The organism is Arthrobacter sp. Soil763 (genome assembly GCF_001428365.1).
Lineage (GTDB): Bacteria > Actinomycetota > Actinomycetes > Actinomycetales > Micrococcaceae > Arthrobacter.
Genome location: NZ_LMSH01000001.1, coordinates 286,303 through 342,244 on the forward strand (window position 1 = coordinate 286,303; position 55,942 = coordinate 342,244).

Annotated in this window: 51 protein-coding genes (2 of these 51 running past the window's edge); 20 read left to right on the forward strand and 31 right to left on the reverse strand. The window is 70.9% G+C overall.

Annotated features, from left to right (window positions below; translation table 11 throughout):
* Positions 1-40: the final stretch of a hypothetical protein gene (locus ASG71_RS01320; RefSeq protein WP_235563899.1), read on the forward strand. It extends 380 nt beyond the left edge of the window; the window shows 40 of its 420 coding nt (coding positions 381-420); the start codon falls outside the window, past its left edge; it ends in the stop codon at positions 38-40.
* Between the two features lie 31 nt (positions 41-71).
* On the opposite strand, the gene ASG71_RS16515 is transcribed toward ASG71_RS01320, so the two are convergent.
* Positions 72-470, reverse strand: a complete 399-nt coding sequence (locus ASG71_RS16515) for a HesB/IscA family protein (RefSeq protein WP_162254036.1) — start codon at positions 468-470, stop codon at positions 72-74.
* Between the two features lie 264 nt (positions 471-734).
* Between ASG71_RS16515 and ASG71_RS16855 the strand changes: the two genes are divergently transcribed.
* Positions 735-998: a hypothetical protein gene (locus tag ASG71_RS16855; protein ID WP_157366154.1), complete on the forward strand. Its 264-nt coding sequence runs from the start codon at positions 735-737 to the stop codon at positions 996-998.
* 122 nt (positions 999-1,120) lie between these two features.
* Here ASG71_RS16855 and ASG71_RS01325 read toward each other — a convergent pair whose 3' ends face one another.
* Positions 1,121-1,870 carry a 3-hydroxybutyrate dehydrogenase gene (locus tag ASG71_RS01325; protein ID WP_056736322.1) on the reverse strand — a complete coding sequence of 250 codons (750 nt, stop codon included), beginning with the start codon at positions 1,868-1,870 and terminating at the stop codon, positions 1,121-1,123.
* A gap of 76 nt (positions 1,871-1,946) precedes the next feature.
* On the reverse strand, positions 1,947-3,323 hold the full coding sequence (locus tag ASG71_RS01330) for an MFS transporter (protein ID WP_056736323.1): 1,377 nt from the start codon (positions 3,321-3,323) through the stop codon (positions 1,947-1,949).
* A gap of 133 nt (positions 3,324-3,456) precedes the next feature.
* Here ASG71_RS01330 and ASG71_RS01335 point away from each other — a divergent pair, with 133 nt between their 5' ends.
* Positions 3,457-4,374 (forward strand): LysR family transcriptional regulator, encoded by a 918-nt coding sequence (locus ASG71_RS01335; protein WP_056736328.1) that lies wholly within the window; start codon positions 3,457-3,459, stop codon positions 4,372-4,374.
* A 28-nt stretch (positions 4,375-4,402) separates the two neighbouring features.
* Here the strand turns inward: ASG71_RS01335 and ASG71_RS01340 are convergent, their stop codons facing one another.
* A complete protein-coding gene (locus tag ASG71_RS01340) occupies positions 4,403-5,362 on the reverse strand; it encodes a spermidine synthase (RefSeq protein ID WP_056736330.1) in 960 nt (319 codons plus the stop codon).
* A 181-nt stretch (positions 5,363-5,543) separates the two neighbouring features.
* Here ASG71_RS01340 and ASG71_RS01345 point away from each other — a divergent pair, with 181 nt between their 5' ends.
* From ASG71_RS01345 to ASG71_RS01370, 6 genes are all read left to right on the forward strand, one after another.
* Positions 5,544-6,422, forward strand: coding sequence for a hypothetical protein (locus tag ASG71_RS01345; protein WP_056736332.1), 879 nt, complete (start codon positions 5,544-5,546; stop codon positions 6,420-6,422).
* Positions 6,423-6,448: 26 nt separating this feature from the next.
* Complete coding sequence (locus ASG71_RS01350; protein ID WP_082574804.1) at positions 6,449-6,850, forward strand: phage holin family protein; 402 nt, start codon at positions 6,449-6,451, stop codon at positions 6,848-6,850.
* 15 nt (positions 6,851-6,865) lie between these two features.
* Positions 6,866-7,462, forward strand: a complete 597-nt coding sequence (locus ASG71_RS01355; RefSeq protein WP_056736334.1) for a DUF3618 domain-containing protein — start codon at positions 6,866-6,868, stop codon at positions 7,460-7,462.
* An 81-nt stretch (positions 7,463-7,543) separates the two neighbouring features.
* Positions 7,544-8,707, forward strand: a complete 1,164-nt coding sequence (locus ASG71_RS01360; protein ID WP_414826637.1) for a YihY/virulence factor BrkB family protein — start codon at positions 7,544-7,546, stop codon at positions 8,705-8,707.
* 180 nt (positions 8,708-8,887) lie between these two features.
* Positions 8,888-9,736 carry a universal stress protein gene (locus tag ASG71_RS01365; RefSeq protein ID WP_056736335.1) on the forward strand — a complete coding sequence of 283 codons (849 nt, stop codon included), beginning with the start codon at positions 8,888-8,890 and terminating at the stop codon, positions 9,734-9,736.
* A 93-nt stretch (positions 9,737-9,829) separates the two neighbouring features.
* Positions 9,830-10,834 carry a zinc-dependent alcohol dehydrogenase family protein gene (locus ASG71_RS01370; protein WP_056736336.1) on the forward strand — a complete coding sequence of 335 codons (1,005 nt, stop codon included), beginning with the start codon at positions 9,830-9,832 and terminating at the stop codon, positions 10,832-10,834.
* Here the strand turns inward: ASG71_RS01370 and ASG71_RS01375 are convergent.
* Both ASG71_RS01375 and ASG71_RS01380 read right to left on the reverse strand, forming a co-directional pair.
* A complete protein-coding gene (locus ASG71_RS01375; protein WP_056736337.1) occupies positions 10,831-13,785 on the reverse strand; it encodes a glycosyl hydrolase family 65 protein in 2,955 nt (984 codons plus the stop codon). The genes ASG71_RS01370 and ASG71_RS01375 overlap by 4 nt on opposite strands.
* A 59-nt stretch (positions 13,786-13,844) precedes the next feature.
* Positions 13,845-14,807: a polysaccharide deacetylase family protein gene (locus ASG71_RS01380; protein ID WP_056736339.1), complete on the reverse strand. Its 963-nt coding sequence runs from the start codon at positions 14,805-14,807 to the stop codon at positions 13,845-13,847.
* Positions 14,808-15,107: 300 nt separating this feature from the next.
* On the opposite strand from ASG71_RS01380, the gene ASG71_RS01385 reads away from it, so the two are divergent.
* The gene (locus tag ASG71_RS01385; RefSeq protein ID WP_082574806.1) at positions 15,108-17,057 is read left to right on the forward strand and encodes a heavy metal translocating P-type ATPase; all 1,950 of its coding nucleotides are present in this window, start codon (positions 15,108-15,110) and stop codon (positions 17,055-17,057) included.
* On the opposite strand, the gene ppsA is transcribed toward ASG71_RS01385, so the two are convergent.
* From ppsA to ASG71_RS01420, 7 genes are all read right to left on the reverse strand, one after another.
* Positions 17,005-19,401: a phosphoenolpyruvate synthase gene (gene ppsA, locus ASG71_RS01390; RefSeq protein WP_056736342.1), complete on the reverse strand. Its 2,397-nt coding sequence runs from the start codon at positions 19,399-19,401 to the stop codon at positions 17,005-17,007. The genes ASG71_RS01385 and ppsA overlap by 53 nt on opposite strands.
* Before the next feature lie 72 nt (positions 19,402-19,473).
* Positions 19,474-22,179 (reverse strand): cation-translocating P-type ATPase, encoded by a 2,706-nt coding sequence (locus tag ASG71_RS01395; protein WP_056736345.1) that lies wholly within the window; start codon positions 22,177-22,179, stop codon positions 19,474-19,476.
* Positions 22,180-22,329: 150 nt separating this feature from the next.
* On the reverse strand, positions 22,330-23,136 hold the full coding sequence (locus ASG71_RS01400; protein ID WP_056736347.1) for a glycosyltransferase: 807 nt from the start codon (positions 23,134-23,136) through the stop codon (positions 22,330-22,332).
* Positions 23,133-24,506 (reverse strand): bifunctional PIG-L family deacetylase/class I SAM-dependent methyltransferase, encoded by a 1,374-nt coding sequence (locus tag ASG71_RS01405; RefSeq protein ID WP_056736348.1) that lies wholly within the window; start codon positions 24,504-24,506, stop codon positions 23,133-23,135. The genes ASG71_RS01400 and ASG71_RS01405 overlap by 4 nt, the downstream gene beginning before the upstream one ends.
* On the reverse strand, positions 24,500-25,588 hold the full coding sequence (locus ASG71_RS01410; protein WP_056736349.1) for a hypothetical protein: 1,089 nt from the start codon (positions 25,586-25,588) through the stop codon (positions 24,500-24,502). The genes ASG71_RS01405 and ASG71_RS01410 overlap by 7 nt, the downstream gene beginning before the upstream one ends.
* Positions 25,589-25,714: 126 nt before the next feature.
* Positions 25,715-26,371 (reverse strand): O-methyltransferase, encoded by a 657-nt coding sequence (locus ASG71_RS01415; protein ID WP_056736350.1) that lies wholly within the window; start codon positions 26,369-26,371, stop codon positions 25,715-25,717.
* Between the two features lie 24 nt (positions 26,372-26,395).
* Entirely contained in the window at positions 26,396-26,731 is a 336-nt protein-coding gene (locus tag ASG71_RS01420; protein WP_056736357.1) for an MTH1187 family thiamine-binding protein, read from the reverse strand.
* Positions 26,732-26,853: 122 nt separating this feature from the next.
* Between ASG71_RS01420 and ASG71_RS01425 the strand changes: the two genes are divergently transcribed.
* From ASG71_RS01425 to ASG71_RS01440, 4 genes are all read left to right on the forward strand, one after another.
* Entirely contained in the window at positions 26,854-27,522 is a 669-nt protein-coding gene (locus tag ASG71_RS01425) for a TetR/AcrR family transcriptional regulator (protein ID WP_056736358.1), read from the forward strand.
* A 4-nt stretch (positions 27,523-27,526) separates the two neighbouring features.
* Positions 27,527-27,943: a YkvA family protein gene (locus tag ASG71_RS01430; protein WP_056736359.1), complete on the forward strand. Its 417-nt coding sequence runs from the start codon at positions 27,527-27,529 to the stop codon at positions 27,941-27,943.
* A gap of 43 nt (positions 27,944-27,986) precedes the next feature.
* Entirely contained in the window at positions 27,987-28,913 is a 927-nt protein-coding gene (locus tag ASG71_RS01435; protein ID WP_056737178.1) for an NADP-dependent oxidoreductase, read from the forward strand.
* Between the two features lie 126 nt (positions 28,914-29,039).
* Positions 29,040-29,609, forward strand: coding sequence for a dienelactone hydrolase family protein (locus ASG71_RS01440; RefSeq protein WP_056736361.1), 570 nt, complete (start codon positions 29,040-29,042; stop codon positions 29,607-29,609).
* Positions 29,610-29,660: 51 nt separating this feature from the next.
* On the opposite strand, the gene ASG71_RS01445 is transcribed toward ASG71_RS01440, so the two are convergent.
* From ASG71_RS01445 to ASG71_RS01460, 4 genes are read right to left on the reverse strand one after another with little or no spacing between them, the layout of a single operon-like run.
* Positions 29,661-29,939, reverse strand: a complete 279-nt coding sequence (locus ASG71_RS01445; RefSeq protein ID WP_056736362.1) for a hypothetical protein — start codon at positions 29,937-29,939, stop codon at positions 29,661-29,663.
* A gap of 54 nt (positions 29,940-29,993) precedes the next feature.
* Entirely contained in the window at positions 29,994-30,305 is a 312-nt protein-coding gene (locus ASG71_RS01450) for an AzlD domain-containing protein (RefSeq protein WP_056736363.1), read from the reverse strand.
* Positions 30,302-31,057, reverse strand: a complete 756-nt coding sequence (locus ASG71_RS01455) for an AzlC family ABC transporter permease (protein WP_157366156.1) — start codon at positions 31,055-31,057, stop codon at positions 30,302-30,304. Before ASG71_RS01455 ends, ASG71_RS01450 begins: the two co-directional genes overlap by 4 nt.
* Complete coding sequence (locus ASG71_RS01460; protein ID WP_056736364.1) at positions 31,054-31,503, reverse strand: hypothetical protein; 450 nt, start codon at positions 31,501-31,503, stop codon at positions 31,054-31,056. The genes ASG71_RS01455 and ASG71_RS01460 overlap by 4 nt, the downstream gene beginning before the upstream one ends.
* A 122-nt stretch (positions 31,504-31,625) precedes the next feature.
* Between ASG71_RS01460 and ASG71_RS01465 the strand changes: the two genes are divergently transcribed.
* Genes ASG71_RS01465 through ASG71_RS01475 form a run of 3 tightly spaced genes read left to right on the forward strand, consistent with a single transcriptional unit; the run spans position 31,626 to position 34,785 of the window.
* Positions 31,626-32,642, forward strand: a complete 1,017-nt coding sequence (locus ASG71_RS01465) for an ATP-binding cassette domain-containing protein (protein ID WP_082574737.1) — start codon at positions 31,626-31,628, stop codon at positions 32,640-32,642.
* A complete protein-coding gene (locus tag ASG71_RS01470; protein WP_056736365.1) occupies positions 32,635-34,227 on the forward strand; it encodes an ABC transporter permease in 1,593 nt (530 codons plus the stop codon). Before ASG71_RS01465 ends, ASG71_RS01470 begins: the two co-directional genes overlap by 8 nt.
* 45 nt (positions 34,228-34,272) lie before the next feature.
* The gene (locus ASG71_RS01475; protein ID WP_056736367.1) at positions 34,273-34,785 is read left to right on the forward strand and encodes an ASCH domain-containing protein; all 513 of its coding nucleotides are present in this window, start codon (positions 34,273-34,275) and stop codon (positions 34,783-34,785) included.
* Here the strand turns inward: ASG71_RS01475 and ASG71_RS01480 are convergent.
* Complete coding sequence (locus ASG71_RS01480) at positions 34,782-35,678, reverse strand: glycerophosphodiester phosphodiesterase (RefSeq protein ID WP_056736369.1); 897 nt, start codon at positions 35,676-35,678, stop codon at positions 34,782-34,784. The genes ASG71_RS01475 and ASG71_RS01480 overlap by 4 nt on opposite strands.
* A gap of 50 nt (positions 35,679-35,728) precedes the next feature.
* Between ASG71_RS01480 and ASG71_RS01485 the strand changes: the two genes are divergently transcribed.
* Entirely contained in the window at positions 35,729-37,039 is a 1,311-nt protein-coding gene (locus ASG71_RS01485; protein WP_056736372.1) for a DUF445 domain-containing protein, read from the forward strand.
* An 88-nt stretch (positions 37,040-37,127) separates the two neighbouring features.
* Positions 37,128-37,787 carry a cyclodeaminase/cyclohydrolase family protein gene (locus tag ASG71_RS01490; RefSeq protein WP_056736374.1) on the forward strand — a complete coding sequence of 220 codons (660 nt, stop codon included), beginning with the start codon at positions 37,128-37,130 and terminating at the stop codon, positions 37,785-37,787.
* A gap of 48 nt (positions 37,788-37,835) precedes the next feature.
* Here the strand turns inward: ASG71_RS01490 and ASG71_RS01495 are convergent, their stop codons facing one another.
* From ASG71_RS01495 to ASG71_RS01555, 13 genes are all read right to left on the reverse strand, one after another.
* The gene (locus ASG71_RS01495; protein WP_056736376.1) at positions 37,836-38,420 is read right to left on the reverse strand and encodes a 5-formyltetrahydrofolate cyclo-ligase; all 585 of its coding nucleotides are present in this window, start codon (positions 38,418-38,420) and stop codon (positions 37,836-37,838) included.
* 223 nt (positions 38,421-38,643) lie between these two features.
* Positions 38,644-39,882, reverse strand: coding sequence for an MFS transporter (locus ASG71_RS01500; RefSeq protein ID WP_056736379.1), 1,239 nt, complete (start codon positions 39,880-39,882; stop codon positions 38,644-38,646).
* Between the two features lie 48 nt (positions 39,883-39,930).
* Positions 39,931-40,740: a respiratory nitrate reductase subunit gamma gene (gene narI / locus ASG71_RS01505; protein ID WP_056736380.1), complete on the reverse strand. Its 810-nt coding sequence runs from the start codon at positions 40,738-40,740 to the stop codon at positions 39,931-39,933.
* Between the two features lie 2 nt (positions 40,741-40,742).
* Positions 40,743-41,363, reverse strand: a complete 621-nt coding sequence (gene narJ, locus ASG71_RS01510) for a nitrate reductase molybdenum cofactor assembly chaperone (RefSeq protein WP_056736382.1) — start codon at positions 41,361-41,363, stop codon at positions 40,743-40,745.
* A complete protein-coding gene (narH, locus tag ASG71_RS01515) occupies positions 41,360-43,054 on the reverse strand; it encodes a nitrate reductase subunit beta (protein WP_056736384.1) in 1,695 nt (564 codons plus the stop codon). Before narH ends, narJ begins: the two co-directional genes overlap by 4 nt.
* Positions 43,054-46,764 (reverse strand): nitrate reductase subunit alpha, encoded by a 3,711-nt coding sequence (locus ASG71_RS01520; protein WP_056736387.1) that lies wholly within the window; start codon positions 46,762-46,764, stop codon positions 43,054-43,056. The genes narH and ASG71_RS01520 overlap by 1 nt, the downstream gene beginning before the upstream one ends.
* A gap of 243 nt (positions 46,765-47,007) precedes the next feature.
* On the reverse strand, positions 47,008-47,757 hold the full coding sequence (locus tag ASG71_RS01525; protein ID WP_056736389.1) for a LamB/YcsF family protein: 750 nt from the start codon (positions 47,755-47,757) through the stop codon (positions 47,008-47,010).
* 10 nt (positions 47,758-47,767) lie between these two features.
* The gene (locus ASG71_RS01530) at positions 47,768-48,574 is read right to left on the reverse strand and encodes a hypothetical protein (protein ID WP_056737182.1); all 807 of its coding nucleotides are present in this window, start codon (positions 48,572-48,574) and stop codon (positions 47,768-47,770) included.
* Between the two features lie 126 nt (positions 48,575-48,700).
* Positions 48,701-50,074 carry an NAD-dependent succinate-semialdehyde dehydrogenase gene (locus ASG71_RS01535; RefSeq protein WP_056736392.1) on the reverse strand — a complete coding sequence of 458 codons (1,374 nt, stop codon included), beginning with the start codon at positions 50,072-50,074 and terminating at the stop codon, positions 48,701-48,703.
* A 222-nt stretch (positions 50,075-50,296) separates the two neighbouring features.
* On the reverse strand, positions 50,297-51,931 hold the full coding sequence (locus ASG71_RS01540) for a hypothetical protein (RefSeq protein ID WP_056736394.1): 1,635 nt from the start codon (positions 51,929-51,931) through the stop codon (positions 50,297-50,299).
* On the reverse strand, positions 51,928-53,460 hold the full coding sequence (locus ASG71_RS01545) for an FGGY-family carbohydrate kinase (RefSeq protein WP_200947915.1): 1,533 nt from the start codon (positions 53,458-53,460) through the stop codon (positions 51,928-51,930). Before ASG71_RS01545 ends, ASG71_RS01540 begins: the two co-directional genes overlap by 4 nt.
* Positions 53,457-54,212 carry an SDR family NAD(P)-dependent oxidoreductase gene (locus tag ASG71_RS01550; RefSeq protein ID WP_082574739.1) on the reverse strand — a complete coding sequence of 252 codons (756 nt, stop codon included), beginning with the start codon at positions 54,210-54,212 and terminating at the stop codon, positions 53,457-53,459. Before ASG71_RS01550 ends, ASG71_RS01545 begins: the two co-directional genes overlap by 4 nt.
* 34 nt (positions 54,213-54,246) lie before the next feature.
* The gene (locus ASG71_RS01555; protein ID WP_056736396.1) at positions 54,247-55,107 is read right to left on the reverse strand and encodes a fumarylacetoacetate hydrolase family protein; all 861 of its coding nucleotides are present in this window, start codon (positions 55,105-55,107) and stop codon (positions 54,247-54,249) included.
* A 188-nt stretch (positions 55,108-55,295) separates the two neighbouring features.
* Between ASG71_RS01555 and ASG71_RS01560 the strand changes: the two genes are divergently transcribed.
* On the forward strand, positions 55,296-55,942 hold the beginning of the coding sequence (locus ASG71_RS01560) for an enolase C-terminal domain-like protein (protein WP_056736398.1). 673 nt of this gene lie beyond the right edge of the window; only the first 647 of its 1,320 coding nucleotides appear in the window; its start codon is at positions 55,296-55,298; its stop codon lies off the right edge, out of view.

Here is a 55,942-nt window from a genome sequence, read left to right on the forward strand (position 1 = left end):
CCGCACCCGCGCCCGAGCGTTCCTCAGCCGGGAGGGATGAAGTCCGCCGGGGCGGCGGGCCGCCTCAGGGCTCATCGCTCGGGCGGATCGGCGTCCCACGGCATGGAGCACCGGGAGCGGCACTCCGGCTGTCCTTTTCCCGGCCAAGGGCGACCGAAGGAGCGGTTGCAGGGGCACCGTTCCGGGGTGTTGGGGTTCCGAATTACGCGGAACCGGGGCGGTTTGATCCGATCGCTGTAGTCCAGTGTCGCGCCCGCGAGGACCGCCCCTGCCGTGGCGCTGACATAGAGTTCCGCGCCGGGGCAGCCGTAGCGGGAATCCCCGTCCTCAAGAGGGTCCTGGGTGAAGACATACGTGCGCCCACAGCATCCACCCGCCTGCACGTCGACGCGGGCGCTGCCGCCGAGATCTGCCAACTGCCGGACGGCAGCCGCCGTCACGGCAAACGGCGGATAGATTGTCTCGCTCATGGCGGCCACTCTAACGATGCGCAACCGTCTGGGCACCAATGAACCCCCGTGGGTTTCGCAACCGCAACCCCACCCGAGTATCCCGCGCCGCCGTCCACGTAATGCCGGGTGGAGAAGGAGTAAATGTTACTCGTGTTACTGGCGAGACGAATTCGTAGAGTGGGCGGACGGGGGCACCGGAACACAGGCGGCAAGGCTGGGGAGCCCGCCCACCCGTTCCGGTCCCCCGCGAATGAACGTCGTTCGCAGGCAAGGAGCCGTCCGATGGGCATTTCCTCAGCACATCCCGCACCTCCCCGGCAGGCGGCGCGCGTCGCACGCCTCCTGGGGCGGGCAGCCGGCCGCCTCCGTGGGACGCATCCGCCCTTCCGGATCGGGGACGTGGTTACCGGGGACGACCCGTTCAACGGCCGCCGCACCGGAACCGTCACGGTCATCCGGGCGCCGTTTGTCGGGCTGCGCATCCCGGGGACTCCGGCCGGCACCCTGGTGTATTTCGACCACCGCGACGTCGAAGCCCTCCGCTGATTCCTGCTGCGGCCAGGGTCTCGAGGCCGCCGCTCAACAGAGTGCGTAAGGCCCCGCAACGCCGGAACCCGCCCGGACGCTGACGTCCGGACGGGTTCCAGTGGGGGCGAGGGCGCCGGGATTTACCGGGCGGACCAGCCGCCGTCCATGGTGTAGCTGGCGCCGGTCACCATGCCGGCGTCGTTCGAAGCCAGCCAGGCGACCAGCGACGCGACTTCCTCCGGCTCGACCAGCCGCTTGACCGCAGCCTCGGTGAGCATGATCTTGGCCAGCACCTCCGACTCGGGGATGCCGTGGACCTTGGCCTGGTCCGCGATCTGCGACTCGACCAGCGGCGTCCGGACGTAGCCGGGGTTGATGCAGTTGGACGTTACGCCGTGCGCGCCGCCTTCCAGCGCCGTCACCTTGCTCAGCCCTTCCAGGCCGTGCTTGGCGGAGACGTAGGCGCTCTTGAACGGTGACGCCCGCAGCCCGTGGACCGAGGACAGGTTGATGATCCGGCCGAAGTTGTTGGCGTACATGTGCGGCAGCGCGGCCCGGATCAGCAGGAACGGGGCTTCCAGCATGAGGGTGATCAGGCGGCGGAAGTCCGCCGGATCAAAGTCCTCGATCGGGCTGATCCGCTGGATCCCGGCGTTGTTGACCAGGATGTCGCAGTCCAGGCTGAGCGTCTGCAGGGCGTCGACGTCGAGCAGGTTCACCGCCCAGGCGGTGCCGCCGACCTCGTCGGCGAGGGCGGACGCCGCGGCTTCGTCGACGTCGGCAACCACCACCTTTGCTCCCCGCGCTGCCAGGGCGCGGACGCTGGCCGCGCCGATCCCGCCCGCGCCGCCGGTAACCAGGGCCTTGCGGCCATTGAGTGAATTTTCCATTACCCAGCCTTCCATTCGTAGAGACACACGGTTCGAGTCAAACGGTCCACCGACCTCCGGTGACGAGTCAAGCAGTTCAGCGTCCGGCCGGGACCAGTCCCTCGCGTTCGGCGTCGGCCCGGTCCACGTCCTCCAGGGCGATGCCCTTGGTTTCCTTCAGGCTGAGGACGGCCGCCGTGGTGATGGCACAGGCCACCACGAGGTAGATGGCCGTCGGCAGCCAGGAGCCGGTGTCCTTGAGCCATGCGGTGGCCAGCAGGGGCGCCAGCGAGCCGGCGAAGATCGAGGTGACCTGGGAGCCCAGCGAGACGCCGGCGTAGCGCATCCGCGTCGGGAACAGCTCGGACATCAGGGCTGGCTGGCCGGCGTACATGAACGCGTGCAGGCACAGGCCGATCGTCACGGCGAGCACGATGATGGCCGGGTTGCGGGTGTCGAACATCGGGAAGGCGAAGAACGGCCAGGCGGCCCCGCTGATGGCGCCGACCAGGTAGACCGGTTTGCGGCCCCAGCTGTCCACGAGCCGGCCGACCTGCGGGATGACCAGGAAGTGGATGACGTGGGCGATCAGCAGCGCCAGCAGCAGCGAGGAGGTGTCGTACTTGTGCACGCTCTTGAGGTAGACGATGGCGAAGCTGACCACGAGGTAGTACATGATGTTTTCCGCGAACCGCAGGCCCATGGCCTGGAGGATGCCCTTGGGGTATTTGCGGATGACTTCACGGACGCCGTAGCTGACGGCCTGTTCCTGCTCGAGCTGGGCCTTGGCCTCCAGGAAGATCGGAGCCTCGGAGACGTGGGTGCGGATGTAGTAGCCGACGAACACGATCACGGCGGACAGCCAGAACGCCACGCGCCAGCCCCAGCCGAGGAAGTCGGGGGCGCTGAGGACGTTGGACATGATGAACAGGACCAGCGTGGCCAGCAGGTTTCCGACCGGCACGGCGGCCTGCGGCCAGCTGGACCAGAACCCGCGGGAGGCGTTCGGGCTGTGTTCGGCCACGAGCAGCACGGCGCCGCCCCATTCGCCGCCCAGCGCGAAGCCCTGGATGAAGCGCAAGAAGACCAGCAGGGCCGGGGCGAGGTAGCCCAGTTCCGCGAAGCCCGGGAGGCAGCCCATCAGGAAGGTGGAGACGCCGATGATGACGATGGTCAGCTGCAGGGTGGGCTTGCGGCCGAGCTTGTCGCCGATCTGGCCGAAGACGATGCCGCCCAGCGGGCGGGCCACGAAGCCGACGGCGTAGGTCAGGAACGCCTGGATGATGCCGTCGAGCTCGTTGCCCGTGGCGGGGAAGAAGTATTTGCCGAAGACCAGGGTGGCGGCGGTGGCGTAGAGGAAGAATTCGTACCATTCCACGACGGTTCCGACCATCGAGGCGGCGACGATTTTCTTGAGGCCGGCGCCCTTGGCGGCTGCGGCGGGGGGTGTTGCGGAGCGTTGGTCTACGCTCATGTAGTTCTCCTTAGTGTCCACGATGACACGCGCTGTGATGCACGGCACTGAAAATGGGCCTCATCGAGTATTGCCGCACATTTTCTGCGATTCAATGGCCAAACGGGCACCGGCTATGTGCAGAATTGCAGATATGAATGCGAATCCCGACGATCTCCTGGTGCTGCTGGCGGTGTCCCGTTCGGCGAAGTTCACGACGGCGGCGCAAGTGCTGGGCCTGAACCACACCACCGTCTCGCGGCGGATCGCGGCGCTGGAAAAGGCCCTCGGCGGGCGGGTGCTCTCCCGGGCCTCCGGCGGCTGGGAGTTGACCGAACTCGGCGCCGCCGCGGTTGCCGTGGCCGAGCAGGTCGAGGGCGCGGTGCGTTCGCTGGAGAAGCCGGGGACGACGCCGGACCCGGTCACCGGCGTCGTGCGCATGACGGCCACAGACGGGTTCAGCGCCTACATTGCGGCGCCCGCGGTGGCCCGGCTGCGCCGGCACCACCCCGGGCTCAGCGTGGAGATCATCACGGTCACCCGGCGGGCGCTGCAGCAGCGCTCCGGCCTGGACATCGAGGTGGTGGTCGGCGAGCCGCAGGTGCACCGGGCGGAGGCGGCCCGGCTGGGAGAGTACATGCTGGGTATGTATGCCTCCGAAAGCTACCTGGCCGAGTACGGGACCCCGACGTCGGTGGACGAACTGAAGGCGCATCCGCTGGTCTACTTTGTCGACTCGATGCTGCAGGTGGATGACCTCGACGCCCCGCGGCGGCTGGTGCCGACCATGCGCGACGGACTGAGCTCCACCAACGTCTTCGTGCACGTGGAGGCCACCCGCGCGGGCGCGGGCATCGGCTTCCTGCCCTGTTTTGCCGCGGACCTGCACCCGGACCTGGTGCGGCTGCTGCCGGAGGAGTTCGCCGAACTGCTCCCCTACTGGATGGTCCTGCGCCCCGACTCGATGCGCCGGCCGGCCGTCGCCGCCGTCGTCCAGGCCCTGCGCGAGCAGACCGAGGCGCACCGCGAGGCGCTGCTGGGCCGCGCCGGGGCCGGATCGATTGCTCCGTAGACGCCGTGCCGGGGCCGCATAAGGGCCGCTACGGGGCGGTCGACGACGGCGGAGCGTCCGGCGGCGCGGCGGCCCGCTCGTAGGGCTGCGCGGCCGGAGCCGGCGGGTCGTGGCGGACCATGGCGCCGGCGGCGAAGGCGCGGACCTTGGCGTCGTCCCAGATGTGGGCGGGGACCGCGCCGCCGAGCAGGCGCCGGGCGAGGCCGGGATCGGCCCCGAGGGGCGCGTCGCTGCCGGCGATGATCATGTTGCCGTAGCGCCGGCCCTTGAGCATGGCCGGGTCGGCGATGATCACCGTGTGGGCGAACGCTGCCGCGATGGTTGCGGCGTCCTCGCGGGCGTTGGCCAGGGCCGGGGCGTCGCCGGAATTCACCACGTAGATACCGTCCGGAGCAAGGACGCGTTTGGCGTGCGCGGTGAATTCGCTCGTCGTGAGCGGCCGCGGTGTCAGGGAACCGGCGAAGACGTCCCGGATGATCAAGTCGCGTGTCTGCGCCGTCAGGGACTCGGTGACCTCGCGGGCCTCCCCGACCCGCAGGCGCAGCAGGGGCGCCTTGGGCAGGTCAAACCAGCCGCGGACGTACTCGGCGAGCTTGCCGTCCAGTTCCACCACCACCTGGCGGGCTTCGGGGTAGGCGGCATGGAAGTAGCGGGCCAGCGAGCAGGCTCCGCCGCCCAGGTGCAGGGCGCGCAGCCGCGGCCGGTTCGCCGGCGGCCAGCGAGATTCCACCAGCGCGGCGATCCAGCGCATGTACTCGAAGTCCAGGAACAGGGGGTCCGCGAGGTCGATGTGCGAACTCATCACGCCGTTGATCCGCAGCAGCCAGCCGGTCGAATTGTCCTGGTCCGGGACCAGCTCGCAGTCTCCGGTGTCGATGTAGTACACGCCCGCGACGGGTCCGTCCGGCCGCGAACCCCGCGGCAGCTCCACCACTCCGGGCGCGGGACTTGCCGCGCTGCGGCCGGCCGCCCTCCCCCGCTTGGCCATCAGCCGTCCGCCGTCGTACTCATGCTCTTACCCTAGCCGCCCTTGTTCGGACGATTTTCGGTTTCTCCTTGAAATCAGATGAGAAGCGTGCTTACCATTCGATAGTAATCATGCTTACTATTCGAGTTCGCCGCTGCTGGTTTGACCGCCGGCGGCAGATCTACAAGGAAAGAGAGCGACGATGACAGAGAACCAGTGGCCCCAGGACGGCAGCTACGGCACTCCCGCTACAGTGCAGGGGACGGAGCCGGATCTGCGGCAGACCTCGACGTTCCCGACCGCTTCCACCGGGACGTCCTCGAAGACCGACGCCGCCAAGGGCGAGGCCGGCGAAGTGACCCGGCAGGCCGCGGACGCGGCCCACAACGTCACCGAAACCGCCAAGGCCGAAGCGGCCAACGTCGCCGGGGAGGTCAAGAGCAACGCCAAGGATCTCCTGCACCAGGCGCGGACCGATCTCACCGCTCAGGCCGGGACCCAGCAGCAGAAGGCTGCCCAGGGCCTTCGGTCGATCTCCAGCGAACTGCACAGCATGGCCGATTCCTCGGAGCAGCCCGGTGTCGCCACCGACCTGATCCGTCAGGCCGCCGAGCGATCCTCCTCGGTAGCGAGCTGGCTCGATAACCGCGACCCGGGATCGCTCCTGAACGAAGTGAAGTCCTTCGCCCGCCAGCGTCCCGGCACCTTCCTGCTGGCCGCCGCCGGCGCCGGCATCCTGGCCGGCCGGCTGAGCCGGAGCCTGAGCGCCGGAGCGCCGGAGACGACGTCCGCAGGCACCGCCCAGGCCGGCCCGCAGCACGCCGCCCCGGTCACCCGGGTTCCGGATGCCGGCGTCGCCGTCCCGCCGCCGCCGGTGACGTACCCGGAGACGACGACGGCGGGCACCGCCGGCGCCTACCCGGCCACCACGGGCGCCGAAACCTACCCGCCCAGCCCGCTGGAAGGGTCCGGAACCGCCGCCGATCCGTGGGCGAGCGATCCGCTCGCTGCCGACCCCTACCGCGTCGATCCGGCCATCGACCCCGACCGTAAGGATCCGTTCGACGGAGGCCGTCGATGAGCGCCGACATGCCCACGGGCACCCCGATGCCTCCCACAGAGGCCCACGTCAAGGCGGAGACCACCTCCCTGGGCGACCTGCTCGGTGAGGTCACCCGCGACATGTCCACCCTGATGCGTCAGGAGGTGGAACTGGCCAAGGCCGAGCTGAAGCAGTCCACCAGCCGGGCCGGCAAGGGCGGCGGCATGCTCGCCGGCGCCGGCGTCGCGGGCCACTTCGTCCTGCTGTTCCTTTCCCTCGCTCTCTGGTGGGGGCTGGGAACACTGATGGGGCTCGGGTGGTCCGGCGTCGTCGTCGCGGTCATCTGGGGCATCATCGCCGCCGTCCTGGCCTCGATCGGCCGCAAGGAACTCAAGGCGATCAAGGGCATGCCCCAGACCGCCGAGACGATCCAGGAAATCCCCCCGACCCTCAAGCCCAGCCACTAAAGCGAGGAAGACACAATGAGTGAAAACCCAGATGCAATCCGCGCCGACATTGAAGCAACCCGCGCCCGGCTCGGAACCAACGTTGACGCTGTGGCTGACAAGGTCACCCCGTCGAACATCGTCCACCGCCAGACGGACAAGGTTAAAGACGCCGTCTTCGGAGTGAAGGAGAAAGTCATGGGAGCAGCCGACCACACCGCCGGGAACGTCCATTCCGCGGGCGGAAGCGCCGCGTCCCACCTGAACGACGCCGGTTCCGCAGTCGCCGATGCGCCGCACCAGGCCAAGGTCAAGACCCAGGGCAACCCGCTCGCAGCAGGGCTGATCGCCTTCGGCGCCGGCCTGCTGGTGTCCTCGCTGATCCCGGCGAGCACCAAGGAACGGGAAGCCGCCGACGCGCTCAAGTCCGCGGCGGAACCGCTCACCACGGAGCTGACCGACGCGGCCAAGAACGTCGCCGAGGGGCTTCGGGAACCGGCCCAAGAAGCCATGGAGAACGTCAAGGCCACGGCCACCGACGCCGCCCAAAACGTCAAGGGGGAAGGCCAGAGCGCCGTCTCCGACGTGAAGGACCGCGCCGTGGACGCCAAGGACAACGTCCAGCAGGCCTGACCCGACCCGGTAGACGGCCGGTTGCCCCCGCTGACGCGAAGGGCGACCGGCCGCTGCGCTTAACCACGAAAGAAGATTCCGATGGCCAAGAACACCAGCAGCGCGGAAACTGGCTCCATGGAGGACGCCGAAACCACCGAGAGCAGCACCGCCAAAGCACGCACGGCACCCGCCCCTGAGGACACGCGCAAGCCCGACAGCCCGTCGGACGTGACGAAGCCGTCCTGGAAATACATTGCGAAGAAGACCCTGCGGGAGTTCACCAAGGACCAGTGCCCGGACCTCGCCGCCTCCCTGACCTATTACGCGGTGCTCTCCCTCTTCCCGGCCCTGCTGGCGCTGGTGTCCCTGCTGGGGCTGTTCGGGGATCCCAAAAAGACCACTTCGGCGCTGCTCGACGTCGTCCAGGGCATCGCCCCCGGCCAGACCGTGGACACGCTCCGCTCGGTGGTCGAGGAACTGGCCAGCTCCTCCGCGGCCGGCCTGACGCTGGTCATCGGCCTGCTTACCGCCCTGTGGTCCGCGTCCGGCTACGTCGGCGCGTTCTCCCGGGCCATGAACCGGGTCTACGAAATCGATGAGGGCCGGACGTTCATCAAGCTGCGCGGGACCATCCTCGGCGTGACCCTGGTCAACCTGCTGATCGTGGTCGTGCTGGCCGCGATGCTGGTGCTCAGCGGTCCCGTCGCCGAATCCGTCGGCAACCTCCTCGGCCTGGGCGACGCCTTCCTGGCCGTGTGGAACATCGCCAAGTGGCCGGTGATGCTGGTCCTCGTCATCCTCGCGATCGCCCTGCTGTACTACGCCACCCCCAACGTCAAGCAGCCGAAGTTCCGCTGGATGAGCATGGGCTCGGCCATCGCGCTGGTCGTGTTCCTGCTGGCCTCCCTGGCCTTCGGCTTCTACGTCGCCAACTTCAGCAGCTACAACAAGACCTACGGGGCCATCGGCGGTGTGATCATCGCGCTGCTGTGGCTCTGGATCCTGAACATGTCGCTGCTCTTCGGTGCGGAGTTCGACGCCGAAACCGAGCGCGGGCGCCAGCTCCAGGCCGGCATCGAGGCCGAGGAAACCATTCAGCTGCCGCCCAGGGACACCAAAAAGAGCGACAAGCTGCAGGCCAAGGAAGAGGAAGACATCCGGCGCGGCCGGGAACTCCGCGAAGAGCACAGCGCCGACGCGGCAGCGCAGGACGGCACGCATGATCCTGCGCGCGGTCAGGCGCGGGACCGGTCCCGGGACTAGGCGCCCGGCCCGGCGCCGGTCCCGGGCTAGTGCCGGGCTAGTGGCGGGCGCCGGTCCGGGCCTGCGGCCGGGCGTCCGGACGGGCGCAGGGCCCAAAGCCCCTAGCCGCGGAACACTGCTCCGGCTGTAATGGGCACACGCACCGCTGGGGGTGCGATGTCCGCCTATCCGGGAGGATCCATGTCCGCACCCGCAGCAGGTTCCCGGACCCCGGCCGTCGCCGTAGGGTACGACGGTTCCGAATCCTCCCAGCTGGCCGTCCGCTGGGCCGCCGAGCACGCCGCCGTCCGGGGCATGTCCCTGCGGGTGGTGCATGCCTGGGTCTGGCCCATGTTCACTAAGGACCTCGGTCCGGTCCAGGGCGTCGCAGGCAGCGGCCTCCGGCACTCGGCCGAAACCATCTTGGCCGAGGGCATCGGCCTGGCCCGGGGCGTGGACCCCGGGCTCGACGTGGACGGCGTCATGGAGGCCGGGTTGCCTGCGCAGGTCCTGCGCCTGGCGGCGAAAGATGCCGCCCTGCTCGTTGTTGGAAGCCGCGGCATGGGCGGGGTCCTTGGACACCTGGCCGGCTCGGTGTGCCTGGACCTCGCCGGCTCCGCGCCCTGCCCGCTGATGGTGATCCGCCGGCCGCAGCTGCCGGGCAAACCCATCGCTGTCGGCGTCGACGCCGCCCCGGAGAGTTCCGCGGTGGTGGCGCAGGCCGCCGCCCTGGCCGCCGCCGTCGGGGGCGCGCTGCATCTGATCCACGTCGATCAGGACGGCAACCGGGCTCCCGCGCACGGCCGCCACACCCCGCTGCGCGGTGCGGAACTGCTGGATTATGCCGTGGAGGAAGCCCGGCGCCTCAACCCGGACCTGGCCGTTACCGGCGCCCTGGCGGAGGGGCGCGCGGCAGGCAGGGAACTCGTCGAAGCCGCCGAGGACGCGGACGTGCTGGTCCTCGGCACCCACCGCCGCGAGGGCGGTATCGGCAACACCGTTTCGGCGGTCCTGCACAAGGCCGCTTGCAATGTTCTGATCACCCGCTGAGCCGGGGCTCCGGCCCTGCGGCCGCAGCCCCGGATAGCGGAACCGGCCCGCCCAGGGAGGCGGGCCGGAGCAGACGCCGGGAAGGGAGGCCGCGTGCGAGCGTGGTGGGTTGCGCAGCCGGGGCCGATCGACTCCGGGCCGCTGGCGTCCGGCGAGCGCCCGGACCCCGTGCCGGGCCGCGGCGAGGTGCTGGTTCGGGTACGGACCTGCGGGGTGTGCCGGACGGACCTGCACCTTGCCGAGGGGGACCTGGCGCCCCGGCGCCCCGGCGTCATCCCCGGCCATGAGGTGGTCGGCGACGTGGTCCGCAACGGCCGCGACGCCACCCGGTTCCGGCCGGGCGAACGGGTGGGCGTGGCCTGGCTGGGCGGCACCTGCCGGTCCTGCCGGTTCTGCCTGCGCGGGCAGGAAAACCTGTGCCTGGCGCCGACCTTTACCGGCTGGGACCGCGACGGCGGCTACGCCGAGCTGCTTACCGTCGCCGAGGATTTCGCCTATCGGATCCCCGATTCCTTCCGCGACGAGGAAGCCGCGCCGCTGTTGTGCGCCGGCATCATCGGCTACCGTGCCCTGCTCCGGGCCGACCTGCCGGCCGGGGGCCGGCTGGGCATCTACGGGTTCGGCGCCTCGGCCCACCTCGCCGCCCAGATCGCGCTCTACCAGGGCGCCCGCGTCTACGTCATGACCCGGTCGGGCCAGGCCCGGCAGCTGGCCCTGGACCTCGGGGCCACCTTCGCCGGCGGCGCCGAAGAGGAACCGCCGGAGCCCCTGGACGCCGCCATCCTCTTCGCCCCCGCCGGCGGGCTGGTGCCGCCCGCGCTGCGGGCCCTGGACCGCGGCGGGACACTCGCGGTCGCCGGCATCCACCTCAGCGACATCCCGCCCCTGCACTACGCGTCCGAGCTGTTCCAGGAGCGCCAGCTGCGCAGCGTCACCGCCAATACCCGGGCCGACGGCGAGGAGTTCTTCCGGATCGCCGCCGAAATCCCGCTCCGCCCCACCACCGTGGCCTACCCCTTCGAGGCTGCCGACCAGGCCCTGCGGGACCTGGCCGCGGACCGGGTGACCGGCGCCGCCGTCGTCCGCGTCAGCTCCTAGCCCGCGGTCCGGCCGCTCCCCCAGCTGCTCCTGCCCCGGCGGTGCGCGGCGGGGGATGTGGAAAATTCGTGCCGCGCCCCCGCCCGCAGCAGCACGTGCTGGCCGCCCACCCGGACCAGGACCGGGGCGGCGTCGCCGGGGGCGGCGGACACCACCAGCCGGTCCGTTTCCAGGTCCACGGCCAGCAGCTGGTCGCGGTAGCGGACCTGGAAGGCGACCCGGCGCAGCTCGGCCGGCAGCCGCGGGGTGAAGTCGAGCGCATCGCGGGTGATCCGCAGCCCCGCGAAGCTGCGCTGGACGACGTCGATCGTCCCGGCCATGGCGCCCAGGTGGATGCCGGAGCTGGTGGTGCCGCCCTGGGTGTCGTCCAGGTCCGCGTCCAGGGCCTCGCGGAAGGTGGCCCAGGCGCGTTCGGGATCGTACTGGACCAGGACCGAGGCGTGTGCCACCCGACTGAGCGTGGACCCGTGCGCGGTCCGGGCCAGGTAATAGTCAACGGTCGCGGCCAGCTGCCCGGCGCTGACGGGGTAGCCCAGCCGGGCCAGGAAGCCCGCCAGCTGGTCCTCGCCCAGGACGTAGAACAGCATCAGGACATCGGCCTGCTTGGCCAGCCGGTAGTGGTTGGTGCTGTCCCCTTCGGCTTCCAGGATGAGGTCCAACCGCTCGATGTTGCGGTAGCTGCGGCGGTAGTGGTCCCAGTCCAGTTCGCGCATTGCCTCGTAGCCGGCGAACTGGCTGATGATCCCGTCCCCGTGGAAGGGCACGAACATGCGCCGGCTCAGCCGTGCCCAGGCCGCGATCTCCCCGGCGCTGATGCCCAGCCGGGCCCGGAGGTCCTCCATGTCGAAGCCCCGGACCGAGCGCATGATCCACTCGGCCTGGTCGAACACCCAGGCGGCCATGATGTTCGTGTAGGCGTTGTCGTCCAGCCCTCCGCCGGGGTTGTCCGGCGGGCCGGTGTGGTACTCGTCCGGGCCCATGACCCCGCGCAGGTGGAACCGGTCATCCAGCGGGTCGTAGTCGGCCAGGGAGGCGAAGAGGCGCGCGACGTCGACGATCAGTTCCGCGCCGTGCTGGGTCAGCCAGCCGCGGTCCTGCGTGGCCTCGAAATACTGCCAGGCGTTGTAGGCGACGGCCAGTCCGACGTGGCGCTGCCGGTGCGAGTAGTCCGGCATCCAGTGGCCGGATAGTTTGTTGTACAGCAGCGTCGGGGTCTGCTCGGTGCCGTCGCTGCCGCTCTGCCACGGGAAGAGCGCACCCCGGAGCCCGGCCCGCCGGGCGGCGTCGCGGGCGGTGCCGAGCCGGCGCCAGCGGTAGTCGATCAGTTCCCGGGCCAGCGACGGCAGCCGGGAGTTCAGCACCGGCAGCACGAACAGCTCGTCCCAAAAGACGTGGCCCCGGTAGCCTTCGCCGTGCAGGCCGCGGGCGGGGACCCCGGCGTCGAGTTCCGCCGTGTGCGTGGTCAGGGTCTGCAGCAGGTGAAAGACGTGCAGGTTCAGGATCAGCTGCGCCTGCGAGGGCGCGTCGGATTCGATGATGAATGGCGCCAGCAGCAGCGACCACGCCCGCTCGTGGTCGGCCAGCAGCACCGCAAAACTGCCCGAGCGCGCCAGCACGGCTTCGGCCCCGGTCAGCGGCGAGGAGACGGCGTGGTCCCGGGAACTGGCCACCCCGACCGACTTGGTCACCGTCACCGGCACCCCGTCCGCGGCCGGCACCTCGAAGCGGTGGGCGTAGAGGCCGCCCAGCCGTTCGAACGCCGGATTCGCCGGCCCGGACACCTCGGTGCGCAGCGCCAGGGCGATGCCGACCCGGCTCTGGCTGGTCTGCGCCTGCACCCGCAGCCCGACGGCGCCGCGGCCGGCGCTTTCCTCGCTCACCTCCACCGCCGCCAGATGCCGGGTGGACAGCTGGGCGTCCTCGGGCACATTGGTATTGGTGACCTCCGTGTCGCAGCCGCTGCGGACGCTGATCCGGCCGCTCCAGCCGTCCGCGGTGAGCACGGTCTCGAGGGCGGCGAGGTGGGGCTCCGCCATCGAGACCAGCCGGCGCTGCACCACCCTCAGCCGCCGCCCGGCGTCGTCCTCCAGCACCGCCTCCCGGGTCAGGAGGGCGCGCTTCAGGTCCAGGGTGCGGTGCTCGCTGCGCAGCGTGAGCCCTCCCTCGGACCACCAGGGGCCGTCGCCGACCCGGAGGTCCAGGTGCAGCCAGTTGGGGATGTTCACCATGTGCTCATCGACGGTGAGCTCGCCCTGCACCACGCTGGCGAGCCGGTTGTAGACGCCCGCCAGGTAGCTGCCCGGGTAGTGGATGCCGCCGCCGCGGTGTTCCGGGGCGGCGCCGCGGGCGGCCATGTAGCCGTTCCCCAGGGTGGTCAGGGCCTCGCGGTGGCCCTCGTGCGCCGGGTCGAACCCCTCGTAGACGAGCAGCCAGGGGTCGCTGATGACCAGGCCGATGTCCAGTTCGCTGACGTCCTCGACCACGACGTCGGCGCCCGCGGCCTCCAGCTCGGCCCGGCGGCCGGCGCGGTCGATGCCGACGACGAGTCCGAAGCCGGCCCGGCGGCCGGCCGCGGCCCCGTCGGCCTCGGCGACAATGGCCATGGCCCGGGCGGGGCGGATATCCAGCCGCCGCACCGCCTCCAGCGTAGGGTCGGGTCTCCCGCCGGCCGCGGGCACCCCGGGCTGCGCTGCGGCCCAGTCCCCGTCGACGACCTCGTCGAAGAACCCGGCCAGGCCGGCGCCGTCCAGGAGCGCCGCGGCGCCCGGAACCGAGGTGGCCAGGAGAACCGGAACCCGGCCCGCTTTGAGCCGCTCCAGCAGGGAGACGGTACCCGGAAAGGCCGGTGGCCCGGCCGGGGCCTCTGCGACGTCCAGCACCACGCCGTCGAGCCCGAAGACCACCGCGTCGACGGGCGCCAGTGCAGCTGCAACCGTCGGCGACTCCGTCATGCGTCATTCGTACCAGTCATCCGGGCCCGGCAACAGTGCCGGCATCCGGGCGCGCGGCCTCAGCCGAGGAGCGCGTCGAGGGTGGTGAAGCCGTAGCCGGCCTGGCGGATCCGGTCGATGATGCGCGGCAGGGCGTCCGCGTCCAGCGTGCTGCCGTCGTCGGGATTGGACCCGATGTGCATCAGGACGATCTCCCCCGGCTGCAGGGCGGCCAGCACCCGGTCCTCAACGATCCGGGCCGTGATGCCGCCGCTGGTCCCCTTCCAGCCCAGCGTGTCCACGGTCCAGCGGACCGGCACGTAGCCCAGGGCGTTGACGGCGGCGATGGTCCGGGCGTCGCGCTCGCCGAACGGAAAGCGGAACAGCGGCCGCGGCTCCGCGCCGCCGGCGGAAATCGCCGCCCGGGCGTCGGCCAGCTGCGCGGCGATCTGCGCGTCGCTCAGCGAGGTGAACCCGGGGTGGGTCATGGAGTGGTTGCCCACCCGGTGCCCGGCCGCGGTAATCGACGCCACGCCCGCGGGGTTGGCGCTGGCCCAGGTGCCGGTCAGGAAGAATGTGGCCCGCACGCCGGCGGCAGCCAGGGTCCGCAGGATGGACGGCAGGCCCGCGGAGTTCGCCCCGGCGTCGAAGGTCAGGGCCACCGCGCGGCCGGCACCGGGGATGACCTCGACGTCGACGCCCCGGAGGGCCGCGGGGAACGGCTCCGCGGGAGGTGGCGGGGCGGGCGGTGGCGGCGCGACCGTGGCGGGAGGCTTCGACGTCGGAGGCGCGGGCGGAGTCGGTGTCGGTGTTGGAGACGGCGTAGTCGGTGTTGGAGACGGCGTGGCCCGGGCGGTACTCGGACTGGCCGTCGGGGTCGCGGCCGGGGTTGCGGTGGCGCTTGACGCGGCGGGGGTTTGGGGTGCGGAGGCGGGCGGCCCGGCGCCGAGGACCACCGCGGCCACGACGATGCCGACGATGAGCAGTGCCGCTGCCGCGAGGGCAATCAGGCGACGCCGGTCCGCGGCGAGGGTCGACCACATGGTCCACCGTGGCACCAGGGGCCACGCACGTGCAAGGGCTGAAAGGCCCGCGCCGCCGCGCGAACGTACACTTCAGGCCCCACCCCACGCGCGAACGTACACTTCGGGCCCTGCCGCGGCGCGTCTCCTGGGCGCCTAGTGTCCGTTCGCGCAACCCCAGAGGGCGCCAAGTGTCTGTTCGCGCAACCCCCGAGGGCGCCAAGTGTCCGTTCGCGCAACCTAAGCGGGGCTGCCGGGGCGGCAGTAGGATGCAAGGAGGCGCGGGCGCCGGTCTTGCGCAACGGACGGAACGGGACCACCGTGAAACTTGCGCTCCGGTATCCTCTGGTGACGGGCACGGTCGCTGCCCTCGTGGCGGTCATTCTGCTGCTGGTCTCCGGCCAGGAAGGCATCGCCCGGGCCGCCGCCAGCGTCTACGCCCTGGCCGTGGCCGCCTACCTCGCCGTCGGCATGGTCCGCCGGCTGCTCGCCGGGCAGTGGGGCATCGACATCCTGGCCGTCACCGCCATCGTCAGCACCGTCCTGGTGGGCGAATATATCGCCTCGATGATCATCGTGCTCATGATGGCCGGCGGCACAGCCCTGGAGGATTACGCCGCCGGGCGGGCCAAGAAGGAACTGACGTCCCTGCTGGAGCGGGTCCCGCAGACCGCCCACCGGGAACGCGCCGGCGCCAACGGCGGCAATGCAACAAGCACCGACGGCCACCACGAGGACGTGGCCGCCACCGACGTCGCCGTCGGCGACATCCTCCTGGTGCGGCCCGGTGAAGTGGTGCCGCTGGACGGCGTCCTGCTCTCCGAAGCCGGAACCTTCGACGAATCCTCCCTCACCGGCGAAAGCCTGCCGGTGGAACGCGCCGCGGGCGATGGCCTGATGAGCGGCTCGCTCAACGGCGAGGCCGCCATCCGCATGCGGGTCACCGCGCGGATGGAGGACTCGCAGTACAGCCGGATCGTGGCCCTGGTGAAGGAGGCGGCCGAAAGCAAGGCCCCCATGGTCCGTCTCGCCGACCGCTACGCCGTGCCGTTCACCGCCCTGGCCTACGCCCTCGGTGCGGCCGGCTGGATCATCAGCGGCAGCCCGGCCCGCTTCGCCGAGGTCCTGGTGGTCGCCACGCCCTGCCCGCTGCTGATCGCCGCGCCCGTGGCGTTCCTGGGCGGCATGAGCCGGGCGGCCCGCGGCGGGATCATCGTCAAATACGCCGGGGTGCTGGAACTGCTGGGCCGGATCCGGACCGCCGCGTTCGACAAGACCGGCACCCTGACCTACGGCCGGCCCGCCCTGGTCGAAATCCGGGCCGCCGGGTCGCTGCCCGAGGACGAGGTGCTGCGGCTGGCCGCCTCCGCCGAGCAGTACTCCTCGCACGTACTGGCCGCCTCCGTGATGGACGCGGCCCGCTCCCGGGTGCTGGCCTTCGAGGGAGCCTCGGAAGCCACCGAGTACGCCACCCACGGGGTCCGCGCCCGGCTGGCCGGCCAGGACGTGGTGGTGGGCAAACCGAACTTCGTGGCGGAATCGGTCAACGGGGTGGAGGAAATAGAGCTTGCCAGCGGGCAACTGGCCATCTACGTGGGGGTGGACGGCGAATTCGCCGGCACCCTCGTCATGAGCGATCCCATCCGCGCCGAGGCCCGCCGCACCTTGGGTGAGCTCCAGCGCCTGGGCGTGACTGAAACGGTGATGCTGACCGGCGACGCCCTCGCCACCGCCGAGCACATCGCCGAAGCCGCCGGGCTGACGGACGTCCGCGCCGAGTGCCTGCCGCCGGACAAGGTCGAGGCGGTGCGCGCCCTGCCCGGCCGCCCGGTCATGATGGTCGGCGACGGCGTCAACGACGCCCCGGTCCTGGCCGTCGCCGACGTCGGCATCGCCATGGGGGCGCGCGGCTCGACGGCGGCCGGCGAGTCCGCCGACGTCGTGATCATCCTGGACGACCTGTCCAAGGTCGCCTCCGCGGTGCGGATCGGCCAGCGGACGGTCAAGGTGGCGCTGCAGAGCATCTGGATCGGGATCGCCCTGAGCGTGGCGCTGATGATCGCGGCGGCCGCCGGCTACGTGCCCGCCATCGCCGGCGCCCTGTCCCAGGAGGTCGTGGACCTGGCCACCATCCTGAACGCGCTGCGCGCGCTGGGGCCCGGCCGCCGGGCGCCGGCACCTGGCGGGACGGACCGGGCGGACGGGGCGGACCAGCCGGCTAGCCGCGGAGGCGGCCCTGCTCGGCTGCGGCGATCCGCGGAACAGTCCTGAGGTAGCTGTCCGGGTTCAGCGAAATCGAATCGATGCCCTCACCCACCAGGAAGGCCGCGAACTCCGGGTGGCTGCTGGGCCCTTGGCCGCAGATGCCGATCTTGATCCCGGCCCCGTGCGCCTTCCGGATCGCCTCGCTGATCATCGCCATGACGGCCTCGTCCCGCTCGTCGAACAACGCCGCCAGCTGCGCCGAGTCCCGGTCCACGCCCAGGACCAGCTGCGTGAGGTCGTTCGAGCCGATCGAGAACCCGTCGAAGCGCTCGGCGAACCGGCCGGCCAGCACCACGTTGGAGGGGATCTCGCACATCATGTAGATCTGCAAACCGTCCTCGCCGCGGACCAGGCCGTTCTCCGCCATCACGGCGAGCACCTTGTCCGCTTCCTGCGGCGTCCGGCAGAAGGGAACCATCACGATGACGTTGCCGAAGCCGATCTGCTCCCGGACCCGTTTGAGGGCGCGGCACTCCAGCGCGAAGCCTTCCCGGTACCGGTCGTCGTAGTACCGCGAGGCGCCGCGGAAGCCGAGCATGGGGTTCTCCTCGGCCTCCTCGAAAGCGGCGCCGCCCAAAAGGTGCGCGTACTCGTTGGTCTTGAAGTCGCTGAGCCGCACGATCACCGGGTTCGGGTGGTACGGCGCGGCGATTTTGGCGATGCCCAGGGCCAGGGCGTCCACAAAGTACTCCCGCGGGTCCGCATAGCCGCGGGTCAGTTCCCGGATCTGCGCCGCCTCCTCCGGGTCGCTCACGCGTTCGGGGTGCACCAGGGCCATGGGGTGGACCCGGATCAGCGCGCTGATGATGAACTCCATCCGGGCCAGGCCGACGCCGTCCGCCGGCAGGCGCCACCACTGGAAGGCGGCCGCGGGGCTGGCGATGTTCACCATGACTTTGGTGCGCGTGGGCGGCAGGGCGCCCAGGTCCACGTCCTCGGTGTCGAACGCGAGGGTGCCGTCGTAGACGCGGCCTGTATCACCTTCGGCGCAGGAGAGGGTCAGCTCCCGCCCCTCCGCCAGGGCGCCGGTGGCGTTGCCGGTCCCGACGACGGCGGGTACCCCGAGTTCCCGGCTGACGATCGCCGCGTGGCTGGTCGGGCCGCCGCGGTCGGTGACGATCCCGGCGGCGCGCTTCATGATCGGGACCCAGTCCGGGTCGGTCATTTCAGTCACCAGGATCGCGCCGTCGCGGAACCTGGCAATGTCCGCGGTGCTGCGGATCACGCAGGCCGTCCCGTGGGCGATGGAGTCGCCGATCGCGGCGCCGGTCACCAGCACGGGCCCGGAGCCGCGGAGCTGGTGCAGGGTGAACCGGCTGCCGGTCTTGAGCGACTGCACGGTCTCGGGCCGGGCCTGGACCATGAACAGCTCGCCGGTCTCGCCGTCCCGGGCCCATTCCATGTCCATCGGCCGGCCGTAGTGCTCCTCGACCCGGACCGCCCAGCGGGCCAGGGTGAGGATCTCGGCGTCGGCCAGGACAAAGGAACGCCTTTCGGCCTCCGAGGTGTCCACGGTGCGGGTCCGGGCGTGGCCGCCGCGGCTGTAGACCATCTTCTGGGCCTTCGAGCCGAGGGTCTTCTCGATGATCGGGCTGGGCCCTTCGCCCCCGGCCCCGGCCAGCAAAGGCTTGAACACGAGGTACTTGTCCGGGTTGATGCTGCCCTGGACCACGGTTTCACCCAGGCCCCAGGCCGCGCTGATCACGGCCGCCCGCGGAAACCCGGAATCCGTGTCGATCGAGAACATCACCCCGGAGGCGCCGACGTCGGAGCGCACCATCCGCTGCACCCCGATCGAGAGCGCGACGTCGAGGTGGTCGAAGCCTTTGACTTCCCGGTAGCTGATCGCGCGGTCGGTGAACAGCGAGGCGTAGCAGCGCCGGCAGGCGTCCATCAGCTCGCGCTCGCCCGCGACGTTCAAAAAGGTTTCCTGCTGGCCGGCGAAGCTGGCGTCGGGCAGGTCCTCGGCCGTGGCGCTGCTGCGGACGGCGACGGAAAGCCGTTCCAGGCCCGCGCGCCGGCCCAGCTCCCGGTAGTGCTCGAGAATCGACGCGGCGATCGGGGCGGGGAAGTCGCTGGCCAGGAACAGCTCGCGGATGGCTTCCCCGGTCTCGCGCAGCGTGGCGTCGCCGGAGCGGTAGGCCAGGATCCGCGAGCGCATGGCCGGTTGAATCCCGTTCGCCTCGACAAAGCTTCGGTACGCCGCGGCGGTGGTGGCGAAGCCGTCGGGTACCCGCACGCCGCCGGCCTTCAGGGACCGGGTGAGTTCGCCCAGGGAGGCGTTCTTGCCGCCGACCTGCGGGATGTCGCCCAGGGCGATCTCGTCAAACCACATCACGTGCTCGGGCATGCCGGCGCTCCTTGGGGTGTTAGTCCGCCAATGCTCCGATCCTGCTGCCCGGCCGGCCGCAGGGTCAGGGCCTTAGGACCCGTTAGGCGCCCCGGCCGGTCCCCCGGCTCCCGGGGCGGCGGACGCGGCGGACGCGGCGGCCGGGCGGCGGTGCCTGGCGGCCTTGTAGAGCCAGTCCGCGGCCAGGACCGCGGGGACGGCGGCGAGTGCGACGGCCAAGCCTCCGGCGGCCGGCGGCGCGTGGCCCAGCAGGGCCGCGACCGGGCCGAGGAACAGGAACACGCTGAGCAGGCCCAGTTCGGCCAGCACGGCCCAGAGCAGCAGCCGGTTGGTGAACCAGCCCAGCCGCCACGGCGGCTCGGTGGCGCTGCGGCACGCGAACGCGTTAGCGAGCTGTGCCAGGACGACGGTGGTGAACGCGGCGCCGGAGGCGGCCATGAGCGCGTCCGACGCCGGCAGCTCGGCCCCGGGCCGCCAGCCGGCGCCCAGGAGCACGGCGGTGTAGGCCACCATCTCCATGAGCGCCTCCACCGGTCCCAGCAGCCCGAACACCCTGATCATCAGGGCCCGGTCCATCAGGTGGCGGCGTTCCGGCGGCCGTTTCAGGGCGCCCTTGCTGGGAGCCTCGCTGCCCAGGGCCAGGGCGGGCAGCAGGTCGGTGCCGATGTCCAGGGCCAGGATCTGCAGCACGCTCAGGGCCAGCGGGAACCGGCCGCCGGAGAGGGCCCAGAAGACGAACGGGGTCAGTTCGGCGACGTTGTCGGTGAGGTGGTAGGTCAGGAAGCGCCGGATGTTGGCATAGGTGGCCCGGCCCTGCTCCACCGCGGCGATGATCGTCGCGAAGTCGTCGTCGAGCAGCACCAGGTCGGCCGCTTCGCGGGCCACGTCCGTGCCGCTGCGGCCCATGGCCACGCCGATGTCCGCCTGCTGCAGCGCCGGCCCGTCGTTGACGCCGTCGCCGGTCATGGCCACCACGTGGCCGCGGTGCTGCAGCAGCCGGGCAACCCGCAGTTTCTGTTCGGGCGAGACCCGGGCGACCACGACGCCGTCGCGGTCCAGCAGCGCCGCCAGCACCTGGTCGTCCTCGGGCAGGGCGTGGCCTTCCAGCACCAGCTCCGGGGTGCCGATCAGGCCGGTCTCCCGGGCGATGGCGGCGGCGGTGAAGGCGTGGTCGCCGGTGACCATCCCCACCCGGATCCCGGCCTCGCGGGCCGCCTGGAGTGAAAACCGGACCTCCGCGCGCGGCGGGTCGTGCAGGCCGATCAGGCCCAGCAGCGTCAGCCCGGTCTCCAGTGCGTCGGCGGTCGCGCCGTCGGGGACCGGGCCGGGCAGCTGCCGCTCGGCAACGGCCAGCACCCGCAGGCCGCGGGACGCCATCTGGTCCACGAGCTCCCGGGCGGCGCCGGCGTCGCCAAGGCACACCGGGAGCACGGACTCGGGCGCGCCCTTTACGTACAGGGTGGCCCCGGCGAGCGCCGACTCCCGCAGCCGGCGGGGGTCGAAGGCGAAGCGCCGGGTCGGCTGCGGCGCCGATGCCGCTTCGGCGCTGTTGCCCGCAGCGCCCGGACCGGCCAGCCGGGTGGCGAGTGCGTCGATGGCGGCTTCCATCGGGTCGCCCTCGGCGATCCACTGGCCCTCGTGGGGCACCGCCCGGCCCACCGACGCGGCACGCGCGGCGGTACTGAGCCGCCGCGCCGCCACGAGCGCCTCCGCGCCCCCGGCGCCTCCCCCGGTACTGATCCGCGCGTCCGGCCCGTAGCCCTGCCCGCTGACCTCGAGCAGGCCGGCCGGGGTCCAGACCTCGACGGCGTTCATCCGGTTCTGCGTCAGGGTGCCGGTCTTGTCCGTGCAGATGAAGGTCGTGGAGCCGAGCGTTTCCACCGCCTGCAAATTGCGGACCAGTGCGTTCCGCGCGGCCATCCGCTGGGCGCCGACGGCGAGCGAGAGGGTCACGGTGGGCAGCAGGCCCTCGGGAACCAGCGCCACCGCCACGCCGATCGCGAAGAGGAACGCGTCACGCCAGGAGATCCCCACCAGCAACGAGAGGACGAAGAACAGGGCCCCGATGCCCAGGGCGACGCCGGCGACCAGGCGGACGATCCGCTGCAGTTCCAGGGCCAGCGGGCTCGGCGGCGGCTCGACCCGGCCGGTGAGCGAGGCGATTTCGGCGAGCCGGGTCCTCCCGCCGGTGCTGGCGACGACCCCTTCGGCCGAACCGATGACCAGGAACGTCCCGCCGAACACCTCCTCGCCCGCTGCTTTGCGGACCGCCTCGCTCTCGCCCGTGAGCATTGATTCATCCACGGAGCAGCCCGCAGCGAGTCCCAGGACCAGATCCGCCGGGATCCGGTCCCCGGCAACCAGCACGACGGCGTCGCCCGGCACCAGTTCGGTGGTGTGGACCTTGGCGAGGCGGCCATCACGCCGGACGGACACCATGGCAGGCAGCAGTTCGCGCAATTTCGCCGCGGCGTGCTGGGCGCGCTCCTGCTGGATGTAGGCGAAGACCCCGTTCACCACGATCACGACCATGATCGCGATGCCCAGCTGCGGCATGCCGGCGACGAACGCCAGCGCGGCCGCGGCCCAGAGCATCACGGCGAAAAAGTGTGTCATCTCGGCGAGCAGCCGCCGCCAGCCGGGCACCGCGCGGGTCCGGGGCAGCCGGTTCGGCCCCGCCTGCCGCAACCGGCGCGCCGCCTCTTCGGAGCTCAGGCCGGCGAGGGCGCCCCCCGCCGCGGCACCGGCACCGGTCGTGGCGCCGGCGCCCGGATTCACCGCCCGCCGCCCGTCACGCGCAGCACCGGGCCCCGACCCCGGCACCTCATGCCTTCGAGGATGCGCCGGTGCGGGAGGCGGTGTTAGGGCCTAAAGTCACCGCACGGCCGCGGTCCACCCGGGGCCGTGCGGGCTGTCAGGTACCGGTCGTCAGTTGCCGGTCGCTGCCGGGGGACGTTGCCGTCCCAGCGTGCGCAGGTAGGTCCCGAAGCCGTGCGGCGCCCGGGCGTGGGTCCGCCCGGAGGTGAGCACCCGCATGCTGTCGGTGGCGAGGACGGTGAAGGCCAGGCCGCGCAGGCTCTGGACCAGGGTGCGGTCTTCGTGTGATTCCAGCTGGGAGAAGCCGCCCGCGGCCAGGTAGGCCGAGGCCCGGACGCCGAAGTTGGCCCCGTAGATGTGCGGGTGGTTCTCCTCGAAGGGGTGGCGGTCCAGCCAGCGGCGCAGCAGTTCCGGGTCCATGCCGACGGGGTCGGGTTCGACCGACCCCAGGACCGCGTCGGCGCCGGCCTCGGCGAATTCGAGCTGGCGCACCAACCAGTTCGGCGGGACCTGCGAATCGGCGTCGGTGTTGGCCAGCCAGGTCCGGCCCGGCCACGGAAGCGGCCGGGACCGCTGGCCGGGGGTGCGCCGGCGCGGACCCAGAACAGCGGCCCTGACGCCGGCCGCCCGGCTGGCCCCGGCGCTGCGCAGCTGGACCTCCAGCCTGGTGAAGCGCGGGTCGGCGCTGACGTAGCGGGCGGTGATCCCGGCCGAGCCGTCGGTGCAGCTGTCCAGCACCACGATCACCCGCACCGAGACGTCCGGCCGCACGGCCTGCAGCTCATCGGCGGCGCGCTGCACGGCCCGGAGCGCCCGGTCAATGTGCTGGTCCTCGTTGTGCGCCGGCATGACCACGGCGAACGCGTCGATGCCGGGGCGGCGGTGCGGCTGCTGCGACGCCAGCGCCGCGCCGCTCATTGCGGCGCCCCGGGCGCGCGGAGGATTTCCAGGACGAAGTCGCGTTCGCGGTACAGGCCGGCGTCCGCCCACCGCAGCTGCCGCCGCGCCGCGGCGTGCACGGCGTCGCCGTCGAGCTCCCAGCCCTCGATCGGGTGCCGCCAGTGGCACAGCGCCAGCGTGCCGCCGGGGAGCAGCGCCGCCTCGACCCGGTCGAAGAGCACCTCCAGTTCCCCGGGCGCCAGGTAGTAGCCCACCTCGGACACGACAATCAGGTCGAACTCGCCCTCCGGCCAATCCTGCGGCACGGTCAGCTGCCGGGTCTGCACGCCGGGCAGGTGCGCCAGGCGCCGGGCGGCGTGCGCGAGGGCGGCGCTGCTCGCGTCGACGGCCAGGAAGTTGCCGCAGCGTTTGGCCAGTTCCACGCTCAGCGTGCCGATCGAGCAGCCGATTTCCAAGCCGGCGGTGTAGTCCCGGCCCGGCAGCGCGGCGAGCGTCAGCGCCCGCTTGCGCTGCTCGTACCAGCTGGTGGTGTATTGCCAGGGGTCGTCGCTTCCGCTGTGGACCGTGTCGAACAGGCCCTCCGCGTCGGCGGCTGCGTAGCCTCCGGAGCGGGCCACGGTCGGGCGCTGCCAGGCGAAGGTCTCCCAGGGCCGGGCGAAGTGTTTCAGGAAGCCGGGCGGGAGCAGGACCTCGTCCCCGGGCTGGTCGGAGAGCGCGCTGACCTGCGAGGAGTGGGCAGCCATGGCCCGGGCCTTGGCCTGTTCCTCCGCGGGCTGCAGCGGCAGCCGCAGCCAGGTGTGCCAGGCCTGGTCCTCCGGGCTGGCCCAGAGCCAGTACCAGACGGGATACTCCAGCAGCCCGTAGCCGGCGGAGCCGGCGGCCTCGGCGGCGGCAGTGCCGGCAGTGTCGTGGTCGATGTGCCCGTCGTTGCGGTAGGGCGCCACCACCACGACGCGCTGCGGGGGCTGCCCGGTGGCGGCCGCGGCCTCGTGGATGGCGGCCACAATCCGTTCCCGGTGGCCGGCAATCTTACCGTCGGGCAGGCCCAGGTACTGCCAGTCGGCGCCGGGCACAAGGCCTCCCAGGGCGCCGTCGAACTCCCGGAGCCGCACCTCGGCGAGCTGCTCCGGGGTGGTGCTGGGTGAGTCCGGGTGCGAGGCCTCCCCGGCGGTGCACAGCAGCACCCGCACCTGGGCGCCGAGGCTGTGCAGCCGGGCCATCAGGCCGCCGGCTCCCAGGGATTCGTCGTCGGGGTGGGCGGCCAGGACGATGAAAGCGGCGCTGGCCAGTTCTCCGGCGTCGAGCGGCAGCTCCGGGAGGGCGGGGACGCCGCTGGCCGCCCAGGCGCGTTCGCTGGTGCCGGCGTCGTGGTGCGTAAAGCTCACCACGGGTGGTCCCCCTTCAACGTCAGGGCACCGAGCTGGGCGTCGTCGCGCATGGCATGGTGCTGGCGGATGTACAGGGCGAGGTCCGCCATCCGTTTGCCGTAGCGGGCGTCGAAGGCCAGCGGGCCGGGTCCCAGGTTCTGGCTCACCAGTGACTGGATGCGTTCGACGGCGGTGGCGACACTGCCGCGCACGCGCAGCGCCTCGCTCCAGGCGCCGGGGCCGGAGAGCTCCCCGGCGTCGATCCGGGCGGCGGTCCGGGCAAGGGTGTGGATGAGGCCGGTGAGCGTCCGGTCGATCTCGCCAAGGTGCGCGAGGGCCAGCTGGTCCGGTTCGCGGCCCCTTGCGGCGGCCTTCTGCAGCCCTTCCTTGAAGCTGCGGGCCACCGCGACGGCGCCGCCCAGCCAGCACGCGGCGACGCCCATGCCGCCCCAGGCGAAACCGGGGCGCCGGTAGTACCAGCCTGCTCCGCCGAGCGGTACGGCCGGGACGGCGTCGAAGTGCACGGTCCCGCTGGGGATCTCGCGCAGGCCCAGGCTGGACCATTCCGGGTCCGCGAAACTGACCCCGGCGGCGTGGAGGTCGACGGCGAAGGCCCCGCGGCCGCCGTCGGGAAGGTGCGCGGTGATGACGGCGTGGTCAAGCTGCGCGGCGATGGAACACCAGGGCTTGGCGCCGCTGAGGACGGTCCCCGCGCCGGAGGCGGTGTCGGTGGCTTCCAGTGTCAGGCCCGGCGCCTCGGCGGCGAAGACGCCCCAGGTTCCCTCGCAGGGAACCTCCGGCCCGTCGGTTTCGGTGCCGGCCTGGGCGAGGATCGCGGCGGCGTCCAGGTGCGGTTCCAGGATCCGTCCGGCGGCGGTGTCGACGGCGGTGACCGAGGCCAGGGTTTCCCAGAGGAAGGCCGTTCCGCCCGAACCGGGCTTCGGCGTCGTCGTGCCCGCTTCCGTGGCCAGGGCCAGCAGGGCGGGGACATCCCCGACGCCGGCTTCGGCGGCCTCCAGCAGCGGTTGCAGGCGGGCAAGGTCCTCCGGGGCTGAGCTGATCCGCACGGCGCGGGGACGCCCGGGGTCCTGGGTCGCGTTCATCGGGTCGTCCGTGTCCTTTGCGAAGTGCGCCTGGTGCTGTCCTGCCGGCGGCCTCAGCCGCCCCTGCCTAAATCTAAGCATACTTAGCACTTAGGGCCGGGGCGGACGGGGCCCGGCGGGGCGGGGTCAGCGCACCAAGGCCAGGGCAAAACCGTCCCAGCCTTTCGATCCGACCGTCTGGATGACGGTCGCGTCCAGCCGGGGATCCGTTCCCATCATCTGCAACGCCGCGACGATCCCGGGGGCGTTGACGGCGTCCCGGCCGGGATCAAGCACCGCACCTTCCCAGACCACGTTGTCCATCACCACGGTGGTGCCGGGGCGGCCCAGCCGGATGGCCCAGTCCAGGTACCGGGCGTTGTTTTCCTTGTCCGCGTCGATGAACACGAAGTCGAAGGGCCCCCCGTCCTCGCCCTCCAGCGCAGGGAGCGTGTCCAGCGCCGGCCCCACCCGGATCTCCACCAGGTGGCCCAGCCCGGCCCGGTCCAGGTTGGAGCGCGCCACCTCGGCGTGCCGGGGCACGTATTCGCAGGTGGTGATCCGGCCGCCGTCGGGCAGCCCCTGGGCCATCCACAGGGTGCTGAACCCGGCCAGGGTCCCGATCTCCAGCACCCGCCGGGCACCGGAGAGCTGGACCAGCAGCTTCAGGAGCTTCCCGGCGTTCGGAGCCACCTCGATGGGCGGCATCCCCGCTTCCAGGGCCGCCTCCACCGCGTGCCCGACAAGCCCGGAGAGGTACTCCTCGACGGCGGTCCAGCGCGGTTCGGGCTGGTGCTCGATCATGCGGCCCAGTCTTGCAGTCTGGTGCTACTCCGCGGTAGGGCCGAGGGCCTGTTCCAGCCGGTCCAGTTTGCCGGTCAGTTCGCCGCTGTAGCCGGGCCGGATGTCGGCTTTGATGACCAGCGAGACCCGGCTGCCGAAGCGGCCCACCGCCTCGGTGGCGCGCTTGACGACGTCGAACACCTCGTCCCACTCGCCCTCGATGGTGGTGAACATGGAGTCTGTATGGTTCGGCAGGCCGGAGTCCCGGACGATCCGCACGGCGGCCGCGACGGCGTCGTGGACCGACGCGTCATCGGCGGCGCTGCCGGCGTCAGCGCCCTCCGGCCGGCCTGAAGGTGCGACTGAAAATGCAAGCAACATGGCTCAAGTCTGCCACGCATCCGGGACGGTCCCGGCGGCCGCTGCACCGCGCCGGCTTGTCACAAAAATGTGTACCCGCCGGTAACAGGTTCACTCCCTCCCCGCGTTGCTACCCTGAGCAAATGAACCGGGGAGTAGAGCGCCGGCCGCTCCGTGCGGACGCCGCCCGCAACGTCAACAAAATCATTGCCGCTGCCCGTCAATGCTTCCGGGAACACGGCCCCGAGGTCCCGCTGCAGACCATCGCCGTCACCGCCGGGGTGGGCCCGGCCACGCTGTTCCGCAATTTCGCCGACAAGGAAGAACTGGTCCTCGCCGCCCTGCACCAGCAACTGAAGCTGCGCGTCAACCCGGTTATCGACGAGGCGCTGGCGGGCAAGGACGCCGCCGAAGGCCTGTTCCGGGTGGTCGAGGCGCTGATGGCCGTCGCCAGTGACGAGGCCAACCTGCTTGGGGCAGTGGCCGGCCGCCGCGGTGTGCTGACCGGGATCACCGGGGACCTGATCGAGACCGTGGCGGTCCTGCTGGGCCGGGGCCAGGGCCAGGGCACGCTGCGCAGCGACATCTCGATGACGGACATCATCCGGCTGCTGGCCATGCTGATCGGTGTCGTTGACACCATGGAGGCCGGGTCGGACGCGTGGCGCCGCCCGGTGGCGCTGGTGGAGGACGCCATCCGGGCCGAGCGGCCGGACCGCCCGCTGCCGCCCCAGTCGCTGATGCCGGGAACCACGTACGGAACCGCGTTCGGCGTCGGCTTCGGCTCAACCCCCCGGAGCACGTACCGTTGACCCCATGAGCTGGGAAACCCTTGCCGGAGTCGTCGGCGGACTGCTGCTGGTCTACGCGGTCCTGCTGGCGCTGTTGTGGGGCTACGCCCGGCGGCACCCGGAGACCGTGACCATGAAGGACGCCCTGCGGCTGCTGCCCGACCTGCTCCGGCTGATCCGGCGCCTGGTGGCGGACCGCACCGTGGCGGTGGGCGTCCGGGTCCGGTTGGCCCTTTTGCTGGCCTACCTGCTCTCCCCCATCGATTTGGTCCCGGATTTCATCCCGGTGATCGGTTACGCGGACGACGTCGTCATCGTCGCCCTCGTGCTGCGTTCCGTGGTTGCCCGGGCGGGCGGGGACGCGGTGAAACGGCACTGGCCCGGCACCCCGGAGGGGCTGCAGCTGATCCTGAAGCTCGCCGGCCTCGGCGCCGCACGGTAGCCGGCGCCGGAATAGCGGGTCCGGGCCGGCTGTTGTGGCCAGCATGAAGGCAATCACTTACAGCGAATACGGCAACCCCGACGTCCTGGAACTGACCGAGCAACCCCTGCCCAAGGTCGGGCCGGGCATGGTGCTGGTCAAGGTCAAGGCCGCGGCGGTGAACCCCGTCGACTGGAAGATCATGGCCGGCTACCTCGATGAAGTCATGGACCTGCAGTTTCCGGCGATTCCGGGCTGGGATGTGGCCGGCGTGGTGGAGTCCGTCGGCATCGACGCCCCGCACTTCCAGCCCGGCGACGAGGTCATCGCCTACGGCCGCAAGGACTATGTCCATGGCGGCAGCTTCGCCGAGTACATCGCCCTGCCCGAGCGGCTTGTGGCCCGGAAGCCGGCGTCGCTCGGGTGGCAGGAAGCCGCCGGCCTGCCGCTGGCGGGACTGACCGCCTACCAGGTCCTCACCCGGCTGGGACTCAAGGCCGGGGAGACCGTCCTGATCCACGGCGGCGCCGGCGGCGTGGGGTCACTCGGCATCCAGATCGCGGCCGCCCTTGGCGCGAGGGTCATCGCGACCGCCTCGGAGAAGAACCATGAGTTCCTGCGCACCCTCGGAGCGGAGCCGGTCACCTACGGCGACGGGCTCGCGGAGCGGGTCCGGGAGCTGAGCCCCGACGGCGTTGACGTGGTCGCGGACTTCGTCGGCGGAAACCTGGAGGCCACCCTGGCCGTGCTGGCCGAGGGCGGCCGGCACGCCTCGATCGCGGACAGCGACGTGGAGGAGCACGGCGGCACCTGGATGTGGGTCAACCCGGTCGCAGCCGACCTTCAGGAACTTGCCGCACTGGTTGAGGCGGGCAGGCTCCGGGTCGAGGTGGCGCAGGCCTTCCCGCTGGCCCGGGCGGCGGACGCATTCCGGCTCAACATGGAGGGGCACACGCGCGGCAAGATCGTCGTCACGGTCCACGGCGACTAGGCCAGACAACCTCGGGGCCGCCCGCGCTGTTCCGGCGCGGGCGGGGGTTGTCCGCCCCGGGCGGGACGCATTAGCATCGCGGGTGTTCCAACCGGGAGTTGACCACCGCCGAGGAGAGCCGCTGACATGGCCGAAGTGCTGCTGTACCACCACATCCAGGGCCTGACCGAGGGGGTGCGGGAGTTCGCCGACGAGCTGCGGCAGGCCGGGCATACCGTGCACGCCCCCGACCTGTTCGACGGCCACACCTTCGCAAGCATCGAGGAGGGCTTCGGCTACGCGGAGCGGGCCGGCTTCGACGCCATCCGGACCCGCGGCGCCGCAGCGGCCGACGACCTCGGCCCGGGGCTCGTCTATGCCGGGTTCTCCTTTGGCGTGACGATCGCCCAACGTCTGGCCCAGACCCGGCCCGGCGCCCGCGGTGCCCTGCTGCTGTATTCCTGCCTGCCGGTCACCGAGTTTGGCGATGCGTGGCCGCCGGACGTGCCGGTGCAGATCCACGGCAAGCAGGATGATGAGTTCTTCGACGAGGACCTGCCGGCAGCACGCGAACTCGCCGCGTCCGCAGCGGCCGCGGAGCTGTTCGTGTATCCCGGCCACCAGCACCTCTTCGCGGACTCCTCGCTCGACGCCTTCGACCCGGAGGCGTCCGCGCTGCTGAAGGACCGGGTACAGGCGTTCCTCGCCTCCGTCTGAGCTGCCCGTCCTGGCCGGCGGCGGCCCGCACCGGGCCCCTGCGGCGGCGCGTCAGTCCGCGGGAGGCTCCTCCCGGGCCGGTTTGTCCGACTGGTTATCCTGGGCGGATTTCCCCGGCGACGGCTTTTCCCTGGCATCGTGCAAGTGGTGGGCTTCCTGCAGGTGATGCTGCAGTTTCTCCTCAGCCTCGCGCCGGCGTCGGGCCATTTCGCGCAGTTCCCGGGTGGACTCGGCCCCGGGCGAGACGAAGTGCTCGTGCGTCTTGGCCGGCTTGCCTTCGGGGACGTCCGGGCCGGGGGCAGCGGCAGGCTGAGCGTCATTGTCGGTCATGCTCGAATCGTCCCACCGGCACCCGGGCACAACAAGGGGCTAAAGCCCGGGCGCCTACCCCCAGCCCAGCAGCCGCAGCCCGGCCGCGGCGCCGGCGCCGGCCAGCACCACCACCAGGAACGGGGCCCGGAACAGGAGTGCGACGGCGGCAGCGGCGAGCGCTCCCAGCCGCGCGTCCAGCGCCAGCGACTGTCCCGACGCCACCGCGTTCACCACCGTCAGGGACGCCAGCAGTCCGATCGTCATGGTCCCCGCGACGCGTGAGGTCCGCGGGTTGCGCAGCAGGCTGGCCGGGACCAGGTACCCGACGAGCTTCCAGGCGTAGGCCAGCACGCAGGACAACAGAAGCCACCACCAGAGCGTCATCCCGCCTCCTCCGCGGTGCGGGCGGCGCGCCGGCCGGCGTCGTGCTCTGCCGCGTACGGGTCGACGTCGGGTTCCAGTCCCTCGTCCCTGCGTCCGTGGCTGAACCAGCCAATCACCGCGGCGACCAGCGCGGCGACCAGGATCGGCACGCCGGACGGCACCAGCGGCACGGCCAGAACGGTGGCCAGCGCGCAGACGACGGCGATCGCGACCGGTTCGCGGCCCTTGAGCCGCGGCCACAGCAGGCCTAGGAAGGCCGCCACCGCTGCGCCGTCGAGCCCCCATTGTTTCGGGTCGCCGAGGGCCGCCCCGGCCAGTGCGCCCACCGCGGTGAACGCGTTCCAGAGGACGAACACGCCGATCCCGGCCGTCCAGAATCCGCGCTGTTGCTCCGCCGGGTCGGTCTGGCCGGTACTGGTGGCCGTGGATTCGTCGATGGTCACATGGGCCGCCGCGAACCGCCGCCAGCCGCGGGGCTGGAGCAGCGCGTTGAGCTGCATGCCGTAGATGCCGTTGCGCATGCCCAGCAGGGTGGCCGCGCCCATCGCGGCGAGGCCGGACCCGCCCCCGGCGATGACGCCGATGAAGGCGAACTGCGAGCCGCCGCTGAACAGCAGCAGGCTCAGCGCCATGGTCTGCCAGAAGTCGAGGCCGGAGGCCACCGACAGGGCGCCGAAGGACACGCCATAGAGGCCCGTGGCGATGCTGATCGAGAGCCCCACCCGGAACGCCGGGGACTGGGAGAGTTTCACCGGGGCCGCCGCTTCGGCTGCGCCAGGCTCCACGCCCAGCCGATCAGTGGCGCCTGCAGCGGCAGGCGGAGGGTGTGGAGGCGGCGCTGGGCCGGCGTCCCGCCGGGCCCGTACGCGTTGCGGAGCGCGTCGAGGTGTCCGGCCAGGAAGGCGGTGAACATGGCCGCGACGCAGCCGGCCACCGCGCGGCGCGCGGGCGGCACGAGGAGCCCGACGGCGGCTCCGGCCTCCAGCAGCCCGCTCAACGCCACCCATTCCTCCCGTGAGAGCACCGCCAGGGGCCCGTTGGGCCGGTTGCCGGAGTCGTCGCGGCACAGGATGTCCGGAACGACCGGGGTGAAAAAGTCCGGATCGCGGAAGTGTTTTGCCGCGCTGGCCAGCAGCAGTCCGCTCAGGGCGGCCGCGGAGAGCGTGGTGGTTGCCCGGGGGGACCAGCGGAAAGGCATGGGACCATGCAACCACAGCCGCGCTGGCGCCCGCGAACCCGGGGCGTAACCTGCCCCGGAGCAGGGAATTCGGGACCTTCCGCAGGGGTCCGGGGCCGGCGTCCGGGCGTAGCGTGGTGGCCATGGGCAGTGTCGTCGAGATGGCCGGCGTCGTGAAGCGGTTCGGGCCCGTGACCGCACTCAACGGGCTGGATTTCGAGGTGTCCGCCGGGGAGGTCCACGGCTTCCTCGGCCCCAACGGGGCCGGCAAGTCGACGACGCTGCGGCTGCTGCTGGGCATGCTCCGCGCCAACGCCGGCTCCGCCCGGGTGTTGGGACTCGATCCGTGGCGCGATGTGGCGCGGCTGCACCGCCGGCTGGCCTACGTCCCGGGCGACGTGGCGTTATGGCCCAACCTGACCGGCGGCGAGGTGATCGAACTGCTCGGCCGGCTGCAGGGCGGCCAGGACCCTGCGCGCCGCGACGAGCTGCTGGCGCTCTTCGAACTGGACCCGACGAAGAGGACCCGCACCTATTCCAAGGGCAACCGGCAAAAAGTGGCGCTGGTCGCCGCGCTGGCCACCGACGCCGAACTCTTCCTGCTGGATGAGCCCACCAGCGGGCTGGACCCGCTGATGGAGGACGCGTTCCGGGGCTGCGTCAGGGACCTGAGGGCCCAGGGCCGGACGGTGTTGCTGAGCAGCCACATTCTGAGCGAGGCCGAGGCCCTCTCCGACCGGGTCAGCATCATCCGGGCCGGCCGGGTGGTGGAGAGCGGGCCGCTGGAACAGCTCCGGCACCTCACCCGGACCTCCGTGACCGCCGACGTCGACGCGGTGCCGCCGGACCTGGGCCTCCTGGCCGGCGTCCATGACTTGGCGGTGGCCGGCCACCGGATCAGCGCCCAGCTCGACCCCGCCGGGCTGGGACCCTTCCTGCAGGTCCTGACGCGGGCCGGGCTGCGGGCACTCACCAGCCAGCCGCCGACGCTGGAGGACCTGTTCCTGCGGCACTACGGCGCCGGGACCAGTTCCGGGAACGGCACCGGGAACAGTTCCGGGAACGGCACCGGCGTTCACGGGCCCGAAGGGTCCGGAGCCGTCGCTGCGACTCACGGCGGCGGCCCGGCGGCCGGCGCCCGGGGGCCGGGCGATGCCTGAGACGCTGGCCGGCACCGGGATCCTGGTCCGGCTCGGTGTGCGGCGGGACCGCTGGCTGCTGGCGCTCTGGGTGGCCGGCTTCGCAGCCGTCGCCTATTCAACGGCGCTGGCCGGCGCCGATCTCTACCCGGACGTCGGCAGCCGGGTCGAAGCCGCCACCGCGCTCAATGCCACGGCATCGATGGTCGCGTTGTTCGGGCGAATCTATGACCCCGCCTCGCTGGGAGCGCTGTCGCTGATCAAGTACACGGCGTTCATGACCGCCATCCTGGCCGTCCTCATGGTCATCCTGGTCATCCGGCATACCCGGGCTGACGAAGAGGCCGGGCGGCTTGAGCTGCTGGCAGGCGGACGGCTGGGACGGGACGCCCCGCTGGCCGCCGCGCTCGGCGTCGGTTTCGGTGCCAGCCTGGCCGTGGGTCTGCTGTCCGCCGCCGCGCTGGCGGCCGGGGGCTTACCCGCGGCGGGCTCGCTGGCGTTCGGCCTGGGCTGGGCCGCCACCGGAATGGCTTTTTGCGCGGTTGCCGGGGTCGCGGCGCAGCTGACCGCCGGCGCCCGGGCGGCGACCGGCATCAGCATCGGCGTTATTGCGGTCACCTACGGGCTCCGGGCCGTCGGCGACCTTGCCGAACCGGGTCCCTCGGTCCTGTCCTGGCTCTCGCCGATCGGGTGGAACCAGCAGATCCGGGCGTTCGCCGGGGACCGGTGGTGGGTGCTGGCCTTACCGGCCGCGCTCACCGTGCTCCTCGTCCCGGCCGCATTTACCCTCCGGGCGCGGCGGGATCTTGGCGCCGGACTGCGCGACGAGCGGCCCGGACCGGCCGTCGGCTCGCTCACCGGGACCTGGGCGCTGGCCGTGCGCCTGCAGCACCGGGTGTGGCTGGCCTGGGCCGTGGCCTTCGCGGTTTTCGGCGTCGTCATCGGGTCACTGGTCAGCAACGTCGCGGAGCTGCTCAGTTCCCCCAGCGCCCAGGATCTGGTCAAGCTGCTGGGCGGCGCGGCAGCGCTGCGCGAGGCGTTCCTGGCCGCCGAAATCAGCATCATGGGGCTGCTGGCCGCGGCCTACGGCGTGGCGGCGGCAAACCACCTGCGCAGCGAGGAAGCGGCGGGCCACACCGAGGCCCTGCTGGCGACCGCCACCACCCGGGGCCGCTGGGCGAGCAGCCATTACATTTTCGCGCTGGCCGGGGTCGCGGTGCTGATGGCGCTCGCGGGGGCGTCGATCGGCCTCGGCGCCGCCTTCGCCGTACAGGATCCCGCGCTGGTCGGCAGCGCCACTGCAGCCTCCCTGGCCCAGATTCCCGCCGCCTGGGTGCTGACCGGCCTGGCGCTGGCGGTGTTCGGCTGGGCGCCCCGGCTGGCGGGGGCAGTCTGGGTGGTGCTGCTGGGGTTTGTCGCCCTCGGTGAATTCGGCGTCCTCTGGAACGCCCCGGAATGGCTGATGGACCTCTCCCCCTTCCGGCACTCCCCGTTGCTGCCGGTCGGCCCGGACGCGCTGCCCGGCCTGGCGGCACTGACCGCCGTCGCCGCGGCCGTGGGGGCACTGGGCTACCTCGGCTGGCGGCGGCGGGACCTCGCCGCCTGACCTCTTGACCCTTGTCCGGCGCTGTTTTCCTGAGAGGATGGCCGGATGCAGAACCCTCCTGTGGCCCCCGTCGACGTTGAAGCCGCTTCGCAGTTGTGGGCCGCCTACGCGGCGGCGCACCCTGCGCGGGTCCGGGCGATGCCCGAATACACCGTCGAACACTTCGGGGATTCGAAACGGCTTGCGGACGAACTCCTCGCCTTGGTCCTGAGCGGTCGAAAGCGGGCAACGGCTGAACTCCTGCTGGATTTCACCGCCCGGGGCGACCAAGTGCCGCGGATCGGGTCCCACTGGATCGCGTGCGACGGCGACGGGGTGCCCCGGGTGATCATTCGCAGCACCGAACTCCGAATCGGTCCGTTCAGCAGCGCCGACGCGGCGTTCGCCCGCGATGAGGGTGAGGACGACCTGAGCCTTGAGAGCTGGCAGCGCGAACACCGCGCCTATTGGACGCGCACCAGCGCCGCGGCCGGCCGCGAGTGGTCGGAGCTGGATGAGATCGTCTTTGAGCGCTTCGACCTGGTCTGGCCGCCCGGCGTCGCGGACGCTTCCGCCTAGTTCGCGCTTGCCCGGGCGAGGAGCTGGGCGCGGACCTCTGCGGGGCGGTTGGTAGTGAGCTCCTGGATGCCCAGTTCCCGACAGAGGTCGACGTCAGCCGCCGAGTCCACCGTCCAGACCCGGAACCGGCGGCCCGAGTCGAGCCAGCGACGAACGGTGCGGGAATGCCCGCGGACGTAGCCGATGCCCGGCCCGGCCAGGCCAACCTCGCAGTCGTCCAGGATGCGCTCCCCCTCGGTCTGAGCCGCCTTGAGGACGTTGGCCAGCGCGCCGCCGGTGACGGCGCCGAGACCGAGTTCCTCCCGGATTTCCACCACGTTCACATCATCCACCAGCTGGCAGATGGCCGCGGCGGGCACGGACCGGAGCAGGTGCTTGACCGAGTCCGGGCTGAAGCTCATGAAGGACACCCGGATGTTATCCAGCATCGACGTCTCCCGGTCCCAGCCCTCGGCCTCAAGGACCTCCAGGACCCGGTCCTCCAGTTTGAGCTGGAAGGGGCTGGGGTGCTTGAGCTCGATCGCCAGCCCGATCTCGCGGCCGGCCAGGCGCAGCAGGTCCAGCAGCTCGGGCAGGGTCAGGAACTGCTCGGAGGGGGCGCCGTACTCCTCGGGAATGCGGGCGCCCTTCCAGGAGCAGAAGTCCAGCAGCCTCAGCTCTTCCAGCGTGCGGTCCGCGACCGGACCGGTGCCGTTGGACGTACGGTCCAGGGTGGCGTCGTGGAGCAGCACGGCGTGCTGGTCCCGGGTGAGGTGGACGTCGCACTCGACCCCGTCGGCGCCGTCGGCGATCGCCTGCAGGTACGCGGCGCGGGTGTGCTCGGCGAAGGCGCCGCTGGCGCCCCGGTGGGCGTAGACCAGCGGGCGGGCGACGGCGGACTCCTCGGTAGTCATGCTGACACGTTAGCCGACGGCGGTAACGGATGCGCGGCTAGGCTGGGCACATGCAGGTGAACACTGAACGACCAGCCCGTACCGCCGTCCCCCCGGCCGGCGTCGAACACCGGCTGTCACCCGCGGACGCCGAGAAGGCCGCCGCGCTGCGGAAGATGAAGCTGCTGGCCGTGTCGCTGCTGATCGGCATGGCCGTCATCTTCGTGGTCGCCTTCGCCCTGCAAAAGCAATACCCCTGGCTGGAGTACGTCCGGGCCGCGGCCGAGGGCGGGATGGTGGGCGCGCTGGCGGACTGGTTCGCCGTCACCGCGCTGTTCAAGTACCCGCTGGGCCTGAAGATCCCGCACACCGCCATCATCCCCCGACGCAAGGACCAGATCGGGGCGTCGCTGGGCGAGTTCGTGGAGACCAACTTCCTCTCCGAGCAGGTGGTGAAGGAGAAACTGGCCAGCGTGGACGTCGCCCGGAAGGTCGGCGGCTGGCTGTCCGGCCCCGGCGGCCCCGAGCGCGTCGCCAAGGAAGGCGCGGCCGTGATCCGCGGCGCGTTCAAGGTTCTCAACGACGACGACGTCCAGTCCGTCATCGAGGCCATGGTCCGGAAGCACCTGCTCACCCCGCCGTGGGGCCCACCCGTGGGCCGGCTCGCGGAGCGGGTGTTCGACGACGGCCACCACCACGCGCTGGTGGACCTGCTTGTGGACCGCACCGTGGACTGGGTGCGGGACAACCACGAAACGGTCAACCGGCTGGTGACGGACCGCTCCCCCGCGTGGGTACCGACCTTCGTCGACGGGCTGGTGGGCGACAAGGTGTACGTCGAAATCCTGAAATTCACCCGCGCCGTGCAGTCCGATCGGCAGCACCAGGTCCGGCTCTCCATCGACACCTATCTGAAGTCGCTGGCGCATGACCTGCAGCACGACCCGGTCATGATCGCCCGGGCCGAGGGCGTCAAGGCCCAGGTGCTCGGCGACCCGGAGGTCCGTGAGCTGGCCTCGCGCACCTGGGGCACGATCAAGGCCGCGCTGCTGACCGCCGTCGACGATCCGCACAGCGAATTGACGGTGAAGTTCAAGGCCGCGGTCCACGACTTCGGCACCCGGCTGGTGGTCGACCCCGAACTGGCAGGGAAGGTGAACGCCTGGATCGGCGACGCGGCCGGGTACCTGGTGAACAACTACCGCTCCGACATCGCCGGTGTCATCACCGACACCGTGGCCCGCTGGGACGCCGAGGAGACCTCGCAGAAGATCGAACTCCAGGTCGGCAAGGACCTGCAGTTCATCCGGATCAACGGCACCGTGGTCGGCGCCCTGGCCGGGCTCGCCATCTTCACCGCGGCGAATCTGGTCTTCGGCTGACCCCTCCCCCGCCAAGAGCGCGAACGGACACTTCGCGCCCTACGCTGCCGGGTGGCGGCACGCATATGTTCCGGGCAGACTTAGTTTCATGGCTGACTCTGAGGCAGTAACGACGCAGGGTTCGACGGTTGAGGACTGGACGCTGGCATTGGCGGAATCCGCGGGTTCGCCAGGAGGTGGTGCCGGGGCTGGGCTGATGCTGGCCATCGCCGCGTCACTGACGTCCATGGTCGCCGGATACACCGACGCCGACGAGCACCAACGCGCTGAACTCGACGACGTCCATGCCCGGGCGCGGTCCCTGCGGGAAGCTGCCCTCCAACTGGCCGACGACGACTCGTCCGCGTCAAAGGCGTTCGGGGCCGCGTTCCGGCTCGAACGCGGCCCCGAACGCGAGGACGCCATTCAGAAAGCCTCCGTCGAAGCCGCAAAGTCCTCCGCGCTGCTCGGCAAGCACGCCATCGGTGCCATCACAGACCTGGAATGGCTGGCAGCCAAGGGCAATCCAGCGCTTATCGCCGATGTCGTCGTCGCTTTCGGCGCCCTGCGGGCAGCGCTGACTGGAGCACGCACAAACGTCAGCTACGATCTCTCCACCCTGACCTCTGCCGGCGCCACACTCGAGCAGATCCGCCAGGAGCACCCGGAGTTGTGGACGACCGTGGAGCGGCTCAATGCCGCCCTGGACCGGATCGACAAACTCACGGCCGAAATAGATCACCGGGCCGCCCCCACCGACGCCCTCTGACCGGGCGCATCACGGCCGCACGGGCGCAGCCAAAGAGGGTTTTGCCGGTCAGAACACTCGGATCCCGCTGGGCATGACCACTCCGTCAACGGGCCGGTCGTGGCTCTCGCGCGGCACGGCTTCAAGGAATTCGTCGTCGTAAGTGACCGCGAATACCGCTGGAGGTTCCTCCAAAGACGCAAGAGCGCGGTCGAAGTACCCGCGGCCCCATCCCATCCGCATTCCCGAACCGTCGACCGCAGCTGCTGGAATAAGCAACAGATCGACGGTCTCGAACACTCCGGCCGGCACCACCTCGCCGATCATCTCGGAGATGCCGAACAAGCCCACCTGCTCGCGGCCGCCGGATGCAGGTACCCAGTCCAGCAAGCCGTCCTGCCTGCTCACCGGAACGAGAACCTCCACGTCATTCGCGGCGGCCCAGGCCAGGAACGGCCGGGTGTTCGGTTCGTCTCCGCCGGAGAGGTAGCAGGCCACCAAGGCAGGGGCCCTGTGACGGACCAGAGCTATCAGATGCTCTGTCAGACCGGCCGTTGCCGCCTCCTGCTCTCCCACCGGGCGGCTGCGGCGACGGAGACGAATCTCGGCGCGCAACTGGGCCTTTGCATCCCTGACGGAGACATTCGATGTCATGCCAGGTCCCGGGCCCTCGTCGAGACCCGCGCGTAGCTGATCAGTTTTCCCATGCAGGCCCCCCGCGTGTCTTGCAACCCGTCTCATGCCACCAAGCTAGCAGGGGGCTGTGTCCGTTCGCGCTTAGGGGTGGGCGCCAAGTGTCCGTTCGCGCTTCCAAGGCCGGGCCTTAAGTGTCCGTTCGCGCTCAGGGGTGGGCGCCAAGTGTCCGTTCGCGCTTAGGTCAGGCGGGGGCGACCGTCGCCTTGGGCCGGGCGCGCATGGCGAAGACCGTGAACGCCAGCGCCACCAGCGCGGTGACCACCAGCAGCAGGAGCCCGATCGAATAGCTGCGGGACGCGGCGTCGTAGGTGGCGCCCATGATCAGCGGCGGGAAGTAACCGCCCAGACCGCCGGCGGCGCTGACCACCCCGGACACGCTGCCCACCTTCCCTGCCGGGGCAAGCACCCCGACCCACGCGAACACGCCGCCGGTGCCCAGGCCAAGCGCGGCAGCCATCGCGACAAACGTCAGGCCGGCGGGCACATCGCCGTCGGGCTGCAGGTTCACCACCCAGGCGAGCACCGCGACGCCGGCGAGCGAGACCACCACGACGGGTTTGGGGCCGAAGCGGTCCGCGAGCACGCCCCCGACCGGCCGGGCCAGCACGGCGGCCAAGGCGAAGCCGGCAGTGCGCGCACCGGCGGCGCTCGGGTCGAAGCTGTAGATGTCCCGCAGGTACGTCGGCAGGTAGGTCGCGAAGGACACGAAGCCGCCAAAGACGACGGCGTAGAGGAAGCACATCTTCCACGTCACCGGGGTCTTGGCGGCGTCGATCAGCTTGGGCAGCACCGGCGCGCTCTGGCGGTGCCAGGCCGGGGATTCCTTCATCAGGAACCAGACCAGCGCGGCCATGACCACCAGGACCGCGGCGATCAGCAGGTGCGTCGGAAAGTAGCCGATCCAGGCCACCAGCCGCGGGTTCAGGAACGCGGCGAGGGCGGTGCCGCCCATTCCGGCGCCGAACACCCCCGTGGCGAAGCCGCGCCGCGACGGGTCGTACCAGGCGCTGACGAAGGGGATACCGACGGCGAACACGGTGCCGGCCACCCCCAGCAGGAGCCCGGCGCCGAGCACCAGCGGGAAGGACCGGATGCTGCCGCCGACCGCGACCAGCAGGATCGGCACGACGGCGGCGAGCAGCACGAAAGTGAAGAGGGCCCGGCCGCCGTACTTGTCCGTCAGGGCGCCGACGACGATCCGGCCCAGCGAGCCGACGAAGACCGGCATGGCGACGAGGATCCCCGTGGTGGCCGGGGTGAGCTGGAGGTTTTGCGTGTAGAACGCCCCGAGGGTGGCCACTGAATTCCAGGCCCAGAATCCAGCCACCGAGGCTGCGGTGGCGAGCACCAGGTTGAGCGTCTGGCCCGCCGGCGCGGTTGCCGCCGTCGCCGCCGTCGCGGGCGGGGTCACTTCGGCCATGGCGGCCTCCTCTCGGTGCGGCGGCGCGGTCCCGGCGCCGCGGGCGGGTCAGCGGTTGCGGGTGTCACGGTCGCGGGTGCCGACGGCGGACCAGCCGGGCCGCGCCGCGGTGGAGGGCGTGCGGGTGGCCGCCCCCGTCTGGACCCCGCGCCGTTTGCCGTTCCGGTCCCGGTCGCGGGAGCGGTACACGATGTACGGCCGGAAGAGGTAGTGGAACGGCGCCGTGAAGGCGTGGACCAGCCGGGTGAACGGCCAGATCACGAACAGCGCCATGCCCACCAGGGTGTGCAGGTGGAAGGAGAACGGGGCTTCCGCCATCGCCGCGATGTCGGGCTGGAGGATGAACAGCGAGCGGAACCATGGGGACACGGTCTCGCGGTAGTTGTGTCCGTGCTCGCCCTCGAACACGCTCACCAGGGTGGTCCACAGCCCAAAGACGATCGCCGCGGTGAGGACGACGTACATGGTTTTGTCGTTCCTGGTGGTGGCCATGAAGACCGGCCCGGTGGTGCGACGCCGGTAGATCAGCAGGGCGATCCCGCCGAGCGTCCCGACCCCGGCAATGCCGCCGACCAGCAAGGCATTGAAGTGGTAGAACTCCTGGCTCATCCCCACGGCCTCGGTCCACGCCATCGGAATGACCAGGCCGAAGAAGTGCCCGGCGATCACGGCGAGCAGGCCGAAGTGGAACAGCGGCGAGGCGATCCGCAGCAGCCGGGATTCGTAGAGCTGGGAGGACCGGGTGGTCCAGCCGAACTGGTCGTACTTGTAGCGCCAGACGAGGCCGCCGACCAGGACCACCACCATGACGTAGGGCAGGACCCCCCAGAGCACGATATCGAGCACCGACAACTCCATGGTCAGACCCCCTTCACGGGCAGCAGGCGCGGGTCGTACGGGTCCAGCCCGACGGCCTCCGTGGGCGGCCCGTACCCTGCCATCCGCATGACGGCCTGCTCATCCGCGGGGGACTTCCCCGGCAGCGTCGCGCAGACGGCCTGCAGGATCCGGGCGTGCGGCAGCCCGTCCCGGAGCAGCCCGAAGCGCAGCATCTCCAGGCTGGCCCGGTATCGGCCCAGCAGGCCGCGGCCGGCCGCAAGGTCCACCCGGGCGGCGTATTCCAGCACCATCGGCAAATAGTCCGGCAGCTCCCCCTGGGTGTCGACCAGCACGTCGCTTTGCCGGTAGGCCGCCTTGAAGCTGCCGAGCACCTCGCCCCGGCGGCGGGTGTCCCCGTCCGTCCAGTAGGACAGGTGCAGGGCGTGGCGTTTGCCCAGGTCGAACTCCCGGACGTAGCCGGCCTGGCTTTCCATCAGCGGCGTGGTCTCCAGGGCGTCCAGTACGTCGTCGAAGTCCGCCCCCGCACCGGGGAACTCGGCGAGCGCGGCCCGCATCAGGGGCACCTTGGCCAGCAGGTCCTCGTCCGGGTAGGACAGGCACCACGCCGCCGCGAGGTAGAGCACCCGGTCGCGGCGGCTCATGGCTGGTCCTCCGCCGCTGCCAGGGTGCCCGGTTCCGGCCCCTTGTCCGGGAAGAGCCCGGGCGGGGCGCCGCGGCCGTCCCAGTTCAGCAGGTTCACCCGGCCGCGCAGCCCGGACCCCTCTTCGAGGCCGCCGGAGGTCTGCCGGTCCCGGAGGGCGTTGAAGGTTTCCACCGCCACCGGCACCGGCCTGCCGCTAGCCTCGCCGAACGGTGAGGTGTCCTGCATGCCGGGACCGCCGTCGAAGTCCAGGGAGCAGCCCATTTCCTCCAGGTCGTGGGCCTGTTCCACGTGGGCCTTGGGGATGACGTAGCGCTCCTCGTATTTCGCGATCGCCATCAGCCGGTACATCTCGTACATCGTCTGGCTGTCCATCCCCACGGACTCGGGGATGGAGTCGTCGGGGTCGTTGCCCAGGCTGATGCCGCGCATGAAGGAGCGCATGGCCGCGAGTTTCCGCAGCACCGCGGTGACCCGGTCCGTGTCCCCGGCGGTGAAGAGTTCGGCGAGGTATTCCACCGGGATGCGCAGCGCGTCGATGGCGCCGAAGAGGTTGCCGGCGTCCTCGCCGTCGTGCCCCTGGTCGCGTAGCAGGTCCACCACCGGGGAGAGCGGCGGGACGTACCAGACCATCGGCATGGTCCGGTATTCAGGGTGCAGCGGCAGCGCCACCTTGTAGACCTTGGCCAGGGCGTAGACCGGCGAGCGCCTGGCCGCGTCGATCCAGTCCTCCGGGATGCCCTGGGCCCGCGCCTCGGCCTGCACGGCGGGGTCGTTCGGGTCCAGCAGCACATCCATCTGGGCGTCGTAGAGCTCCTGCGGGTCGGTGACGGCGGCCGCGGCGGTGACCGCGTCGGCGTCGTACAGGAACAACCCCAGGTACCGCAGCCGGCCCACGCAGGTCTCCGAGCAGACGGTCGGCAGCCCCACCTCCACGCGGGGGTAGCAGAAGGTGCACTTCTCGGCTTTGCCGGTCTTGTGGTTGAAGTAGATCTTCTTGTACGGGCAGCCGGTGACGCACTGCCGCCAGCCGCGGCACCGGTCCTGGTCCACCAGCACGATCCCGTCCTCGACCCGCTTGTAGATCGCCCCGGACGGGCAGGAGGCCATGCAGGAGGGGTTCAGGCAGTGCTCGCAGATCCGCGGCAGGTAGAACATGAAGGTCTGCTCGTAGGCGAACTTGATCTTGTCCTCGGACTCGCGCCGGACCTTTTCCACGATCGGGTCCAGGTGCCCGTGCTCGGCGGAGCCTCCGAGGTCGTCGTCCCAGTTCGCGGACCAGGTGATCTTGGTGTCCTCGCCGGTGATCAGGGACTTCGGCCGGGCCACCGGGAAGTCGTCGCCCAGCGGCGCGTCCACCAGGGTCTTGTAGTCGTAGGTCCATGGCTCGTAGTAGTCCTTGAGCTCGGGCTGGACCGGGCTGGCGAAGATGCCCAGCAGCTTCTTGACCCGGCCGCCGGCCTTGAGGACCAGTTTGCCGCGCTTGTTCAGCACCCAGCCGCCGTGCCAGCGTTCCTGGTCCTCGTAGCGGCGGGGGTAGCCCTGCCCGGGTCGGGTTTCGACGTTGTTGAACCAGACGTATTCGGTGCCCGCCCGGTTGGTCCAGGCCTGCTTGCAGGTCACCGAACAGGTGTGGCAGCCGATGCACTTGTCCAGGTTCATCACCATGCCCATTTGTGCCATCACGCGCATCAGTACTGCACCTCCTGGGAACGACGGCGGACGGTGGCCACCATGTCGCGTTGGTTTCCGGTGGGGCCGAGGTAGTTGAACGCGTAGGCCAGCTGCGCGTACCCGCCGATCAGGTGCGAGGGCTTGACCAGCAGCCGGGTGACGGAGTTGTGGATGCCGCCGCGCCGGCCGGTGGCCTCGGACTTGGGGACGTCGATGGTGCGTTCCTGGGCGTGGTGGACGTAGACGACGCCGGCCGGCATCCGGTGGCTGACGATCGCCCGGGCCACCAGGACGCCGTTGATGTTCGTACACTCCACCCAGTCGTTGTCCCGGACCTTGATGGACTCCGCGTCGGCGGGACTCATCCAGACCGTCGGGCCGCCGCGGGAGAGCGAGAGCATCAGCAGGTTGTCCTGGTATTCGGAGTGGATGGACCACTTGGAGTGCGGGGTCAGGTAGCGGACCACTACCTCCAGGGCGCCGTCCCGGCCGAGTTTGGGTTCGCCGTAGAGCCGGTGCATGTCCAGCGGCGGCCGGTAGATGGGCAGTGCCTCGCCGATGTCCCGGATCCAGTCGTGGTCGAGGAAGAAGTGCATCCGGCCGGTGAGGGTGTGGAAGGGTTTGAGCCGCTCGATGTTGATCGTGAACGGCGCATACCGCCGGCCGCCGGTCTCCGAGCCGGACCACTCCGGCGAGGTGATCACCGGGACCGGACCGGCCTGGGTCTGGGCGAAGGTGATGAACTTTTCCTCCGACCCCTCGGACAGGTCCGCCAGCTTGCGGCCGGTGCGGACCTCCAGGTCTTTGAAGCCCTGGACGGAGAGCGCGCCGTTCGTGGTGCCGGAGAAGGCGAGGATCGCCTCGGCCAGCTTTGCGTCGGTGTCGATCGCGGGGCGCCCGTCGGCGGCGCCGCCGAGCATGACGCCGTTGGTCTGGCTGAGCCGCTTGAGTGGGCCGGCCAGGTTGTAAGTGACGTTCTTGACCGTGAACCCGACTTTGTCCGCCAGCGGCCCGAGGGCGGCGAGCTTGTCGGCGATCGCCGTGTAGTCACGCTCCACCACCGAAAAGACCGGCATGTTCTGCCCCGGTACGGCGGGAATGCCGGACTCCCGCCAGTCACGGACCACCCCGCCGGGCTGCGCCAGCTGGCCGGGGGTGTCGTGCTGCAGCGGGACGCTGACCAGGTCCCGGCGGACGCCCAGGTGGGTCTTCGCGAGCCGGGAGAACTCCCGGGCCAGCAGGTGGAAGGTGTCGAAGTCCGTCTTGGTCTCCCACGGCGGGTCGATCGCCGGGGTGAACGCGTGCACGAACGGGTGCATGTCGGTGGAGGACAGGTCGTGCTTCTCGTACCAGGTGGCGGCGGGGAAGACGACGTCGGAGAGCAACGTGGTGGAGGTCATCCGGAAGTCCGCGGAGACCAGCAGGTCCAGCTTTCCCTCCGGCGCCTGCTCATGCCACTTCACGTCCCGGGGTTTGAGGCCCTCGGCGTGGTCTTTGCCCAGGACGTTGTTGTGGGTGCCCAGCAGGTTGCGGAGGAAGTACTCGTTGCCCTTGGCCGAGGAACCGAACAGGTTGGAACGCCACAGCACGAGGGTCCGCGGCCAGTTCTCCGGGGCGTCGACGTCCTCGATGGCCGGGTTGAGCGTGCGGTTCTTCAGCGCGTCGGCGATGTAGCCGGGGGTGTCCTTCGCGGTGCCGGCGGCGACGGCGGCCTCCGCCTCGTCCGCGAGGTCCAGCGGGTTCCGGTCGAACTGCGGGTAGAACGGCATCCAGCCCAGCCGGGCGGACTGGGCCATCGCGTCCGCGGTGTGCATGCCGTCGAGGGAACCGGTGGACAGCGGCGATTTCAGCGCATCCGCGGAGTAGCCGTCCTGCCGCCACTGGTCGGTGTGCATGTACCAATACCCGGTGCCGATCATGGTCCGCGGCGGCCGGCCCCAGTCCAGGGCGTTGGCCAGGGAGACCCAGCCGGTCATGGGCCGGGTCTTTTCCTGGCCGACGTAGTGCGCCCAGCCGCCGCCGTTGCGGCCCATGCAGCCGGTCAGCATCACCAGGGCCAGCACCGCCCGGTAGGTGGCGTCGCCGTGGAACCACTGGCAGATGCCGGCGCCCATGATGATCATGGACCGGCCCTTGGACTCTTCGGCGTTGCGGGCGAATTCGCGGGCCACCCGGATGCAGGCCTGCGCCGGGACGGAGGTGATGCTCTCCTGCCAGGCGGGGGTGTACGGGGTGGCGGCGTCGTCGTAGCCGGCGGCCCAGTCCCCCGGCAGGCCCTCGCGGCCGACGCCGTACTGGGCGAGCATCAGGTCGAACACGGTGGTGACCAGCCGGCCCTCCAGCTCGACGACGGGCACGCCGCGGCGGAGCACGCTGCCGGCGCCGTCGGCGTCCTCAAAGCACGGCAGCAGGATCTCGGCACTGTCGCCGGAGACCTCGCGCAGCGACAGCGCCGGGTCGATCCCCTCCAGGTCCAGGTTCCACTTTCCCTCGCCGCTGCCGGAGTAGCGGAACCCGAGGGAACCGTTGGGCACGGCCGGCCGGCCGGCGGCCTTGTCGAAGACGACGGTCCGGAACGCGGCGTCGTCGGCTCCGGCTTCGGCGGGGAGGTCAGCGGCGGTGAGGAACTTCGCCGGGGTGAGGGTGCCGTCGTCGCGCCGTTCCAGGGTGACCAGGAAGGGCAGGTCGGTGTACTGCCGGACGTAGTCGGCGAAAAACGGCACCTCGCGCTCGACGAAGAACTCCTTGAGCATGACGTGGCCCATGCCCATTGCCAGGGCGGCGTCGGTGCCGGCCTGGGCGGGAAGCCATTCGTCGGCGAACTTCGTGTTGTCCGCGTAGTCCGGGCTGACCGTGACCACCTTGGTGCCGCGGTAGCGCACCTCGGCCATCCAATGGGCGTCCGGGGTGCGGGTGACCGGCACGTTGGAGCCCCACATCATCAGGTAGCGGGCGTCCCACCAGTCGCCGGATTCCGGGACGTCGGTCTGGTCGCCGAAGACCTGGGGGCTGGCCACCGGCAGGTCCGCGTACCAGTCGTAGAACGAGGTCATCACCCCGCCGATCAGCTGGATGAAGCGGGTGCCCACGGCGTGCGAGACCATGGACATCGCCGGGATCGGCGAGAACCCGGCGCACCGGTCGGGCCCGTAGGTCTTGATCGTGTTGACGTGCGCGGCGGCCGCGATTTCGACAGCCTCCTGCCAGGAGACCCGGACCAGGCCGCCCTTGCCGCGGGCCTGCTGGTAGCGGCGGCGCCGTTCCGGGTCCGCCGCGATCTCGGCGAAGGCCAGCACCGGGTCGCCCAGCCGGGCCTTGGCCTCGCGGTACATCTCCACCAGCACGCCGCGGGCGTACGGGAACCGGACCCGGGTGGGCGAATAGGTGTACCAGGAGAACGCCGCACCGCGCGGGCAGCCGCGGGGTTCGTACTCGGGGCTGTCGGGGCCCACCGAGGGGTAGTCCGTCTGCTGGGATTCCCAGGTGATGATGCCGTCCTTGACGTACACCTTCCAGGAGCAGGAGCCCGTGCAGTTCACCCCGTGCGTGGAGCGGACCACCTTGTCGTGGCTCCAGCGGTCCCGGTAAAAGATGTCGCCCTTGCGGCCGCCCTCCCGGAACACCGCCCTGCCGTCGTCGGTCTGGTCCCATTTCGTGAAGAATCGGCCCAGCTTCAACATTGCATCCGAGGCGGGTCCGTCCAACCCCGCGGCGCCTTCGGCAGTCATGCCCCAAAGCTAGGTCCCGCCTTGGGCCCCCCAATAGGGCCCTACGGCACTGGTGTCACAGCCGTCACTCCAGTCTCACCGCGGAGCGCACCCCCGCGCGAACGGACACTTCGCGCCCTTCCAGCGAGGGCGCGAAGTGTCCGTTCGCGCTTCCGGAGGGCCTCAAGTGTCCGTTCGCGCTTCGGGGAGGGCGTTAAGTGTCCGTTCGCGCTTCGGGGAGGGCGTTAAGTGTCCGTTCGCGCTCTAGGCGAAGGGGGCGAGTTCGACGCCGGCCCGCTCCAGCGCGGAGCGGACGGCGGCCGCCACCGCCACGGATCCGGGGGCGTCGCCGTGCAGGCACAGCGAGTGCGGGGTCAGCCGGACAACGCTGCCGTCGGTCGCCGTGACCTCGCCCTTGAGGGCCAGGCGCAGGGCCCGTTCGACGATCTCGTCGGGATCCTCGATCACGGATTCCTCGTCCAGGTGCGGCACGAGGGTGCCGTCCGGCAGGTAGGCGCGGTCGGCGAAGGCCTCGTGGAAGACCGGGTTGCCGGCTTCCCGGGCGAGCTCCACGAGCGCGGATCCTTCCAGCCCCAGCAGGGGCAGTCCGGGATCGTAGGCCTGGACGGCGGCGACGACGGCGGAGGCCTGTTCGGCGTCGTGGATCGTGCGGTCGTAGAGGCCGCCGTGGACCTTGACGTAGTCCACCGAGGCGCCCACCGCGTGGGCCACGCCGTCGAGCGCCCCCAGCTGGTAGAGCACGGCCCCGAACAGGTCGTCGAAGGTCATATCCATCGCCCGGAGACCGAAGCCGGCGAGGTCCGGGTAGCCCAGGTGCGCGCCGACCCGGACATCGAGTTCGTAGGCCGCGCGGCAGGTGTCCAGCATGGTGACGGGGTCACCGGCGTGCAGGCCGCAGGCCACGCTGGCGCTGGTGACCAGCGGAAACATTGCGGCGTCGTCGCCCATGGTCCACGAGCCGAAGGACTCGCCGAGGTCAGCGTTGAGGTCCACCGGTACCCCTTCAGCCCTGGTTCCGGGCGTCGCCGGCGGCGTCGATCTCCGGGGCCGCGGCGCCGGGCTGCAGCTCGCCGGGGATGGTCTCCGGCAGGGCGCCGAAGGCTTCCTTGGCGTTGGCGACGACGGCGCGGCCCATCATCCGGTTGCCGACCCCGCCCACCACCGCGCCGACGCCGAAGGGAAGGGCGCGGCCCAGCAGTGCGGTGCCCTGGCGCTTGAGCAGGTTGCGCAGGAAGGCCCGCTGGATCCGTTCGCGGACCGAGCCGAACCCGATCAGCGGGGCCCTGCGCGCGAAGAGCGTGCCCCAGGCCTGGGTGGGGCCCTTGCTCTGGCCCGCCGCCTGGCCGCTGAGGGAGCTCAGCAGAGCGGTGCCTTCTTCGCCGAGCATGATGGCCATCACCAGCGTGCTGGCCTTCTCGGGGTCGACCATGCGCACGCCGTGGAGTTCCGCCAGCGAGGTGGCATACAGGGCGGTGGCCTCCAGGAAGCCCACGGTCGCGGCGGCGGAGAGGCCCAGGGCGGCCACGGTGCCGACGCCCGGAATGACGGCGGAGCCGCCGACGAGCGCCCCTCCCCCGGTCACGGCGACCAGGTAGTCGCGTTCCAGGATGGCGGCGAGCTGGGCGGCGGTGGCCCGGGGGTGTTTGCGCTGCAGCCGGCGGAGGTTGGCCAGGACCAGCGGCCGCTGGATTTCCACGGCGCGCAGGAGGACGTTGTGGACGCCCGGCTTGGGCTTGCCGTCGGCGTCGAACATTGCGTTGTGGGCGGTCTTTTGGGCAATCTTCATTGCCGGGTTGCTGCGCTGGGCCATCATCGCCTCTCCTGAACCATAAGGGTGCTGAATGTCATCCAGGCTTAACAGTAGGCCACGTGCGGCCGGGCGGCGGCCCGAGGCGTCTGCCTCCGGCCACCGCCCGGCTCTCCCGTGGCGCGCGGCTTAGCGCGGGGTGCGGATCAGTTTCTTGTTCACGAACTCCTCCATGCCGAACCGGCCAAGCTCGCGGCCGACGCCCGAACGCTTGACCCCGCCGAACGGCAGGTCCGCCTGGGTCTGGGCCACGGAGTTGATGAACACCATGCCGGTGTCCAGCCGGTCCGCGACGTCCCGGGCCTTGTCCGGGTCGGCGCTGAAAACGGAGCCGCCGAGTCCGTAGGGTGAGCCGTTGGCCAGTTCGATCGCTTCCTCGACGCTGGCCACCTTGTAGACCACCGCGGCGGGGCCGAACAGTTCCTCGGAGTAGGCGCGCATCTGCGGGGTGACGTCGGTCAGCACGGTGGGCTCCACGAAGGCTCCGGGGCCGTCGACCTTGTGGCCGCCGGTCCGCAGGGTGGCGCCCTTGTCCACGGCGTCCTGGATCTGCTCGATCAGCCCGTCGGCGGCGCTCTGCGAGGAGAGCGGGCCGAACTTGGTGTCCTCCTGCAGCGGGTCGCCCGGCGTGATCCGGGCCATCCGGGCGGTGAACTTCTCGACGAAGGGCTCGTAGAGGTCTTCCAGCACGATGAACCGCTTGGAGGCGGTGCAGGCCTGCCCGGCGTTGCCCATCCGGCCGCCCACGGCGGCCTTGACGGTCGCGTCGAGGTCCTCGGCGTCCAGCACAATGAACGGGTCGCTGCCGCCGAGCTCCAGCACGTACTTCTTCAGATTCCGGCCCGCCACCTCGGCCACGGCAGCACCGGCCCGCTCGCTGCCGGTCAGGGAAACGCCCTGTACCCGGCTGTCGGCGATGACCTCGGCGACCTGCTCGTTGCTGAGGAAGAGGTTGGTGTACGCACCTTCGGGCAGGCCGGCGTCCTTGAAGATCGCCTCGATTGCGAGGGCCGACTGCGGGCAGCTGCCGGCGTGTTTGAGCAGGATCGTGTTGCCCAGGACCAGGTTGGGCGCAGCGAACCGTGCCACCTGGTAATAGGGGTAGTTCCACGGCATGATGCCGAGCAGCGGGCCGACCGGGGCCGACCGGACCACGGCGGAGCCGCCGCCCTTGACCTCCAGCGGTTCGTCCTTGAGGAAGCCCGGGCCCTCGGCGGCGTAGTAGTCGTAGATGTCAGCGACCAGCTGGACTTCGCCGCGGGCCTGCGCCAGCGGCTTGCCCATCTCGGTGGCGATCAGCCGGGCCAGGTCGTCCTGGCGTTCCCGGTACAGTTCGGCGACCCGGGCCATCACCTTTGCCCGGGCTTCGACCGGGGCAGTACGCCAGTCCCGGAACGCCTGCTCCGAGGCCGCGAGCGCTTCTTCCACCTCGCCCGCGGTTGCGAGCGGGAATTCCTTCAACGTTTCTCCGGTTGCGGGGTTCACTGTCTTGTAGGCAGTCATGTATCCACCATCTCCGTTTCTGGCTGCGTCGCCGGTCCGGGCGCGGACCGCCGCGGCGCCGGTTTGGCGCCGACGGCGGTTCCCGCCCCTTGCGCGGGTCCGGACTGCCCTTCCGGCAGCACCGGTCCCGTAGGCGCCAACCGGCCCGTCCCCCGGACTATTCCATCCGGACCGCCGCCGCGTCCGGGCGGCCGCGCCGCGGGCGGCTGGCGGCCGGGACCCCTACAGCCTCACGTCGCCGCAGAGGTGGACCTGGACTCCCAGCTCGGCGAAGAAAGCGGCCTTGGCCTCCAGCGCCTTGTCCGCCGTGTCGGCGTCGGGGGCGTAGACCACCTGGGCGTGGTTGGCCTTGTGGCGCGCCATGAGCTGGTCCCGGCTGACGCCGTCGAGCACGGCGTGCATGATTGGCCACTGCGGGTCGGTGGCCTCCAGCCGCCGCCGGGTCTCTTCCTCCGGCAGCTCGACGACGTGGCCGCGGCCGAGGTCCACGTGCAGCCGGTCGTCCATGATGAAGACCCGGGACCAGACGATCTCCCCCGGTTTGGAGACACCGCTGAGGGTCCCGCCGCCGAGCGGGAAGAACATCGGCGGCTGGCGCATGCTGTAGGACTTGTCGTAGCCGCCGTTGTGGGACGCCGGCACGGAGCCGGAGATTTCGAAGACCCAGACGAATTCGCCGTCGTAATCGGCGCCCCAGCGCACGTCGTGCAGCGTGGTGGCCGGGTCCAGTCCCATGGCGGTCCAGATCCGGTTGGTGATGAGGGCATCGACCGCCACGCCCTCGTCCACCTCGTTGAAGTGCGGGAGCGCCTTGCCGGCGAACAGTTCGCGGCCGCCGTCACGGGAGTAGACCGGCGGGCGCTGCACGTTGTTCAGCAGGCCTTCGGCCAGGTCCGATGCCGGGACGGTGTCCTTGAGTCCCTGCTGGTACTGGATGCCGACGGCGTCGACGCCGTAGTCGTCGGAAATGCGCAGCGCCGCGATGTACATCTTGAGCTGGCTGTGGACCTGCTCCGGGGTCAGCTCCGTGGCCGGGTCGGTGCCGAAGTGGAAGACCAGACCGGCGTCGTCGAGCCACGCCTTGACGGCGTCCGCCTCGGCGTCGGTGACCTTCTGCATTTCCGCCACGAGGGCGCTCTGCGACAGCCGTTCCTTATAGATGCCCAGCGGGTTGAGCATCTCGTCATCGATGATGGCGTTGTACATGCCCATGCAGCCTTCGTCGAAGACGCCGATGATCGCTTTCTCGGTCTTCAACTGCTGGGCCAGGGCACGCCCCAGCCGCACTTCCTCGGACTCCGCGAGCGCCGGCAGGTCGCGGACGTGGCTTGTGTCGTGGCTGATGGTGCCGGTGGTCAGCCATGACTTCAGCTTGCCGACCGCCCACTCGTCGGTGAAGTCCTCGCTCCAGAGCGCCGAGTACTCGACCTTGGCCTTGGTCAGGCTGCCGGTGAGGTTGAGCAGGCCGACCAGGCCGGGGAAGTCCCCCGCCCAGTTGGCGACCACGAGGATGGGGCCGCGGTGCGTGCGCAGCCCGGCGAGGACGTGGTGGCTGTACTGCCAGACCGCCTCGACGACCACCACCGGAGCCGTGGGCGGGATGTTCTTGAACACCTCCATGCCCATGCGCTGGCTGTCGATGAAGCCGTGGCCCGTCTCCGGGTTGACGCTGTGGGCGCGGACGACCTGGTAGCCGAGCGACTCCACGGCCGTGGCGAAGTGCTCTTCGAGCTGCTGCTGCGTCGGCCAGCACTTGACGTTGGCATCGAGCCGCAGATCGCCGCTGCTGAGGGTGTAAACCGTGTTTTCCGCGGCGGCGGGTGCCTCGGTGACGGCCGGGAAGGTGTAGCTGTTCATAGTGCAGGTTCCTTGTCGGGGTTTTGGGCGCTCAGCCGTTCTTCGCGCCCGGCGAGGGCATGGGCGATGTCCTGGGTGGCCGGGTAGAGCCGCAGGTAGAGCCCGTAGAGCTCCTCGTAGTCGGCGGCGACGGCCGGGTTGGGCTCGACGGTGCGGGCCGGCGGATTCCAGTCGCCGATCCGCACCTCGGCCACGGTGCCGGCGGCGAGGTAGGCCGCCCCGTAGCTGGCGCCGATCGTCTGGCTGGGGATCAGCTGCGGCCGGCCGGTGACGTCGGAGACGATCTGCGTCCACAGCTCGCCCTGCGTGCCGCCCCCCACGGCCACGATCCGGCGGATGTCGCCGCCGGCCCGCTCCATTGATTCGATGTTGTGCCGCACGCCCAGCGCGGTGGCCTCCAGCGCGGCCCGGTACAGGTCGCCCCGGGTGTGGGAGAGGGTCAGCCCGGCGATGATGCCGCGCGCCTGCGGATCCGCCACCGGGGTCCGTTCACCGGCGAAGTAGGGAAGCATGAGCAGCCCCCGGGCGCCCGGTCCGGAGGCTGCGGCGAGCTCGAGCAGTTCCGGGAAGTCCAGGGAGCCGAAGAGTTCCTTGAGCCAGGACGTGACGGCGCCGGAGGTGGCCATTCCGCCCGCGAGGTTGCGGGTTCCTTCGAAGGCCCCGACGGTTCCCCACAGCAGGGGGGAGCTGACGCGGTCCGGCACGGTGTTCACCAGGAACATCGTCGTGCCGTACATCAGCATCAGGTCCCCGTTGTTCTGGCCGTCGACGCTCACCGCTTCGCTCCACGCGTCGATGGTCCCGGCGATCACCGGTATCCCGGCAGGCAGGCCGGTCGCGGCGGCGGCCTCCGGGGTGACCCGCCCGGCGGCGTCGCCCGGCCAGAGCAGCGGCGGAAGGTCCAGCTCCGGCGCGATCCGGTCGGCGAACGGCGGGTACCAGGCCAGCGCCTCGGTGTCGTAGAGCGGCGTGCACTGGCTGGCGGAGTGGTGGTCCAGGACGTATTCACCGGTCAGCCGGTACGCCAGCCAGGACGCCGGCATGAAGAGCCTGCGGCTCCGGGCGAACGTCTCCGGTTCGTGCCGGTCCAGCCAGGCCAGTTTTGGTCCGACCGCCTGCGTGGAGAGGGTGGAGCCGCAGCGGGCCATGATGGCTTCGGCGCCGCCCAGGTCCGCGGTCAGCGCCTCGATCTGCTCGGTGGCCCGGGAATCGATGCCGTACAGGATGGCTGGCCGCAGCGGCGTGCCGTCGGCGTCGGTGACCAGCACGCACGGGCCCATTCCGCTCACGCCGACGGCGACGATGTGCTCATCCGCGCCGTGCAGCAGTTCCCTGCTGATGGCGATGAATTCCTCCCACCAGAGGCCGCCGTCCATCTCGGCCCAGCCGGGCTGTGGCCTGCTGACGTCGTGGCTGCGGGATGCCGAACGCAGTACCCGTCCGGCCAGATCCACGATGACGCCCTTGCTGCTGCTCGTGCCGATGTCGACGCCGAGCACCGCCGGCGTTCCGCCCTGCCGGCCCGTCACTGCGCGGGCCTCAGCCGCAGGCCCTGCATGCCGCCGTCGACCGCCAGCGAGGTTCCGGTCGTGGACCCGGCGGCCGGCGAGGCGAGGTAGGTGATGGCAGCAGCCACTTCGTCCGCGCTGACCAGGCGCCCGTGCGGCTGCCGGGCGTTGAGGGCGGCCCGTTCCGCCTGGGGGTCCTCGCTCTGGTCCATCAGCCGGCCGATCCACGGCGTGTCCGCGGTGCCCGGGTTTACACAGTTGACCCTGATCCCCTCCCGGATGTGGTCGGCGGCCATGGCCAGGGTCAGTGACAACACCGCCCCCTTGCTGGCGCCGTAAAGCGCCCGCTGCGGCAGCCCGGCGGTGGCCGCGATCGAACAGGTATTGACGATCGCCGCGGCCGGTGAGCGGCGCAGGTGCGGCAGTGCGGCCCGGCTGACCCGGACCATGCCGACAACGTTGATATCGAAGACCCGGTGCCATTCGTCGTCGTCGTTGTCCGCGACCGTGCCCTGGGCTCCGATGCCGGCGTTGTTGACGACGACGTCGATCCGGCCGAAGCGCTCGGCGACGGCCCGGACCGCCTCGTCCACCGACGCCGTGTCGGCCACGTCGCAGCGCACCGCGAAGTGCCCCCCGGGGCCGGACTCGGGGTTGAGGTCCAGCACTGCGACCGACGCACCGGCCGCGGCGAGTTGCGCGGCCGTGGCGGCGCCAATTCCGGAGGCGCCGCCGGTGACGATGGCCACCAGCCCATCCATCTGGGTTGTCATCTGTGTTCCTTTCAAAGTCGGGCGGGGAGCGGGGTCAGGACTGCGCGAAGACCTGCCGCTGCCGGCCGAGGCCCTCGATTTCGACCTCGACGACGTCGCCGGCCTTGAGGTACGGGAACTTCCCTGACAGGGCCACGCCCTGCGGAGTGCCGGTGAGAACGACGTCCCCGGGTTCCAGAGTCAGGTACTGGCTGAGGTGGTGGACCAGGAAGTCGACCGGGAACACCATGTCCGCGGTGCTGGAGTCCTGGCGGGACTCCCCGTTGACCCAGCTGCGGAGCCGCAGCCGGCCCGGGTCCACTTCGTCGGCCGGCACAAGCCAGGGCCCAAGCGGGGAGAATCCGGGGGAGCATTTGCCCTTGGACCACTGGCCGCCGGATTCCTCGATCTGGAAGGAGCGTTCGGAGAGGTCGTTGGCGACCAGGTAACCCGCGATGTGCGCGGCGGAGTCCGCCGGCGAGTCCAGGTAGCTGGCGCGCCGCCCGATGACCACGCCCAGTTCGACTTCCCAGTCGGTCTTGGTGGAATGGCGGGGGATGTAGGCGGTGTCGTCCGGCCCCGCCACGGTGTTCGGTGTCTTGAGGAAGATGATGGGTACCTCGGGCGGCAGCGAGCCCGACTCGGCGGCGTGGGCGGCGTAGTTCATCCCGACGCAAATGACAGCCGACGGCCTCGCGATCGGGGCGCCGACCCGGAGCCCGTCGGTCTCGACCTGTTGCAGCTGCCCGCGCCGGAGCGCCTCGCGCACGGCGTCGATCCCGCCACCGGCCAGGAACTCTCCGGAGATGTCCGGCGTCAGAGTTGAGAGATCATATGTCTTTTCGACGCCGTCCGTGCCGGCATCGACGACGGCGGGGCGTTCCGCACCTGCGGCACCCAGTCGAACCAACTTCACATTTCCTCCAAATCGGGCCACTTTGCCCACTGCTATCCCGCGGGCAAAGCCACCACGCGGAAAGGTGTCCCACACCACAATACCGGCGCAGCCTTCGTTGACAAGCCATACATCGGATGTTTACTGTCGAATGCACCGCCCGCCGGGCGCTAAGACATCCCGGCGCCCCGCAGCAGGAGGAGTTACCCTTGAGCACCATTACCGCCGTGACGGTCAGTGACGTCCGCTTCCCGACGTCCACTTCCCTGGACGGTTCCGACGCGATGAACCCGGACCCGGATTACTCGGCGGCGTACCTCGTGGTGGAGACGGATGCCCCGGACGGCCACACCGGCCACGGCTTCGTGTTCACGATCGGGCGCGGCACCGAAGTGGTGGCCAGCGCGCTCTCGGCCCTCGTCCCCTACCTGCAGGGACGGAACACCGAAGAGCTCCTTGGCGACATGGGAGCCACCTGGCGCTCCATGGTGCACGACTCCCAGCTGCGCTGGCTCGGCCCCGAGAAGGGGGTCATGCATATGGCCATCGGCGCCGCGATCAACGCCCTGTGGGACCTGAAAGCGAAGCGGGCCGGACTGCCGCTGTGGCAACTGCTCGGCCGGCTTTCGCCGGAGGAGCTCGTAGGCCTGGTGGATTTCCGCTACCTCAGTGACGCGCTCACCCCCGATGAGGCGCTGGACATCCTCCGGCGCGCCGAGCCCGGCCGCCAGGAACGGGAAGCGCGGCTGCTCCGGGAAGGCTACCCGGCCTACACCACCACGCCCGGGTGGCTGGGCTATGACGACGCCAAGCTGGCCCGGCTGTGCCGCGAGGCCGTTGCGGACGGCTTCCCCCT

Coding starts and splice junctions, on each gene's coding strand:
- ASG71_RS16515 (WP_162254036.1), bottom strand. CDS start 470: ATGAGCGAGACAATCTATCCGCCGTTTGCCGTGACGGCGGCTGCCGTC.
- ASG71_RS16855 (WP_157366154.1), top strand. CDS start 735: ATGGGCATTTCCTCAGCACATCCCGCACCTCCCCGGCAGGCGGCGCGC.
- ASG71_RS01325 (WP_056736322.1), bottom strand. CDS start 1,870: ATGGAAAATTCACTCAATGGCCGCAAGGCCCTGGTTACCGGCGGCGCG.
- ASG71_RS01330 (WP_056736323.1), bottom strand. CDS start 3,323: ATGAGCGTAGACCAACGCTCCGCAACACCCCCCGCCGCAGCCGCCAAG.
- ASG71_RS01335 (WP_056736328.1), top strand. CDS start 3,457: ATGAATGCGAATCCCGACGATCTCCTGGTGCTGCTGGCGGTGTCCCGT.
- ASG71_RS01340 (WP_056736330.1), bottom strand. CDS start 5,362: ATGGCCAAGCGGGGGAGGGCGGCCGGCCGCAGCGCGGCAAGTCCCGCG.
- ASG71_RS01345 (WP_056736332.1), top strand. CDS start 5,544: ATGACAGAGAACCAGTGGCCCCAGGACGGCAGCTACGGCACTCCCGCT.
- ASG71_RS01350 (WP_082574804.1), top strand. CDS start 6,449: ATGCCTCCCACAGAGGCCCACGTCAAGGCGGAGACCACCTCCCTGGGC.
- ASG71_RS01355 (WP_056736334.1), top strand. CDS start 6,866: ATGAGTGAAAACCCAGATGCAATCCGCGCCGACATTGAAGCAACCCGC.
- ASG71_RS01360 (WP_414826637.1), top strand. CDS start 7,544: ATGGCCAAGAACACCAGCAGCGCGGAAACTGGCTCCATGGAGGACGCC.
- ASG71_RS01365 (WP_056736335.1), top strand. CDS start 8,888: ATGTCCGCACCCGCAGCAGGTTCCCGGACCCCGGCCGTCGCCGTAGGG.
- ASG71_RS01375 (WP_056736337.1), bottom strand. CDS start 13,785: ATGACGGAGTCGCCGACGGTTGCAGCTGCACTGGCGCCCGTCGACGCG.
- ASG71_RS01380 (WP_056736339.1), bottom strand. CDS start 14,807: ATGTGGTCGACCCTCGCCGCGGACCGGCGTCGCCTGATTGCCCTCGCG.
- ppsA (WP_056736342.1), bottom strand. CDS start 19,401: ATGCCCGAGCACGTGATGTGGTTTGACGAGATCGCCCTGGGCGACATC.
- ASG71_RS01400 (WP_056736347.1), bottom strand. CDS start 23,136: ATGAGCGGCGCGGCGCTGGCGTCGCAGCAGCCGCACCGCCGCCCCGGC.
- ASG71_RS01410 (WP_056736349.1), bottom strand. CDS start 25,588: ATGAACGCGACCCAGGACCCCGGGCGTCCCCGCGCCGTGCGGATCAGC.
- ASG71_RS01415 (WP_056736350.1), bottom strand. CDS start 26,371: ATGATCGAGCACCAGCCCGAACCGCGCTGGACCGCCGTCGAGGAGTAC.
- ASG71_RS01420 (WP_056736357.1), bottom strand. CDS start 26,731: ATGTTGCTTGCATTTTCAGTCGCACCTTCAGGCCGGCCGGAGGGCGCT.
- ASG71_RS01425 (WP_056736358.1), top strand. CDS start 26,854: ATGAACCGGGGAGTAGAGCGCCGGCCGCTCCGTGCGGACGCCGCCCGC.
- ASG71_RS01430 (WP_056736359.1), top strand. CDS start 27,527: ATGAGCTGGGAAACCCTTGCCGGAGTCGTCGGCGGACTGCTGCTGGTC.
- ASG71_RS01435 (WP_056737178.1), top strand. CDS start 27,987: ATGAAGGCAATCACTTACAGCGAATACGGCAACCCCGACGTCCTGGAA.
- ASG71_RS01440 (WP_056736361.1), top strand. CDS start 29,040: ATGGCCGAAGTGCTGCTGTACCACCACATCCAGGGCCTGACCGAGGGG.
- ASG71_RS01445 (WP_056736362.1), bottom strand. CDS start 29,939: ATGACCGACAATGACGCTCAGCCTGCCGCTGCCCCCGGCCCGGACGTC.
- ASG71_RS01450 (WP_056736363.1), bottom strand. CDS start 30,305: ATGACGCTCTGGTGGTGGCTTCTGTTGTCCTGCGTGCTGGCCTACGCC.
- ASG71_RS01460 (WP_056736364.1), bottom strand. CDS start 31,503: ATGCCTTTCCGCTGGTCCCCCCGGGCAACCACCACGCTCTCCGCGGCC.
- ASG71_RS01465 (WP_082574737.1), top strand. CDS start 31,626: ATGGGCAGTGTCGTCGAGATGGCCGGCGTCGTGAAGCGGTTCGGGCCC.
- ASG71_RS01470 (WP_056736365.1), top strand. CDS start 32,635: ATGCCTGAGACGCTGGCCGGCACCGGGATCCTGGTCCGGCTCGGTGTG.
- ASG71_RS01475 (WP_056736367.1), top strand. CDS start 34,273: ATGCAGAACCCTCCTGTGGCCCCCGTCGACGTTGAAGCCGCTTCGCAG.
- ASG71_RS01480 (WP_056736369.1), bottom strand. CDS start 35,678: ATGACTACCGAGGAGTCCGCCGTCGCCCGCCCGCTGGTCTACGCCCAC.
- ASG71_RS01485 (WP_056736372.1), top strand. CDS start 35,729: ATGCAGGTGAACACTGAACGACCAGCCCGTACCGCCGTCCCCCCGGCC.
- ASG71_RS01490 (WP_056736374.1), top strand. CDS start 37,128: ATGGCTGACTCTGAGGCAGTAACGACGCAGGGTTCGACGGTTGAGGAC.
- ASG71_RS01495 (WP_056736376.1), bottom strand. CDS start 38,420: ATGACATCGAATGTCTCCGTCAGGGATGCAAAGGCCCAGTTGCGCGCC.
- ASG71_RS01500 (WP_056736379.1), bottom strand. CDS start 39,882: ATGGCCGAAGTGACCCCGCCCGCGACGGCGGCGACGGCGGCAACCGCG.
- narI (WP_056736380.1), bottom strand. CDS start 40,740: ATGGAGTTGTCGGTGCTCGATATCGTGCTCTGGGGGGTCCTGCCCTAC.
- narJ (WP_056736382.1), bottom strand. CDS start 41,363: ATGAGCCGCCGCGACCGGGTGCTCTACCTCGCGGCGGCGTGGTGCCTG.
- narH (WP_056736384.1), bottom strand. CDS start 43,054: ATGCGCGTGATGGCACAAATGGGCATGGTGATGAACCTGGACAAGTGC.
- ASG71_RS01520 (WP_056736387.1), bottom strand. CDS start 46,764: ATGACTGCCGAAGGCGCCGCGGGGTTGGACGGACCCGCCTCGGATGCA.
- ASG71_RS01530 (WP_056737182.1), bottom strand. CDS start 48,574: ATGGCCCAGCGCAGCAACCCGGCAATGAAGATTGCCCAAAAGACCGCC.
- ASG71_RS01535 (WP_056736392.1), bottom strand. CDS start 50,074: ATGACTGCCTACAAGACAGTGAACCCCGCAACCGGAGAAACGTTGAAG.
- ASG71_RS01540 (WP_056736394.1), bottom strand. CDS start 51,931: ATGAACAGCTACACCTTCCCGGCCGTCACCGAGGCACCCGCCGCCGCG.
- ASG71_RS01550 (WP_082574739.1), bottom strand. CDS start 54,212: ATGACAACCCAGATGGATGGGCTGGTGGCCATCGTCACCGGCGGCGCC.